General features: G+C 33.2%; 54 protein-coding genes (2 of these 54 running past the window's edge). 31 read left to right on the top strand and 23 right to left on the bottom strand.

Translation table 11 applies throughout. The annotated features are described in order from the left end of the window. Positions 1–3,818, bottom strand: the 5' portion of a protein-coding gene (locus VOI54_RS14930; protein ID WP_326283782.1) for a PKD domain-containing protein. It extends 2,899 nt beyond the left edge of the window; the window shows 3,818 of its 6,717 coding nt (coding positions 1–3,818); it begins with the start codon at positions 3,816–3,818; the stop codon falls past the left edge of the window. A 378-nt stretch (positions 3,819–4,196) separates the two neighbouring features. On the opposite strand from VOI54_RS14930, the gene VOI54_RS14925 reads away from it, so the two are divergent. Next, positions 4,197–5,843, top strand: a complete 1,647-nt coding sequence (locus tag VOI54_RS14925) for a M1 family metallopeptidase (protein WP_442809389.1) — start codon at positions 4,197–4,199, stop codon at positions 5,841–5,843. After that, entirely contained in the window at positions 5,844–6,422 is a 579-nt protein-coding gene (locus tag VOI54_RS14920) for a YdeI/OmpD-associated family protein (protein ID WP_326283780.1), read from the top strand. Here the strand turns inward: VOI54_RS14920 and VOI54_RS14915 are convergent. The 3 genes from VOI54_RS14915 to VOI54_RS14905 all read right to left on the bottom strand — a co-directional run bounded on the left by VOI54_RS14915 (position 6,419) and on the right by VOI54_RS14905 (position 9,801). After that, complete coding sequence (locus VOI54_RS14915) at positions 6,419–7,885, bottom strand: magnesium chelatase (protein ID WP_326283779.1); 1,467 nt, start codon at positions 7,883–7,885, stop codon at positions 6,419–6,421. The two genes, VOI54_RS14920 and VOI54_RS14915, sit on opposite strands and share 4 nt — an antisense overlap. Positions 7,886–7,906: 21 nt before the next feature. Further along, positions 7,907–9,034, bottom strand: a complete 1,128-nt coding sequence (locus VOI54_RS14910) for a vWA domain-containing protein (RefSeq protein ID WP_326283777.1) — start codon at positions 9,032–9,034, stop codon at positions 7,907–7,909. A gap of 89 nt (positions 9,035–9,123) precedes the next feature. After that, the gene (locus VOI54_RS14905; RefSeq protein WP_326283775.1) at positions 9,124–9,801 is read right to left on the bottom strand and encodes a Crp/Fnr family transcriptional regulator; all 678 of its coding nucleotides are present in this window, start codon (positions 9,799–9,801) and stop codon (positions 9,124–9,126) included. 107 nt (positions 9,802–9,908) lie between these two features. On the opposite strand from VOI54_RS14905, the gene VOI54_RS14900 reads away from it, so the two are divergent. From VOI54_RS14900 to VOI54_RS14845, 12 genes are all read left to right on the top strand, one after another. Then, positions 9,909–12,284, top strand: coding sequence for a heavy metal translocating P-type ATPase (locus VOI54_RS14900; protein ID WP_326284066.1), 2,376 nt, complete (start codon positions 9,909–9,911; stop codon positions 12,282–12,284). Positions 12,285–12,360: 76 nt separating this feature from the next. Further along, positions 12,361–12,546 (top strand): cbb3-type cytochrome oxidase assembly protein CcoS, encoded by a 186-nt coding sequence (gene ccoS, locus VOI54_RS14895; protein ID WP_326283773.1) that lies wholly within the window; start codon positions 12,361–12,363, stop codon positions 12,544–12,546. 10 nt (positions 12,547–12,556) lie between these two features. After that, a complete protein-coding gene (gene ccoN / locus VOI54_RS14890; protein ID WP_326283772.1) occupies positions 12,557–14,746 on the top strand; it encodes a cytochrome-c oxidase, cbb3-type subunit I in 2,190 nt (729 codons plus the stop codon). A gap of 18 nt (positions 14,747–14,764) precedes the next feature. Continuing rightward, positions 14,765–14,953 (top strand): CcoQ/FixQ family Cbb3-type cytochrome c oxidase assembly chaperone, encoded by a 189-nt coding sequence (locus VOI54_RS14885; protein ID WP_326283770.1) that lies wholly within the window; start codon positions 14,765–14,767, stop codon positions 14,951–14,953. After that, positions 14,950–15,879: a cbb3-type cytochrome c oxidase N-terminal domain-containing protein gene (locus VOI54_RS14880; RefSeq protein ID WP_326283768.1), complete on the top strand. Its 930-nt coding sequence runs from the start codon at positions 14,950–14,952 to the stop codon at positions 15,877–15,879. The genes VOI54_RS14885 and VOI54_RS14880 overlap by 4 nt, the downstream gene beginning before the upstream one ends. A 61-nt stretch (positions 15,880–15,940) precedes the next feature. Next, positions 15,941–17,365, top strand: a complete 1,425-nt coding sequence (gene ccoG, locus VOI54_RS14875; RefSeq protein ID WP_326283766.1) for a cytochrome c oxidase accessory protein CcoG — start codon at positions 15,941–15,943, stop codon at positions 17,363–17,365. Positions 17,366–17,410: 45 nt separating this feature from the next. Further along, on the top strand, positions 17,411–17,857 hold the full coding sequence (locus VOI54_RS14870; RefSeq protein WP_326283764.1) for a FixH family protein: 447 nt from the start codon (positions 17,411–17,413) through the stop codon (positions 17,855–17,857). 1 nt (position 17,858) lies between these two features. Next, complete coding sequence (locus VOI54_RS14865) at positions 17,859–18,560, top strand: sulfite exporter TauE/SafE family protein (RefSeq protein WP_326283762.1); 702 nt, start codon at positions 17,859–17,861, stop codon at positions 18,558–18,560. A gap of 122 nt (positions 18,561–18,682) precedes the next feature. Beyond that, a complete protein-coding gene (locus VOI54_RS14860) occupies positions 18,683–19,357 on the top strand; it encodes a TetR/AcrR family transcriptional regulator (protein ID WP_326283760.1) in 675 nt (224 codons plus the stop codon). A 2-nt stretch (positions 19,358–19,359) separates the two neighbouring features. Continuing rightward, a complete protein-coding gene (locus VOI54_RS14855) occupies positions 19,360–21,018 on the top strand; it encodes a peptidase domain-containing ABC transporter (protein ID WP_326283758.1) in 1,659 nt (552 codons plus the stop codon). Between the two features lie 11 nt (positions 21,019–21,029). Further along, the gene (locus VOI54_RS14850; RefSeq protein WP_326283756.1) at positions 21,030–22,391 is read left to right on the top strand and encodes an HlyD family secretion protein; all 1,362 of its coding nucleotides are present in this window, start codon (positions 21,030–21,032) and stop codon (positions 22,389–22,391) included. Then, the gene (locus VOI54_RS14845; protein ID WP_326283754.1) at positions 22,388–23,782 is read left to right on the top strand and encodes a TolC family protein; all 1,395 of its coding nucleotides are present in this window, start codon (positions 22,388–22,390) and stop codon (positions 23,780–23,782) included. The genes VOI54_RS14850 and VOI54_RS14845 overlap by 4 nt, the downstream gene beginning before the upstream one ends. Before the next feature lie 107 nt (positions 23,783–23,889). On the opposite strand, the gene VOI54_RS14840 is transcribed toward VOI54_RS14845, so the two are convergent. After that, positions 23,890–24,723, bottom strand: coding sequence for a universal stress protein (locus VOI54_RS14840; RefSeq protein ID WP_326283752.1), 834 nt, complete (start codon positions 24,721–24,723; stop codon positions 23,890–23,892). Positions 24,724–24,803: 80 nt separating this feature from the next. Then, entirely contained in the window at positions 24,804–26,168 is a 1,365-nt protein-coding gene (gene hemN / locus VOI54_RS14835) for an oxygen-independent coproporphyrinogen III oxidase (RefSeq protein ID WP_326283750.1), read from the bottom strand. A gap of 125 nt (positions 26,169–26,293) precedes the next feature. Here hemN and VOI54_RS14830 point away from each other — a divergent pair, with 125 nt between their 5' ends. From VOI54_RS14830 to VOI54_RS14820, 3 genes are all read left to right on the top strand, one after another. Continuing rightward, positions 26,294–26,917, top strand: coding sequence for a YceI family protein (locus tag VOI54_RS14830; RefSeq protein WP_326283748.1), 624 nt, complete (start codon positions 26,294–26,296; stop codon positions 26,915–26,917). A gap of 24 nt (positions 26,918–26,941) precedes the next feature. Then, on the top strand, positions 26,942–27,766 hold the full coding sequence (locus VOI54_RS14825; RefSeq protein ID WP_326283746.1) for a hypothetical protein: 825 nt from the start codon (positions 26,942–26,944) through the stop codon (positions 27,764–27,766). Between the two features lie 167 nt (positions 27,767–27,933). Continuing rightward, entirely contained in the window at positions 27,934–29,106 is a 1,173-nt protein-coding gene (locus VOI54_RS14820; RefSeq protein WP_326283744.1) for an LETM1-related biofilm-associated protein, read from the top strand. A gap of 26 nt (positions 29,107–29,132) precedes the next feature. Here VOI54_RS14820 and VOI54_RS14815 read toward each other — a convergent pair whose 3' ends face one another. From VOI54_RS14815 to VOI54_RS14790, 6 genes are all read right to left on the bottom strand, one after another. Continuing rightward, on the bottom strand, positions 29,133–29,888 hold the full coding sequence (locus tag VOI54_RS14815) for a LytR/AlgR family response regulator transcription factor (protein WP_326283742.1): 756 nt from the start codon (positions 29,886–29,888) through the stop codon (positions 29,133–29,135). A gap of 80 nt (positions 29,889–29,968) precedes the next feature. After that, complete coding sequence (locus VOI54_RS14810; RefSeq protein WP_326283740.1) at positions 29,969–30,286, bottom strand: 2TM domain-containing protein; 318 nt, start codon at positions 30,284–30,286, stop codon at positions 29,969–29,971. A 1-nt stretch (position 30,287) separates the two neighbouring features. Further along, a complete protein-coding gene (locus tag VOI54_RS14805) occupies positions 30,288–30,632 on the bottom strand; it encodes a 2TM domain-containing protein (protein ID WP_326283738.1) in 345 nt (114 codons plus the stop codon). A 12-nt stretch (positions 30,633–30,644) separates the two neighbouring features. Next, on the bottom strand, positions 30,645–31,988 hold the full coding sequence (locus VOI54_RS14800) for a histidine kinase (protein WP_326283736.1): 1,344 nt from the start codon (positions 31,986–31,988) through the stop codon (positions 30,645–30,647). A 20-nt stretch (positions 31,989–32,008) separates the two neighbouring features. Then, positions 32,009–32,635, bottom strand: coding sequence for a hypothetical protein (locus VOI54_RS14795; RefSeq protein WP_326283734.1), 627 nt, complete (start codon positions 32,633–32,635; stop codon positions 32,009–32,011). Positions 32,636–32,827: 192 nt separating this feature from the next. Beyond that, a complete protein-coding gene (locus VOI54_RS14790; protein WP_326283732.1) occupies positions 32,828–33,553 on the bottom strand; it encodes an energy transducer TonB in 726 nt (241 codons plus the stop codon). 251 nt (positions 33,554–33,804) lie between these two features. Here VOI54_RS14790 and VOI54_RS14785 point away from each other — a divergent pair, with 251 nt between their 5' ends. Continuing rightward, entirely contained in the window at positions 33,805–35,322 is a 1,518-nt protein-coding gene (locus VOI54_RS14785; RefSeq protein ID WP_326283730.1) for a TolB family protein, read from the top strand. 69 nt (positions 35,323–35,391) lie between these two features. On the opposite strand, the gene VOI54_RS14780 is transcribed toward VOI54_RS14785, so the two are convergent. Next, entirely contained in the window at positions 35,392–37,548 is a 2,157-nt protein-coding gene (locus VOI54_RS14780; protein ID WP_326283728.1) for a TonB-dependent receptor, read from the bottom strand. A gap of 354 nt (positions 37,549–37,902) precedes the next feature. Between VOI54_RS14780 and VOI54_RS14775 the strand changes: the two genes are divergently transcribed. Both VOI54_RS14775 and VOI54_RS14770 read left to right on the top strand, forming a co-directional pair. Further along, entirely contained in the window at positions 37,903–38,397 is a 495-nt protein-coding gene (locus VOI54_RS14775; RefSeq protein ID WP_326283726.1) for an RNA polymerase sigma factor, read from the top strand. 5 nt (positions 38,398–38,402) lie between these two features. Further along, on the top strand, positions 38,403–39,044 hold the full coding sequence (locus VOI54_RS14770; protein ID WP_326283724.1) for a DUF8845 family protein: 642 nt from the start codon (positions 38,403–38,405) through the stop codon (positions 39,042–39,044). On the opposite strand, the gene VOI54_RS14765 is transcribed toward VOI54_RS14770, so the two are convergent. The 4 genes from VOI54_RS14765 to VOI54_RS14750 form a co-directional block, all read right to left on the bottom strand. After that, on the bottom strand, positions 39,041–39,613 hold the full coding sequence (locus VOI54_RS14765; protein ID WP_326283722.1) for a pseudouridine synthase: 573 nt from the start codon (positions 39,611–39,613) through the stop codon (positions 39,041–39,043). The genes VOI54_RS14770 and VOI54_RS14765 overlap by 4 nt on opposite strands. Positions 39,614–39,615: 2 nt before the next feature. Then, the gene (locus tag VOI54_RS14760) at positions 39,616–41,913 is read right to left on the bottom strand and encodes a type IA DNA topoisomerase (protein WP_326283720.1); all 2,298 of its coding nucleotides are present in this window, start codon (positions 41,911–41,913) and stop codon (positions 39,616–39,618) included. An 83-nt stretch (positions 41,914–41,996) separates the two neighbouring features. Continuing rightward, positions 41,997–42,794: a lysophospholipid acyltransferase family protein gene (locus VOI54_RS14755; protein ID WP_326283718.1), complete on the bottom strand. Its 798-nt coding sequence runs from the start codon at positions 42,792–42,794 to the stop codon at positions 41,997–41,999. Positions 42,795–42,845: 51 nt separating this feature from the next. Further along, positions 42,846–43,487 carry an NUDIX hydrolase gene (locus VOI54_RS14750; protein WP_326283716.1) on the bottom strand — a complete coding sequence of 214 codons (642 nt, stop codon included), beginning with the start codon at positions 43,485–43,487 and terminating at the stop codon, positions 42,846–42,848. A gap of 37 nt (positions 43,488–43,524) precedes the next feature. Here VOI54_RS14750 and VOI54_RS14745 point away from each other — a divergent pair, with 37 nt between their 5' ends. Then, entirely contained in the window at positions 43,525–44,229 is a 705-nt protein-coding gene (locus VOI54_RS14745; RefSeq protein ID WP_326283714.1) for a peptidylprolyl isomerase, read from the top strand. A gap of 14 nt (positions 44,230–44,243) precedes the next feature. On the opposite strand, the gene VOI54_RS14740 is transcribed toward VOI54_RS14745, so the two are convergent. Then, the gene (locus VOI54_RS14740; RefSeq protein ID WP_326283712.1) at positions 44,244–44,864 is read right to left on the bottom strand and encodes a trimeric intracellular cation channel family protein; all 621 of its coding nucleotides are present in this window, start codon (positions 44,862–44,864) and stop codon (positions 44,244–44,246) included. A gap of 82 nt (positions 44,865–44,946) precedes the next feature. After that, the gene (locus VOI54_RS14735) at positions 44,947–45,666 is read right to left on the bottom strand and encodes an RDD family protein (RefSeq protein WP_326283710.1); all 720 of its coding nucleotides are present in this window, start codon (positions 45,664–45,666) and stop codon (positions 44,947–44,949) included. 24 nt (positions 45,667–45,690) lie between these two features. Between VOI54_RS14735 and VOI54_RS14730 the strand changes: the two genes are divergently transcribed. The 5 genes from VOI54_RS14730 to VOI54_RS14710 are packed head-to-tail and all read left to right on the top strand — an operon-like array spanning position 45,691 to position 51,078. Continuing rightward, entirely contained in the window at positions 45,691–46,680 is a 990-nt protein-coding gene (locus VOI54_RS14730) for a stage II sporulation protein M (protein WP_326283708.1), read from the top strand. A gap of 17 nt (positions 46,681–46,697) precedes the next feature. Beyond that, positions 46,698–47,411 carry a hypothetical protein gene (locus VOI54_RS14725; RefSeq protein ID WP_326283706.1) on the top strand — a complete coding sequence of 238 codons (714 nt, stop codon included), beginning with the start codon at positions 46,698–46,700 and terminating at the stop codon, positions 47,409–47,411. Then, on the top strand, positions 47,408–48,613 hold the full coding sequence (locus tag VOI54_RS14720) for a DUF4350 domain-containing protein (RefSeq protein WP_326283704.1): 1,206 nt from the start codon (positions 47,408–47,410) through the stop codon (positions 48,611–48,613). Before VOI54_RS14725 ends, VOI54_RS14720 begins: the two co-directional genes overlap by 4 nt. A gap of 2 nt (positions 48,614–48,615) precedes the next feature. Then, positions 48,616–49,686 (top strand): AAA family ATPase, encoded by a 1,071-nt coding sequence (locus tag VOI54_RS14715; protein WP_326283702.1) that lies wholly within the window; start codon positions 48,616–48,618, stop codon positions 49,684–49,686. Between the two features lie 60 nt (positions 49,687–49,746). Then, positions 49,747–51,078 carry a DUF58 domain-containing protein gene (locus VOI54_RS14710; RefSeq protein WP_326283700.1) on the top strand — a complete coding sequence of 444 codons (1,332 nt, stop codon included), beginning with the start codon at positions 49,747–49,749 and terminating at the stop codon, positions 51,076–51,078. Positions 51,079–51,163: 85 nt separating this feature from the next. On the opposite strand, the gene VOI54_RS14705 is transcribed toward VOI54_RS14710, so the two are convergent. Then, positions 51,164–51,643 carry a Dps family protein gene (locus VOI54_RS14705; RefSeq protein ID WP_326283698.1) on the bottom strand — a complete coding sequence of 160 codons (480 nt, stop codon included), beginning with the start codon at positions 51,641–51,643 and terminating at the stop codon, positions 51,164–51,166. Between the two features lie 102 nt (positions 51,644–51,745). Between VOI54_RS14705 and VOI54_RS14700 the strand changes: the two genes are divergently transcribed. Next, positions 51,746–52,684 carry a LysR substrate-binding domain-containing protein gene (locus tag VOI54_RS14700; protein WP_326283696.1) on the top strand — a complete coding sequence of 313 codons (939 nt, stop codon included), beginning with the start codon at positions 51,746–51,748 and terminating at the stop codon, positions 52,682–52,684. A 35-nt stretch (positions 52,685–52,719) separates the two neighbouring features. Here the strand turns inward: VOI54_RS14700 and VOI54_RS14695 are convergent, their stop codons facing one another. The 3 genes from VOI54_RS14695 to VOI54_RS14685 form a co-directional block, all read right to left on the bottom strand. Then, the gene (locus VOI54_RS14695; protein WP_326283695.1) at positions 52,720–52,917 is read right to left on the bottom strand and encodes a hypothetical protein; all 198 of its coding nucleotides are present in this window, start codon (positions 52,915–52,917) and stop codon (positions 52,720–52,722) included. A gap of 127 nt (positions 52,918–53,044) precedes the next feature. Then, the gene (locus VOI54_RS14690) at positions 53,045–53,845 is read right to left on the bottom strand and encodes a TIGR00266 family protein (protein WP_326283693.1); all 801 of its coding nucleotides are present in this window, start codon (positions 53,843–53,845) and stop codon (positions 53,045–53,047) included. 70 nt (positions 53,846–53,915) lie between these two features. Beyond that, positions 53,916–54,371 carry a DUF4442 domain-containing protein gene (locus tag VOI54_RS14685; protein WP_326283690.1) on the bottom strand — a complete coding sequence of 152 codons (456 nt, stop codon included), beginning with the start codon at positions 54,369–54,371 and terminating at the stop codon, positions 53,916–53,918. 159 nt (positions 54,372–54,530) lie between these two features. On the opposite strand from VOI54_RS14685, the gene VOI54_RS14680 reads away from it, so the two are divergent. The 4 genes from VOI54_RS14680 to VOI54_RS14665 form a co-directional block, all read left to right on the top strand. Beyond that, positions 54,531–54,977: a DUF4870 domain-containing protein gene (locus VOI54_RS14680; RefSeq protein ID WP_326283688.1), complete on the top strand. Its 447-nt coding sequence runs from the start codon at positions 54,531–54,533 to the stop codon at positions 54,975–54,977. 181 nt (positions 54,978–55,158) lie between these two features. Then, positions 55,159–55,500 (top strand): PadR family transcriptional regulator, encoded by a 342-nt coding sequence (locus VOI54_RS14675; RefSeq protein ID WP_326283686.1) that lies wholly within the window; start codon positions 55,159–55,161, stop codon positions 55,498–55,500. Continuing rightward, a complete protein-coding gene (locus tag VOI54_RS14670; RefSeq protein ID WP_326283684.1) occupies positions 55,497–57,308 on the top strand; it encodes a PspC domain-containing protein in 1,812 nt (603 codons plus the stop codon). Before VOI54_RS14675 ends, VOI54_RS14670 begins: the two co-directional genes overlap by 4 nt. Positions 57,309–57,411: 103 nt before the next feature. Then, on the top strand, positions 57,412–57,671 hold the 5' portion of the coding sequence (locus tag VOI54_RS14665; RefSeq protein ID WP_326283682.1) for a head GIN domain-containing protein. It continues 469 nt past the right edge of the window; the window shows 260 of its 729 coding nt (coding positions 1–260); its start codon is at positions 57,412–57,414; its stop codon lies off the right edge, out of view.

The raw sequence follows: 57,671 nt of genomic DNA, 5'->3' as shown, positions 1-57,671 counted from the left end.
TTGGATTGCCACCTGGTATCTGTATCGCCATCCAGTGCTTCTTTGGATGATTGTGTAGCTCTATTGTCTGAATCTGAAATAATTTTCTTTTTAAAGAAAATCCCGGGATTTGGCTGAACGGTCACATCTACAAAAGACAATGAACTTTTTCCTTCATTATCTGTACAAGTTAAGGAAGCGGTATAGGTGCCTACCGGTAAATTAAATGTAGGTGATATTGCTGATGACGACAGTCCATTAACGTCCCAATGATAGCTAGTAATTGAGCCTTCTAAATCGTAACTTAATGAACCGTCTAAAGTAACAGGTTCTGCATTGGTATCATCACGATCAATGACAACAATTGGTTCTCCAGCGTTAACCACCGGTGGGGTATTTGTTATGGTAGTTAAGTTATCTATTAAAATAGTTATTGTTCCTGTTTGCCCGTTAACATCATATGTAAATGCATCTGTTCCACTATGCCCTGTGCCGTTTTGCACATAAGTCAATACCGTGTTATTAAAACTCACTGAACCATAAGTTGCTGGCGTATTTGATGCTATTGTTCGTGCTACATCAATAGTAATAGTTTCACCTTCCAAAACAGTCACTGTATAATCCGGAGCCTCTGAAATAACATTTAAAGTTACTGTTGCCGGCGTTGACGTTTTCTCCACACTATCTGTAATGGTATAACTAAAACTATCTGGGCCACTAGCCCCTGTATTTGGCGTATAGGCAATTGTATTATCTGAATTAATGAACAAGCTTCCGTTAGAAGGTTGTGAAACTATGGTTATTTCAAATCCGTTAATTGCATTTTCTCCTGTATCATTTTTTAATACATCTAAACTTATGGCTTCGTCAAATTCTATATCAAATGCATCACCTACAGCTATCGGTAAGGGAACTGACGGAACTACAGTAACATCAAAGGTTACTTCGCCTTCGGTATCTGTCTGAAAAATTATTGTAGAGGTCCCTAATGCCAGGGGGGTAATAGTTACTTTAGATTTATCCGGTGAAGTCACGGTGCTTACAATATTTGTATCTGAGTTTTCAACTACACTGATTACCGGCGTGTTATTATCTAAAACTCGTTCAAAGATATTAGATGATAAAAACTCAATTCCACCATGATCTATTGCAACGGTAACGTCTTCGGGTCTTTTAATAATAACGTCTCTGACAGGTTCTCCTTTTGCATTGTTAACATGTTCTACCGGTCCTAAAACAATATTATTATAATTCACATTTGGCAGTGATGGTTCAAAAACAATTTCGGGATCATAAAACTCAGCAGAAAATACCGAAGACACTTTACCTTCTAAAAAACGTTGTCGGTTGGTTTTATTTGAATTGGCTACCAAATCAACAGGCGGTATGCTATCCGGGTGCTGCTCTGTCTTTAAAAACACCTTGTAGTTTTCGCCGTCATGAGAAACCACCATATCAGATGGTTTACCTTCTGTATTTGATCCGTCTCCTGCTGACTCGTCCTCTTCTGAGACTACATCTCCCCCTCTTACATCATTAAGCCCTAAATAGTCAATTTGTATACCGTCAAAACCCGGTAGTTTCCCTTTTACTTTATTTAAAGCCTCTTCTGATAAATCTCCAAAGGTATTGTTTATGTAATAATTAGATTGGTCTCTGTCATGTCTAAACCCTAGAGTTATATTAAATACATTATTAAAATATCCTCCTTTTATAATATGTGTGTATTGCCTTTTTTCTGCCTTAAAGCCTCTAATAAAACCTTCAACATGGGCGTCAATAAATTGTTGCGACCTACCATTTTCATGAGTATCATAAGCCGCATTCCCTATAGGGTCCTCCAAATCTCCTATCAATACTAATCGTCTATATTCAGTATGTTTAGTATATTTACGTCTAATCCCTGTATTTACCTGATATCCAACAAAATCTTCTATACGATGAAACCCTCTACCGCCACTTCCGGAAGCCTGTGAACCAAAATTCTGTGAAAAAGCAATATTACCGCCATAGGCTTGATTTTTCTGCATTAACAATCCTGTTCCCGACCCAAAATCTTCATTGGTTTCATTATTGCTCGCTTTGGTAGGGTCCCGGTCTACGCCATCTAAAGCTTGATTCCAAAAATTAAACCCGTTCCCTGTAAAACCTGAAGCTACATTATCCTTAAAATGAACCGTGTGAGAATGAAACCAAAATCCGTCACCTGCCGAGCCAAACTCATTAATATTATTTTCAAAGACCTGATTTCCGTTAGATAAATAGTTTTGTCCGGCTCCAAAGTTTGGTTCTGCCGTATTATTTTCTTTTCCGTCTCCTAAAGTACGAATAGATATATTATTGTAAAAAGTCCCTATTTCATTACCAACTTCTGCAATAAAAGAAGCTCCGTTTACATTATAGGCTACATTGTTATTTATATAGGCTGCACCTCTATGGTTAACAAAGCCCCATCCAGGAGAACCATCTACAGCCGATCCTTCTACAACACCAAAAGACGTTCCATCTGCTCCGGTCCTATGAAAATGACAAGGGTAGCGTGCTATAGGATTATGTGCTAATCGGGTAACAGCTCCCGTAGTAGCATCTCGCTTCATATTTACCATGCTTCCCAATTTATTGGTACGTCCTAATTCATAAAACCCGGCATAATGAATATCCACATTGTTAGTATGCATAAACATGATATGGCCTCTTGACTTTAGTTCGCTCCCGTCCATTTCATACCTAAAACTCCCTTCTTGTGTTGTTATTATAGCATTTCTAGTTAGGTTTATAACATGTAATTTAAGCTCTAATCCTACTTTTGTGTGGTTAGGTATCACATGATTTTTCTCTAAAGGTCTTTGAAAAGATACTGTATTACCTCCTATCCCTGTAATAATTCTTGCTTCATCACCTTTCCCATCTCTGGTAGTACCGGCTATAGCAATTTTGTCTCCCACTTTCCAGTCTAACGGTGTTTGGTCTAACTTAATATAATGGTTTCCTATTAATGCTTCTTTAAATGTAGCATACCCCGTTCGCTTCATTCCATGAATTTTGGTACTGCCATGTAGAATGACCCCCAAGCCTAAGTGAGACGGGTCATAATCCGGGTCGTTTTCATTACTATTAACAAAGTCCCCAATATTTTCTATTATTAATTTTGCTGTAATTCCCTCGGGTATTGGATTTGAAGTACTTCCCATTTCAAATGTACTCCCCATCATGCCCACCATTGTATCTACTTTAAGTGATGAATTTTGTGTAGTAGAGAACTTCAAACCTCCATCAATTCTAACAGTTCTTACAGCATTAGCTATTTCGCTGTCTACCGTTACAACATGGCCTTTATTAATTAGCACTCGCGCTCCGGCTTCCGGAACAGTTCCGGTATCCCAGGTGCTCCCTGAGCTCCAGTCTCCATTGGCAACAGACTTTACTATTATGTATTTATATCTCACCAAATCAAACATATCTGCCATCTCTGATACCTTAGGAGCGTACTCATCATGGTGTGACATCTCTCTGTATAAATTTGGGGCAGCTGAAGTATTTAACATATCCACTCCCATTTCCATATTCATGTATCTAAACTGTACAACAGAACTTATTGGGTAACTGTGATTGCTTTCAATTCCATCACTGGTAATAGACACATCATAATTGGATCCATTTATAGTTACTACTACAATGTCTGTTACACCGCTTTCACTTGTAAAACTCAATACACCATCAGGGCCTACTTCCGGTGGTGTAATTGCATGACTAAACAATGTAGTTGCAAAACTGAAAAAAAATATAACTCTGCATAATTGCTTTTTTGTTTTAAAACTCAATAATCCCTTTAATAGCATAATAATTGTTTCTTTTTAAAGAAGACTTTGATTGTCTTTTTTAAGCATAATTTACCAACTTTAAAACTACTTCAATTTTTACGTTTCGCATAAAAACACAGTACACTTTGACTACTTCAATAGTATCAACTAACCATTCACAAAACATCTGCCTTTTGACCTAATAAAAACTGCTTTTATCTATAAACTGAGACATTCAATAAAATGATTCTTACCAAAAGCAACCAAAAGACGTAATCATGACGTACCTGATCAATTCATAAAACAGGTATGAATATGCTAAGCAATGGATATTTCAACAGTTCAAATTCATTTTCTTTTTTAATAAAATTAACACCCTAGAAAATCTTTTTACTTAATTTTGAAAAAACTGTTATAATGATTTATCGCCTTTGTTTAGCTACTTTAATTTTAATACTTTCTATGCATTCTATTCAGGCTCAGGGCCTGTTATCAGAAAAGAATAATTTCACAAAACAGGATACTTTAAGAGGGAGCATAACCCCAGAGCGTGAGTGGTGGGATCTAACGTATTATCATCTGGATATTAAAGTCAATCCGGATGAAAAATTCATCTCCGGTAAAAATACGATTCACTATAAAGTATTGAAACAGGATTCTGTGATGCAGATAGATTTGCAACCACCATTACAAATGACCAAGGTGATTCAAAATGGTAAAGAATTAAAAATTACCCACGATGGAAATGCACATTTCATCAACCTGAAGGACAATCAAAATTTAAATGATATTCATGAGATTGAAGTATTTTATGAAGGCCATCCAAGAGAAGCTGTTAATGCACCATGGGATGGTGGTATTTCCTGGAAAAAAGATATTAACGGGAAGCATTTTGTAGCATCCTCTTGTCAAGGTTTAGGAGCCAGTGTCTGGTGGCCTTGTAAAGACCATATGTATGATGAAGTTGACAGTATGCTTATAAGTGTTAATGTTCCCAGAAAATTAATAAACGTTTCTAATGGTAGACTTAGAAGCGTAGAACAATTTGGTGATACCAAAACTTACAGTTGGTTTGTAAGCAACCCTATAAACAATTATGGAGTAAATATTAATATTGGAGATTATGTTAACTTTTCAGAGGTGTACGATGGCATGGGGGGAAATCTTGATATGGACTATTATGTTTTGAAAGATAATCTTGAAAAAGCCAAAAAACAATTTAAACAAGCTCCAAAAATGATGAAGGCTTTTGAGCATTGGTTTGGTCAATACCCGTTTTATGCAGATAGTTTTAAACTGGTTGAAGTACCTTATTTGGGCATGGAACACCAAAGCTCTGTGACTTACGGAAACAAATTTAAAAACGGGTACCTAGGCAGTGATTTATCAGGAACAGGCTGGGGCTTAAAATTTGATTTTATTATTATTCATGAGGCCGGACACGAATGGTTTGCCAATAATATTACCAATAAAGATATTGCTGATATGTGGATTCATGAGAGTTTTACAGCTTATTCTGAAAGTTTATTTTTGGATTATTATTATGGGAAAGAAGCGGCAGCGGCATATATTATAGGAACCCGGCAAGGTATTTTGAACGATAGGCCAATAATAGGCCGTTACAATGTAAACAATGAAGGGTCTTCAGATATGTATTACAAAGGAGCTAACATGCTTCATACATTAAGACAGCTTATTGAAGATGATGAAAAATGGCGTCAAATTTTACGCGGACTCAACAGAACATTTTACCATCAAACGGTTACCACACAGCAAATTGAAGATTATATCAGTACACAAACTGGTATTGACCTAACCGAGTTCTTTAACCAGTATCTAAGAGATATCCGTATTCCAACTCTGGAATATTCCATTGAGGGCAAAACACTAAAATACAGATGGGTAAATATTGTTGATAAATTTGATATGCCGATACAGGTAAAGATTAACAATAAAGAGCAATGGCTGTTCCCTAAAGCTGAGCAACATGTACTAACAACAGAATCAGCAATATTGTCATTTGAAGTTGATAATGACTTTTATATAGCTACTAAAAAACTATAAATGTTAAAGGATCTACCCGAAATACATTTTGAACGCGATACAGACTGGTATGATTGGTTACTTCACAATCATAATACAGCAAAAGGTGTTTATTTGATTTTTTATAAACTGGAAATGAATATTCCAACAATGCGTTGGGAGGAAGCCGTAAAAGTAGCACTTTGCTTTGGGTGGATTGATTCTACAGTAAAGAGTCTGGGTAATGGTAAGCGTCGACAATATTTTTGCAAAAGAAATCCTAAAAGCACCTGGAGTGCTTTAAATAAAAAATACATAAAAGAATTAACGACAAACGGATTACTGCATGAGTCGGGACTAGAAATGGTTAATATTGCCAAAAAAACTGGTACCTGGAGCGCCATGGATGATGTTGAAAATGGTGTGATACCAAAAGACCTTCAAGTAGCTTTTGATAAAAACCCACACGCCTTTGAAAACTATCAGGACTTTTCCAAAGGGTACAGAAAAGGATATTTATCATGGTTATTTAGCGCAAAGCGAGAGGACACCAGAAAAAAGCGCATCGATCAAATTATAGAACTATGTGCCAACAATATTAAAAGCAGAGACAGTTATTAAATATCACTTATAAAACTTCCATATGGATCTTTAAATTGTAGGCCCTCTACAAATCTATGTTTACTTAATTGTTTAAATTCTACCAAAGCCCAAAGCACAAACTCCTTTACAAAATAGCACTCATGTTTTGGTAAATTAGGTTGGTAGGTTTCTAATAGATCATCAAGCGGAGCAATTGAGTTTAGCAATGTTTTATATGAGTCGTCTCTTAAATCATCTAATAACTCAAAGCCTTCTTTTAAATTAAAAAACCATGAGACAATATTGTCATATGGACTTTCTTCATCATGCTTTTGTAGTTTTTCAATCTTTGGGAAAAACTCAGAAAAAAGACTTTTAACAGCTTCTCCTATTAAATTATAAGCTACCACAGCCGCCCCTTCTTGCTCTCCTTCATAAACCAACTCGACCTTACCTGTAATTGCCGGAATAACTCCAACAAAATCAGATAATCTTACTACAGTTTGTCCATCGCTAGCAATTAAAGCACGCCGTTCTGCCGTACTTAACAAGTTTTCTAAAGCTGTAATACTTAAACGGGCACTCACACCGCTTTTGGCATCTATAAATTCACTCTTACGGGCCTCAAAAACAATCTGTTCTAGTAAATCCCTGGCAAGATCAGGAACTATTACAGATGAATTTTGGTTTTCAACTATACGGGCTTCCTGCTCTGTAATCAATCTGGCCGTTTCAATGTTTTTTGGGTAGTGTGTTAAAATCTGTGAGCCTATCCTATCTTTTAAAGGGGTTACTATACTCCCTCTATTGGTGTAATCTTCTGGGTTGGCGGTAAACAAAAATTGAATATCCAAAGGTAATCTTAGCTTAAACCCCCGTATTTGAATATCTCCTTCCTGCAAAATATTAAATAGTGCCACTTGGATTCTGGCCTGCAAGTCCGGTAATTCATTAATAACAAAAATACAGCGGTTTGCTCTTGGAATCATACCGTAATGAATCACTCGGTCATCAGCATAACTTAATCTTAAATTTGCCGCTTTTATAGGGTCAACATCTCCAATAATATCTGCCACAGTTACATCGGGAGTTGCCAGCTTTTCAGCAAAACGCTCATTTCTGTGTAACCAGGATATTGGTGTATCATCACCTTTATCATGTATTAATTCTACAGCAAACCTTGAAATAGGATTAAGTGGGTCGTCATTAACTTCTGAGCCTTTAACACAAGGAATATACTTATCCAACAAATTTAGCATCAAACGTGCTAAACGTGTTTTTGCTTGTCCGCGTAACCCTAACAGGTTAATATTATGACGTGATAAAATAGCACGTTCTAACTCCGGAATAACAGTATTTTCGTAACCGTGTACTCCTTCAAAAGTAGTTTCCTTATTTTTTATTTTTTGAATTAAATTATGCCTTAATTCATCTTTTATGGATTTGGATTTGTATCCGGCTTTTTTAAGTTCACCTAAAGTTTTAATGTGTTCTATATCCATATTAATTATTTAAATTTTAAACTACCCCTTAATTCTTTTTTTTCTATTTGTTTCATAATCCTCAAAGATCATTTCTCCCAAGCCTTTAAGTCCTGTATAAAATGCCTTTCCCTGATTGGCATAGGTAAACTCCCTCACAAACTGCATTAAGTAACTATCTTGTGCAATCATAAAAGTAGTTATAGGAATATGTAATCGCCTTGCCTGCTGTGCCATAGCATAGCATTTATTTACAATATGAGCATCCAGCCCCATACTGTTTTTATAATACTGACCATCCGGTAAACGCAAACAACTGGGTTTTCCATCTGTAATCATAAAGATTTGCTTATTGGTATTCTTCTTTCGTCTTAATAAATCCATAGCCAATTGTAAACCTGCTACAGTATTTGTATGGTAAGGCCCTACTTTCAAATAGGGCAAGTCTTTAATTTCTATTTGCCAGGCATCATTGCCAAATACCAAAATATCTAAAGTATCTTTTGGGTATCTTGTAGTTATTAGTTCTGCTAAAGCCATAGCCACTTTTTTGGCCGGTGTAATTCTATCTTCTCCATATAGAATCATACTATGACTTATATCAATCATAAGCACTGTACTCATTTGTGCTTTATGTAAGGTTTCTTCAACCACCAAATTATCCTCAGATAAGGTAAAATCACTAATACCATGACTAATCTGGGCATTCTTTAAACTCTCGGTCATAGACACTTTATCTAAAGCATCTCCAAACTGATAATCTCTAAAATTGCCTGTATGTTCATCCCCAATACCGGGACTTTTACTTTTGTGATTGCCTTGCCCGCTACGTTTAATCTTACCAAAGATGTAGTTTAAGGCCTGCTGTCTTATCGCTCTTTCGGTTTTAGCGGTGATAGCTATATTGCCTTTACCATCCGGATCAATGTCTTCTTGTATATACCCTTTCTTTTTAAGGTCTTCAATAAAATCCTCAATGGTATAATCAGTAGTAGTTAAGACGTATTCTTTATCCAGTTCGCGCAACCATTCTATAGCTTCATCAAAATCACCCGAAGTATAGGTTATTAGTTCTTTAAAAACTTCAAAAATCTTATCAAAGGGAGATTGATATGGCGCTTCATACTGCGAGAATACAAAACCTTTTCTAAGTGATTTATTATGTATCATAGCTTTATAAAAATACTATATTTTTTACAGAAAAATTAAGAAGCTATAATTGGAATTATCTATAGATAAAGAAGATTTACCAATACTGACTATTCAACACGTTTCAAACTGGCTAAATCTTCAATCTTGATATACTTACCTACTGTTGATATAAAACCTTCTTTTTTAAATTGTGAAAGTACTCTAATAGCTGATTCTGTAGCCGTACCCACAATATTAGCATAATCTTCACGTGATAAAAGTACACTCAATGTCCCATCCGGGTTAGTTCCAAAATTTTTATGAATGTAAACCAGAGTTTCTGCTAAACGCTGACGCACCGATTTTTGAGCCATATTAACAATAATATCATCTGAATCTCTTAAATCATGAGCCATGTCCTGCAATACTTCAAAAGAAAATTTAGGGTTGTTATGTAAATCAGCAAATATCTCACTTTTAGGAATAAAGCAAACTTCCATATCATTTAAAGCTGTGGCTTGTAAATTTGAGCTTTCTTCACTTATTAATGAACGTTGTCCCAACAACTGCCCTTTAACTACCATCTTTACAATTTGGTCTTTACCATTTTCACTTAATTTGGACAACTTGCATATACCATCTCTAACGCAATACACTCCATTCAATACTTCACCTTCTTCAAAAATAACTTCTCCCTTTTTAATTTTTTTAGACGTTTTACATCCAGAAATTCGTACTAGCTCTTCTTTTGTGAGAGCCTTCAAAGAGTTAAATTGCTTAATTATACATTGTTCGCACTTGCCCATGGTCATATGTTTGAGTACTGTAAAAATAAATAAAACATGACATATATCATATTAAAATAATCATTAACTTTTCACTTTTGTATTAGGTATAAATGAGCAAATTTTTTATGGAACATCCGTCATGTTTCCACTGTGGACTAGATGCTTCTGAGTCTGGAATTATCTATGATGACAAATCGTTTTGTTGTAATGGTTGTAAAACCGTTTATGAGATATTTTCTATAAACGATTTAACCTGTTATTACGATTTACAAAAAGCTCCCGGAGCTACACCTAAAGAGGTTGAAGGCAAATACAATTTTTTAGATAATGAAAAAATTATTGAAAGTTTATTAGAATTCAATGACGATAAAACCCAAATTGTAACACTTTATATTCCCCACATTCATTGCAGTTCTTGTATATGGATATTGGAGAACTTAAATAAATTAAATGCCTCTGTTTCATCTTCTGTTGTAAACTTTGGTAAGAAAACCGTTAGAATCTCTTATAACAGTGAAAGTCTTTCTTTAAAAACTCTGGTTATATTATTAAGCAAAATAGGCTATGAACCTTTTATTAGTTTAGATGATTACAGCGTTGGCAAAAAAAATATAGACAGATCTCTTATCTATAAATTAGGTGTTGCCGGATTTGCCTTTGGAAACATTATGTTTTTATCTTTTCCCGAGTATTTTCAGGTCAGTGGTTTCTGGATTGAAAAATATGCTCCGGTATTTAGATGGTTAATGTTCTCCTTTTCATTACCCGTAATTTTTTATTGCGCTCAGGATTATTTTATTTCTGCATATAAAGGTTTAAAATCAGGCCTTTTAAATATAGACGTTCCCATTGCATTAGGGGCTTCGGTTTTATTTTTAAGAAGTACTGCTGAAATTGTTTTTAATATTGGAACTGGTTTTTTTGATAGCCTTTCGGGATTAATTTTCTTTTTGTTACTGGGTAAATTCTTTCAACAAAAAACATATAGCTTTCTTTCTTTTGAAAGGGATTATAAATCTTATTTCCCTATTGGAATTACAAAGATCACTCCTGAAGAAAACGAAGAATCCATTCAGGTATATGATATTAAAAAGGGAGACCGATTACTCATCAGAAATGAAGAACTTATTCCTGTAGATTGTATTCTTATTAAAGGTCACGCCAGAATAGATTACAGTTTTGTAACCGGAGAGTCTGAAGCCGTTTCTAAAAAATCAGGTGATAAATTATTTGCCGGAGGCAAACAACTTTATGGCAGCATTGAAGTTGATGTCTTAAAAACTGTGGAACAGAGTTATTTAACGCAACTATGGAGTAATGATGTTTTCAATAAAAATAAAGAAGATGGTTTCACTAATATCACCAATGCCATAAGTAAACGTTTCACTATTGCTATTTTGAGTATAGCTTTAATAGCAACTGCCTACTGGCTTGTTGTTGATAGCTCAAAAGCCCTTAATGTATTTACGGCAGTCCTTATTATTGCATGTCCTTGTGCTATTGCACTAGCAGCTCCATTTACTTTTGGTAACTTATTACGAATTTTTGGAAAGTTAAAATTCTATGCAAAAAATGCCACAGTCATTGAACAACTTGCAGCAATTAATACCATTATTTTTGACAAAACCGGAACTATTACTTCCAATAAAGAAACCAGTATAGAATATAGGGGAACTCATTTATCTCAGAAAGAGGAAAATTTATTAAAAAGCACTCTAAGAAACTCAAACCACCCTTTAAGCAGGTCATTATATGCTATATTAAACAAACATGATATTGTTACTTTAGATAATTACGAGGAGCATGTTGGTAAAGGTATTGAAGCTCAGCACAATCAGGATTCAATTAAAATTGGTTCTGCGCCCTTTGTGGGATTTTCATCTGAGACCGCTGTCTTAAATACTGCTGTTCATATAAGCACCAATAATCAATATAAAGGAAAATTCACCTTTTACAACCAATACAGGGAAGGCCTTTCGAAACTTTTCAATCAATTAAAAAAGAATTATGATTTGGCCATTTTGTCTGGTGATAATGCCGGAGAACAAGAAAACTTAACCAAATTACTTCCTGCAAAAGCTAAATTGTTTTTTAATCAAAAGCCCGAAGATAAATTAGAATACATTAAACATCATCAAAATTCAGGAGCCAAAGTTTTAATGATAGGAGACGGATTAAATGATGCCGGTGCTTTGGCACAAAGTAATGTTGGGGTTGCAATTTCAGAAAATGTAAATATATTTTCGCCTGCTTGTGATGCCATTCTTGATGCTTCAAAATTTAATCAGCTATACAGCTTTATAAGAGCATCAAAATCAGCCATCAAAATTATAAAATGGAGTTTTATATTATCATTAATATATAATTGTATTGGATTATATTTTGCAGTAACTGGTCAATTGGCCCCGGTTATTGCTGCCATATTAATGCCCTTAAGCTCTATTAGTATTGTAATATTTACTACAATAGCAACAAATATTTTGGGTAGAAAATTAAAATAAGCTTGATAAAATATGATAAATGTCATATTTTAGAAAACGGTTTGAAAGTAATTTTGATTCGTAACTTCAATTAGGTATGAGTGTTATATATATATTACTGGCTATTAGCATTATAGTTGCTATTGGCTTTTTTATAGCTTTTATAGTTGCCGTAAAAAGCGGACAATTTGATGATAGCTACACCCCTTCTGTTCGTATGCTTTTTGAAGATGAACTTGTAAAAAATAAACCAAAAAAAACAATACTAACCAAAAAAGATTAATCATTACATTATGGAAATGCAACAGTTTCATTACGATAACAAAATCGTTACTAAGTTCCTCTATGCAACAATAATTTTTGGAATAGTAGGAATGGCAGTAGGCTTATTGCTTGCTTTTATGTTTCTATTCCCAAATCTTACTGATGGTATTTCATGGCTTAGCTTTGGTAGATTAAGGCCACTACATACTAACGCAGTAATTTTTGCTTTTGTAGGGAATGCCATGTTTGCCGGTGTTTATTATTCGCTTCAGCGTTTATTAAAAACACGTATGGCAAGTGACCTTTTAAGTAACATTAACTTTTGGGGATGGCAGCTTATTATTGTAGCCGCAGCTATTACTCTGCCATTAGGAATCACCACATCAAAAGAATATGCTGAATTGGAATGGCCCATTGATATCGCCATAGCACTAATTTGGGTGGTTTTTGGTGTAAATATGATTTGGACGATTTTAAAACGTAGACAACGTCATCTGTATGTAGCCATTTGGTTTTACATTGCCACATTTATTACTGTAGCAGTACTTCACATATTTAACAGTTTAGAGTTACCTGTTAGTGCATTAAAAAGCTATTCGGTATATGCTGGAGTTCAAGATGCTTTGGTACAATGGTGGTACGGGCATAATGCAGTGGCTTTCTTTTTAACTACACCGTTCCTAGGTTTAATGTACTATTTTGTACCAAAAGCAGCTAACAGGCCTGTTTATTCTTACAGACTGTCTATAGTACACTTTTGGTCATTGATCTTTATCTATATCTGGGCAGGCCCTCACCATTTATTATATACAGCCCTACCGGAATGGGCCCAAAACTTAGGTGTTGCTTTCTCAGTAATGCTATTAATGCCGTCTTGGGGAGGTATGATAAACGGGCTTTTAACCTTGCGCGGAGCCTGGGACAAAGTACGTGTTGACCCCGTTTTAAAATTCATGGTGGTCGCTATTACCGGATATGGTATGGCTACTTTTGAAGGCCCAACACTGTCATTAAAAAATGTAAACGCCGTAGCTCATTTTACCGATTGGATTATTGCTCACGTGCATGTTGGTGCTCTGGCCTGGAATGGATTTATGGCATTTGGTATGATATACTATTTAGTACCAAGGTTATTTAAAACAAAACTTTTCTCATTAGCTTTGGCCAACTTACATTTCTGGCTAGGGACTTTAGGTATTATTATATATGCATTACCTATGTATGTTGCCGGATTTACACAATATTCCATGTGGCAGCAATTTAATCCGGATGGGACCTTAGTTTATGGTAACTTCTTAGAAACCGTTACTGAGATTATCCCAATGTACTGGATGCGTGCTATTGGAGGTACTTTATATATTGTAGGGATGTTAATTCTGGTGTACAATGTTGTTGTAACCATTAAGCAAGGTAGTAAGGTTGAAGATGAACTTGCTGAAGCACCTGCATTAGAAAAAGTAACTAACAAACGTACTGCTAATGAAGGTTGGCATACCTGGTTAGAAAGAAGACCTGTTCAGTTAACTATTTTAGCTACTATAGCCATTTTAATTGGAGGCGTTATTCAAATAGTACCGACCATTATGGTAAAATCAAATATTCCTACTATTGCCAGTGTAAAACCATATACTCCTTTAGAGTTGGAAGGTAGAGACATTTACATTCGTGAAGGTTGTGTGGGATGTCATTCTCAAATGATACGTCCATTCAGGCATGAGGTTGAACGTTATGGAGAATATTCAAAAGCAGGAGAATATGTTTATGACCACCCGTTCTTATGGGGTAGTAAACGTACCGGTCCGGACTTACATCGTTTAGGTCAAAAGTACTCAGATAATTGGCACTTTAATCATATGTATGACCCACAAAGTACATCATCCGGTTCAATCATGCCGCGTTATCCTTGGTTAATCACAGGAAAAGGAAGTGAATTGGACAAATCACAAACCGAAGCCAAAATGGAAGCCATGGTTACTTTGGGCGTACCATATTCTGATGAGGATATAACCAATGCACAACAAAGCATGGATGAGCAAGGAGCTCAAATTGAGAAGAATTTATATTCTGACCCTGATTTTGTAAGTGCCTATGAAGCCGATAAAAAATCAGCTGCCGAAAATGGCGAGGATTTTATTGAAATGAAGGATAGAGAGATTGTTGCTCTTATAGCTTATTTGCAGCGGTTAGGAACCGACATTAAAGTTAATTCAGCACAATAACCATCAAAACAAAATAGCATGTTGAAATACATAAAAAATCATATGGAGACCATTTCGGGTATAGAAATATACCCTATTATCTCCTTACTTATCTTTTTTATCTTTTTTGTAGCACTGTTTTGGTGGGTATTTACCGCTAAAAAAGACTATATAAAAACCGTTAGTAATATTCCATTAGACAACCACCAAAACGACGACATATTATGAGAAATTTAGTTCCATCCTGGATTCGAGTTCCAATCGTATTTTTTATCATTTTCGGAGCCGTAGAATTCTTTATCGATTCTGGAGAAAAACCGGCATTTGTAGAATACCCCATGGTCATGCTATTCTTGCTATTGGTGCTTCTTATCTTAATTGCGATTGAAGCTATAATTGGAGCTTTAGAAAACGTGATGCTTCACAAATTAGATGAAGCGGCCAAAGCACGCTTTTTAGCTGAAAAAGAAAGTTCGGTAAAATTTACCTGGTTAAAAGAAACTTATACCAAACTTTTAGGACAGAAACCTATTGAAGAAGAAGGTGAAATCATTTTAGATCACAATTACGATGGCATAAAGGAGTTGGATAACAACTTACCGCCTTGGTGGCTTTATGGTTTTTACATTACGATAATTTTTGGTGCTGTATACCTATTGAGGTACCATGTATTTAGCGGCCCGTCTCAAATAGACGAATTAGAAACAGAATTAGCCGAAGCAAAAATAGCTATTGAGGCCTACAAAAAAACAGCTAAAGATTTAGTAGATGTTAATACGGTAACACAATTAACCGAGGCCTCTGATTTAAGTGCAGGTAAATCTATTTTTGACACTAACTGTGTAGCCTGTCATATGGCTGATGGTGGTGGTGGAATTGGGCCAAATTTAACAGACAAACACTGGATATTAGGTGGTGATATAAAGAGTGTATTTAAAACCGTATCTGAAGGTGGCCGTTCCGGTAAGGGTATGATTGCCTGGAAAACACAATTAAAACCTTTAGAGATTGCACAAGTATCTAGTTATGTGTTAACATTTCAAGGTACTACCCCTGCAAATCCTAAAGCTCCAGAAGGCGATCTAGTGATTGATGAGAGTGTTGAGACGCCTGCTGAAACCGTAACGGATTCAATACAAACAACTACAAACTAAATTAAGGATAGACCTCAGAAAGTTATCACATGACTTTTTGAGGCCTTAAATAAAAAAAGCTTTGGAAACCCCGGAAAACGAAATATTCAGAGATTCTATTGGTACAATTACTGAAGATGGAAAACGGGCCTGGGTATTTCCTAAAAAGCCAAGTGGGAAGTTTTACAAAAATCGTAAGCTGGTAAGCTACATATTACTGGCTATTCTTATTTTGTCGCCCTTTATTAAAGTAAACGGCAATCAGTTTTTAATGTTCAATGTATTGGAACGCCGTTTCAATATTTTTGGATTTCCATTTTGGCCGCAAGACTTTCATTTATTTGTTATTTCAATGCTGATAGGTGTGATATTTATCACCCTTTTCACTGTTGCTTTTGGCAGAATATTTTGTGGATGGATTTGTCCGCAAACCATTTTTATGGAAATGGTTTTCCGTAGAATTGAATATTGGATTGAAGGAGACAGAAACAAACAACGTAAACTGGCAAGGCAAAAATGGGATGCTGAAAAAATAAGAAAAAGAGGATTAAAATTTATAATTTTTGCCATCATTTCTTTTATTATCGCCAATGTGTTTTTAGCCTATTTGATAAGCAGTGATAAACTCATTCAATATATTACTGATGGCCCTTCCAAACATCTTAGCACACTTATATCTCTAACCATCTTTACTGCTGTATTTTATTTTGTATTTGGCTGGTTTAGAGAACAAGTTTGTGTTATTGCCTGTCCTTATGGAAGGTTGCAAGGTGTTCTATTGGATACTAAATCTATAGTTGTTGCTTATGATCACAAACGTGGTGAAGGTGAAAACGGCAGAAAAAAATTCAGAAAAAATGAAGACAGAAATGCCTTGGGTCATGGAGATTGTATTGACTGCATGCAGTGTGTTCATGTCTGCCCTACAGGAATTGACATTAGAAACGGCACCCAATTAGAATGTGTAAACTGTACAGCATGCATTGATGAATGTGATCATATAATGGAAAGTATTAATTTACCAAAAGGGTTAATACGTTACGCTAGTGAAGAAAATATAGAAAAGAAAACACCCTTTAAATTAACAGCGAGAATGAAAGGCTATATAGCCGTTTTAAGCATAATGATTGGTCTGTTAACCGGAATGTTATTTTTAAGAAATGATGTGGAAGCCAATGTTTTGAGACTACCTGGGCAACTATACGAACATAAAGAGAATAATATAATAAGCAATGTATTTACCTATAAACTGGTAAATAAAACATCAAGGGATATTGAAAATGTAACGTTAAAGCTAATATCTCATAAGGGTACTTTAAAATTAGTGGCCACCAGCAATAATTTTGTGGTGCCAAGCCAGGATTTAGCAGAAGGTACTTTATTTGTGGAAATTAATAATTCGTTATTATCCGGAGATAGAAACAAAATAGAGATTGGTGTTTATGAAGGTGATAAATTAATAGAAACTACTACGGCTAATTTTTTAGGCCCTAGAAGTTTTAAATAACTTTAATAATAAAACTCTGGAATATTCAGAATAAAAAAATAAACGATGAAAATAAATTGGGGTACCGGAATTGTGTTGGCATTTATTGGATTTATTTCTTTTATCATGTACTTTGTTATTACTATGAATGTAGACAAAGACTTTGAGCACGAGTTAGTTACTGAAGACTATTATGCCGAAGAGTTAGCTTATCAAGAAGATATTGACAAACTAAACAATGCTAAAATCTTAAAAGAAAATATAAGTTATAAGAAGTCAGACCAGGGGTTAACAATTAAATTCCCTGAATCACTGGATTATAAAAATATTACCGGTAAAGTGTTCCTATATAGACCATCTAACAAACAACTGGACTTTGAAACTGCTATTTCATTGTCTAATCCTTATTTGCTCATACCTGACAAACGTTTGGTAGATGGTCGTTGGAACATTAAAATAGATTGGCAATATAAGGGAAAATCTTATTTATTTAAAGAGCCCATAACGTATTAATATGCTTGTTTCTGCATTTATATTAGGAATATTGGGTAGTTTTCACTGTGTAGGCATGTGCGGACCTATTGCTTTTATGCTTCCTGTAGATCAATCAAACAACCTTAAAAAAGTCTCACAAATTGTGACTTACCACTTTGGAAGGCTTTTATCCTATAGTATTATAGGCTTAATTTTTGGACTCATAGGAAAAAGTCTTTATCTTTTTGGGTTTCAACAACAGCTTTCTATTCTAATTGGAATCGTTTTGATTTTAATTGTTATTATTCCCCAAAAAATATTTAATAAGTATAATGCCTCAAAACCTATTTATAGGGTTATTTCAAAAGTTAAATCTGCTCTAGGTAGTGCCATGAAGAAAAAAACCTTAGACACCTTCCTTACTATTGGTTTTTTAAATGGTTTTTTACCTTGTGGCTTAGTATATATGGCGGTCTTTGCTGCTATAGCCAGAGGAAATGCAATAAGCGGTAGTTTATATATGGCTGTTTTTGGCTTGGGTACTATTCCACTTATGACCACTGCCATTTATTTTAGTCATTTTTTAAAAGGGACAATAAGACAACGTATTCAAAAAATCATACCCGCTTTTATAGTACTTATTGGTATTTTATTTATTATTCGTGGATTAGGCTTAGGAATTCCCTACCTCTCTCCTGCCCCGGTTTTTGACCCTGTTTCCAATAATATTGACTGCCTTTAGAGATCGTTAAACACTTGAATGATGTTTTACAACGTAGCAAGTGTTAAACTTTTATCAAATTAATACATTTACACCTAAAATTAATAGTATTACTATTATATTCGCAAACAAAACTTCCAGTTATGCATAATCTACTTTCAAATTTAAAGATTGCTGTGCCTGATAAAATCTATGTAAAAGACCCGGAGTCTTCTGCTTTAGGGAAACGCATAGTACAACACAGCATTTTATTAATAAATGAGATTGGGTTTGACGCTTTTACCTTTAAAAAACTAGGTATTAAAATAGGGTCTAATGAAAGTTCTGTGTACCGTTATTTTGAAAACAAGCATAAATTACTTTTGTATTTGTCTTCATGGTATTGGGCATGGATCGAGTATCAAATGGTGCTTGAAACCCACAGCATACATGATAATAAAGAAAAATTGGTAAAAGCTATTGAAATTCTTTGCAGAACTACCAAAGAAGACTCTAAATTTTCTCATATTAATGAAGTGGTTTTGAATAGCATTATTATTAATGAAAACTCAAAATCCTTTCTAACCAAAGAAGTAGATCAGGAAAACAAAGATGGTTATTTTGTAATTTACAAAAGAGTGGTTTCCAGATTACGGGACATTATTACAGAAACAACTCCAAAATATGCCTTTGCTTCATCATTAGCAAGTACAATAATTGAAGGGAGTTTACATCAGCACTTTTTAAAGGATCATTTTGCTTCAATGACAGATTGTAATACAGACGTTCAACCATCAGATTTCTTTATTAATTTAACCTTAAATACATTAAAAATTTAATTATGGTAAAATCTACAAAAACCCCATGGCAACGCTTACTAGGTTTACTACAATTAGAGAAAAAAGACATTTTACAGATTTTCTACTATGCTATTTTTTCTGGTATTATTTCATTATCTCTACCATTAGGTATTCAGGCCATTATAAACTTAATACAAGGTGCTCAGGTTTCAACTTCATGGGTAATACTGGTCATTCTTGTAACTGTTGGAGTTGCATTCTCAGGAGCGCTTCAGCTCATGCAATTGCGAATTATTGAAACAGTACAACAACGTATTTTTACCAGGGCGTCTTTTGATTTCAGTTACAGATTCCCTAAAATTAAAATGTCTGAGTTACGCAATTACTACCCACCAGAATTAGCAAACAGGTTTTTTGACACTCTAACTATTCAGAAAAGTTTAGCTAAAATACTAATTGATGTACCAACTGCAATGCTTCAAATTGTATTTGCATTAATTCTCCTTTCGTTTTATCATCCATTTTTTATAGTATTTGGTCTCCTGTTGCTATTACTTATTTCCGTGGTCTTTAAATTTACAGCACAACAAGGGCTTGAAACAAGTTTAAAAGAATCTAAAAACAAATATAAAGTTGCCCATTGGATTCAGGAAATAGCGCGTACTGTTATTAGTTTTAAACTATCCGGAAGTACAAATCTAGGTATTGATAAAAATGACGATTTGGTAAACGGCTACCTAAAAGCCAGGGAAAGTCATTTTAAAGTTTTAATACTTCAGTACTCTCAAATGATAACATTCAAGGTTATTGTGACTGCAAGTTTACTATTAATTGGTGGAGCCTTAGTATTAAATCAAGAAATGAATATTGGTCAGTTTGTTGCAGCAGAAATTATCATTCTTTTAGTCATTGCTTCAGTTGAAAAACTTATTCTAGGTTTAGAACCGTTTTATGACAGTTTAACTTCATTAGAAAAAATAGGCCAAATAATTGATAAAGACCTTGAAAGTCAAGAAGGTGAAGAACCTGTATTTAGTAAAGGTATTCATATTGAATTAAATCATGTAACCTATGAAGTATCAAACAGGGACAAACATATTTTAAAAGATATTTCATTAAATATAGATCCTAAAAGCAGAATTTTAGTAAAAGGGGAAAGTGGTTCCGGAAAATCAACTTTACTTCGCCTTATATCCGGAGTTATTCAAGCTACTTCAGGAAATTTATATGTTAATGATATGTCCATTAGCAGTTTGCATTTAAACTTCTACAGATCGCAATTGGGACTATCATTATCTGATGAAACACCTTTTGAAGGTAGCATAAAAGATAATTTGACTTTTGGAAACTCCCACGTTTCAGATGAAGACATTCATGAGGTACTTAGCCAGGTTGGACTTAAAAACTTTATAAAAGATCAACCCCATGGCTTGAACACTATACTTTATCCTGATGGCAAGCAAATGTCATATACCTTATCTAAAAAAATTGTACTGGCTCGAGCCATTTTAAAATCTCCAAAAGTACTTATTCTGGAAGATGCTCTGGACCGGTTTAATGAGAAAGAGACCAACTCTATTGTTGACTACTTAACCCATAAAGATAGACCATGGGCTCTAATTGTAGTAAGTAGTAATAATACCTGGTCAGATAAATGTAGTGAGATTATAACCCTGGAAAACGGTAGAATTAAAAATTAAAAAGAGAAGTTATGCTAAATATATCACATAACCAACTGAATAAAACCATAGACTTATCCAAATACAAGTCCGGTAAAAATATCATGGATAAAACCTATTATAAATTCTTTAACAGGTTTTTGCTTGCTTTTGCCATAGTCATGTTTATTGTATTATTCTTACCCTGGACTCAAAATATAACCGGTAAGGGTTTAGTAACTACATTAAAGCCAAATCAAAGACCACAACATATTATGTCTCAAATCCCGGGACGTATTGAAGATTGGTATGTCCAGGAAGGTGATTTTGTAAAAAAGGGAGATACTATTCTTAGGATCTCCGAAATAAAAAGTGATTACTTTGATGATAAGCTAGTTGAAAGAACCAATCAGCAGATTGAAGCCAAATCTTCTTCTGTTAATGCTTACGAAGGCAAAGTTCAAGCTTTAAACAGGCAGGTTTCTGCTTTAAAAAACGAGCAACAATTAAAATTAAAACAAACGGAAAACAAGCTGCTTCAATCACACTTGAAAGTAAAGAGCGACAGTATTGATTTAGAAGCTGCAAAAACTAACATAACTATTGCTGAGCGACAATTTAATAGAATTAAAACACTTCAGGAGGAAGGTTTAAAGGCTGTTAAAGATGTAGAAGAAAAACGGTTAAAACTTCAAGAAACTCAGGCTAAGCTAATTTCACAGGAAAATAAATATATAGCCAGTCAAAATGAGGTTTTAAATGCTCAATTGGAACTATCAAGAATAAAAGCTACTTATACTGATAAAATATCAAAAGCCCAAAGTGACATGTATACTGCACAATCAAGTGGTTATGATGCTAAAGCACAGGTTACCAAACTTGAAAATGCAGCTACCAACTATAAGATGCGTAATGATTTGCTTTACGTAACCGCTCCTCAAAGTGGGTATATTAATAAAGTACTTACCGGAGGTATTGGTGTAACGTTTAAAGAAGGCGAAGAATTGGTAGGGATAATGCCTTCACAATATGAGCTGGCTGTTGAAACCTATGTACGTCCAATTGATTTACCTTTGCTACATATAGGGGAAAAAGTACGTGTGCAATTTGATGGATGGCCGGCGATTGTTTTTAGCGGATGGCCAAATGCATCATATGGAACCTATGGTGCTAAGGTAGTTGCTATAGAAAACTTTATTAGTAATAATGGGCGCTATCGTATACTTTTAGCTCCAGATGAGACTGATCATAAATGGCCTGAAGCTATTCGTATTGGTTCAGGAGCAAAAACTATTGCTCTATTAGAAGATGTTCCTATTTGGTTTGAATTATGGCGACAAATTAATAGCTTTCCACCTAATTATTATCAGCCAGATGGCACTGACTCTAAAGTTTCAAAAAAAGATAAAAAATGAGAACTTTTCTATTAAATATCCTGTTGCTAACAAGTTCGTTCCTGTTTGCACAAGATAGTACCTTTGTAATTAGCTTATCAGAATATTTGGGCTATGTTAAATCGTTTCATCCCATAGTAAAACAAGCCAATTTGGTTATCAACGAAAGTGAAGCTAAATTAATGAAAGCCAGAGGTGCATTCGACCCAAAAATTGAGGTAGACTACGACAGAAAAAAATTCAAAAACACTGAATATTATGATAAACTCAATGCTGCTTTTAAAATACCAACATGGTATGGTATAGAGCTCAAAGGAAATTTTGAAGAAAACACCGGAGATTTCCTTAACCCCGAATCCAGTGTTCCTGAAGATGGGCTATACAGTGTTGGTGTTTCCGTATCAGTAGCCCGTGGTTTTTTAACCAATAAACGAATGGCTATGCTTAAACAAGCAAAGCTTTTTGTAAACCAGGCTAAAAATGACAGACAGTTATTAGTAAACAATATTCTTTACCAGGCCACACTTACCTATTTTAATTGGTTGAAAACTTATAATGAAAAGCGCGTTTATGAAGATTTTTTAAACAATGCCCAAGTACGTTTTGATGGTATTAAAAAAGGCTATGAAGTAGGAGATAAACCCGCCATTGATACTTTGGAAGCAAGAATTGCTCTAAACAACAGAAAGTTAAACCTGGAAAAATCACGTATAAAATTTATTAAAACCTCTTTAGAATTATCAAATTACTTATGGTTAAATGAGAATACACCAATAGAAATACAAGAAGGTATCATTCCAAACATATACACCTTTGAAACTATAGATAATACATTGAACACATCAGCATTAGATATTGAAAATTTAAATTTAGAAGAACATCCAAAATTACAATCATTAGATTATAAGTTTCAAAGTCTGAATATTGAAAAGCGCTTAAAACTAAATAACCTTTTACCCAGGGTTGATCTTCAATATAACTTTTTGTCTCAAACGCCTGAAATCTCCAGATCATTCAGTACCTCGGCTTATAAAAGCGGGGTGAATATTAGTGTCCCGCTATTTCTCAGAAAAGAACGCGCTGATTTAAAACTGGCCAAACTTAAAATTCAGGACACAGAGTTTGAAATTCAGTCAACAAGAGTAACATTGAAAAATAAAATTAATGCCATCAACCAGGAACTAGACTCTTATGTATTGCAAACCAATGTCACTAATACTATAGTTGATGATTATTCTAAAATGCTTTCTGCTGAGGAACGCAAGTTCTTTTTAGGGGAAAGTTCTTTATTCTTGGTTAACTCTCGTGAATCAAAACTTATAGATGCAAAACTTAAAGCCATTGACATTGAGAACAGCGCTTTTAAAACTAAAGCCAATCTATTTAATGTTTTGGCAGCATCTGCACTATAAATAAAAGACTGTCTGAAAAGTGGTGTTCTGTATGACTAGATCAAATCATTTTCAGACAGTCTTTTAATTTGAGTTAATCAATAACAGCTTACAACCACATAAACAAGTTATATTTTAAATGTTATTACCGGTAATGTAGAATGATTAGCTACATCCTCCCCTATACTACCTTCAAAGAAATGTGCAAGTCCTTTTTTACCATGAGTTGGTACCGCTATCAAATCTGCTCCTGTTTTATTAGAAAAATTCAAAACGCCATCTTCAACAGTATAATCAGATACATAATGAACATCGTCCATTTTATCTAAGTTTCCATCAGCTTTTGCAAAAAAATTAACCACCTTTTTTTCAATTTCTAACGAACTCTTAAATTTATCATTAGGTAAGTTCACGTAAACCATATAAACTTTAGAATCCATTTTATTAAATAAACTCATTGCATTTAAGTACGATCTAATATTCTCTTCAGAAAAATCGCAAGCTAAAGTAACAACGTCAAAATTCACATTCAATAAATCATTTTTAACTACCAAAACAGGTATTTCTGCATTACGCACTACGCGTTCTGTATTAGACCCCACAAAGAGCTCCTTTAATCCACTAGTACCATGAGACCCCATAATAATAAGGTCTGCATCATTTTTTAAGGCCACATCGTTAACCTCACTAAACACTTTAAAATGTTTAATAATTGGAGTAACATGAACACCTTCTAAATAGTCTTTCTTTAGGAAATCTTTAAATTTTTTCTCTGCAAGTTGAAGAAAATACACAGCCTTTTGATTTTGAAGTCCGTCTGAAGCAGATAACATGATATCTGACATTTCTAACATATGTAGAGCAAGTAATTCGGTATGATACTTTTTAGACAATTTAGCCGCTGTTTTAAGAGCGTATTCTGAATGTTCAGAAAAATCAATTGGTACAATTATTTTTTTCATGATTTTTTAGTTTTGGTTCTGATCTCTCAGGAATAACAACTTGAACAGTTTCATCAATACAATCAATGTTCTTATTCAATTTACACCGTCATTGAAAACAACTTGGTATCCGGTTGTTTTCTTTGCAATAAAACATCAAAAGCCATACAGATATTTCTAACAAATGGCCGTCCCTTTTCTGTAACTTCAACACTACTATCTCCTATAGAAAGTAATCCGTCATTTTCCATTTCCTGCAACTCTATCAGAGCATCCGGAAGCTCTTTAAAATAAAGATTATCAGGAGACCATGATGTTTTAAATTGACACATCAAATTCAAAATGTGTTTTCTTATAATTAAGTCTTCCTTAGACAGAATATGCCCCCTATAAACCGGAATTCTACTGGTTTCCAGCAACTCGTAATAATCTTCAATTTTCTTAACATTTTGTGCAAACCCATACCAACTATCACTAATAGAAGAAACCCCAAGGCCAATCATAGCCTGAGTCTTTGAAGCAGTATACCCCATAAAATTCCTGTGTAGCTTCCCACTGATCATAGATTCATGAAGAGAATCTGTTACTAACGCAAAATGATCCATTCCAATTTCTTCATACCCAACTTCAGCTAGCAATTGCTTTCCTAATTCATATTGTTTTCTTTTTAATGCTGCTGATGGCAAATCAGATTCTTTAAATCCACGCTGCCCATTCCCCTTTATCCATGGTACGTGTGCATAACTATAAAACGCTAGCCTATCAGGCAATAATTCTTTTGTTTTTAAAATAGTTTCTTCTACATGTTCTAAGGTTTGAAATGGCAACCCAAAAATAATGTCATGCCCTACAGAGGTATATCCTATTTCTCTGGCCAGCTCTGTTGCCCGCTTCACATTTTCAAAAGGTTGAATTCTATGAATAGCTTTTTGTACGGTTTCATTATAATCCTGAACACCATAACTTACTCTTCTAAACCCAACATTGTAAAGTGCTTGTAAATGTGCTCTTGTTGTATTATTTGGATGTCCTTCAAAACTGAATTCACAATCTTCTGCTCTCACAGCATCCCTTAATATACCATTTATCAACATTTCCAAATTCTCAGGGCTAAAAAAGGTAGGTGTTCCCCCTCCAAGATGCAACTCTTTGATAAGAGGTTTTTCTTCAAACAACTCTACATATAAGCTCCACTCCTTTAAAACAGCATTGATATATGGAGACTCCACACTATGTTGTTTGGTAATACGTTTGTTACAACCACAAAACGTGCATAAACTTTCACAAAAAGGCAAATGAATATACAGGCTTATTCCCTCTTTAGAATTGCTTTCCTTAAATGACTGTATCAGAGACCGTTTCCATTTCTCCAAAGAAAACGTAGTACTGTCCCAATACGGTACCGTTGGGTAACTGGTATACCGTGGACCAGCAATATTATACTTATTGATTAACGAATTTGACATACCTAACATTTATAGTTCAAAATTATGACTTAAAGGCATTTTAAAATATGACATATGTCATGGGAGATATTTGCAATTGATTTATTAATGCCTTAACTTCGATTAACCAAAAAAAGCAAAAAAAAATGAAAAAACTTAGCATTATATTAATTGCATTAACAATAGGTTTAACATCTTGTAAAAACGAAAAAAAAGAAACTAAAACAGAAGCACCCGCTGAAGACACTTCAATAGAAAAATTTGTTGTAAAGCCTGAAGCAACCTCAGTAAAATGGACCGCTTACAAGACCACAGAAAAATTAGCTGTTGGAGGTGAGTTTTCTGTTATAAAATTTGAGAACAAGGAAGGGGCAACTATACAAGAAGCTCTTAATAACCTAGCCTTTTCAATACCTATTAGCAATTTATTTACTAAAGATGAAGGTAGAGATGCAAAAATAAAAGCTTCTTTTTTCGGGGCTATGCTAGATACTGAGTTTATAAAAGGTACCATAAAACATAACGGTAACTCTGTAGTAGCATCTCTAACCATGAATGGTGTTACTCACGATTTGCCATTGAAAATTTTAATAACTGATGAAAGGCGAATTTCTATGACCGGTACTATGAACCTTAAGGATTGGAACGCATTAGGTGCTCTAGAATCTCTTAATAAGGCTTGTTTTGATTTACATAAAGGGCCAGATGGCGTAAGCAAAACATGGGAAGATGTTGCTATTGAAATTAACACCTACTTACGTAAAAATTAACACCTAACATACTACGCATTAAGAATGAGAGAAATAAAGCTTTCTTTTTTAATTATAAAACTCACGTTTTCTTTTATTCTAAGCGTAACATGTCTGGTTAATGCTCAAGTACCTGAACTCAAAAAGAATATTAATAAAAAAAGTGATTGGGATTTCAGTATAACCCCTTATGGGCTTTTTGCTTTTAACTCAACTGATGTTGGCGGAACGCAAATAAGACAATCTTTTAATGATTTAAATTCCATCACTAATGCCGGGTTTCAATTAGCTGCTCATACCAGGTTTAAACGTTTTCATTTGTTTTTTGACGGTACCTGGGCTAATTTGGGAGACAAAACATCCAATGCCGGATTAAAAATAGATTTAGAAATCATTCAACGTATTTTTGCCTTCAATTTAGGTTATAACGTTTATGAAAACTTCCATTTTAAAGAAAATGAAGTTTTAAAAGGGTGGCGTTTAATTATTGATTTTGGAGCTAAATATTGGAAAAATGATCTCTTTTTAAATTATTCGCTCTCTCATAATGACAATATTTTGCTTAATGGTACTTTAAATCAATTAACTGATTGGTGGGATTTAATGTTGGGAGCTAAGGCAGACCTTCATATTAGCAATAAATTCTCGTTAAATGTGTCTATGGACATCGGTGGTTTTGGTATTGGTAACTCTTCAAAATTCACTTATGATTTTCTTTACTTAAATATGTTTAAAGTTTCAAAACTAATCACTATAAATGCAGGGTTTAGAAATTTTAACTATAAAAGAAGCGACGTCTCTTCTTCTGAAAGTTTAGATACCAATGTTAATGTTTTTGGGCCATTGATTGGAGCTTCCTTTAGACCATAATTAACGTCTATTTATATTAAGAGCCTATACATTTTAATTACATGCAAACAAATAGTTACTGATTTGCCTGGCATTAAATACTATTAGAAAATGTTTAATTCATAGGAATATTTGCAAACTAATCTTATAAACTGTTACATTTACACTTCATTGATTACTTATAAATAATGAACCCATCATCAGCAGGTTGGATAAAAAAACTACTCAAGGAGCTCCCAAAAAACAACGGGTTTTTGGAATATCGTAATGAGGCGTTTTATGACACCTTAAGAGCCTGTGGATTTATTTATGGAAGTAATTTAAATATTGCTGCCCAAATATTTCCAAAAAGTGATTTTACTGAAGAAGAGCTTTGTAAAACCAATTTTATTTTATCATTATTTTACAACTACTCAAAGTCTAAAATTAAGACCTCATTTACAGAAAGTGTTATTAACTTCTACACGGATATCAATGAAATTAAAACCTCTTTTTTTCAAGAACTATTAGGGGGTACAAAATCAAACGAGCAACTTGAAAAAATAATACATAAACGCATTCAGATTGATGCCAATGTACTCACAAAAAACTTCAATTATTTTGTCATAAATGCTCTGCTATATGTAGACGTTTTAGCTTATGATGAGTACCTCAAAAACGAATCTATTAGTATAGATTACTTAAAAAACCTTGAAGCCTCAATTGTAGCCATTACACTTGATGTACTTAATTCCAAAGAAAATAAAAATCAGTATGATGATAGTTTGATAAAGTTGTTTGAGTCTTCTTTACGCTATCATAGTTCTAACAATCTGGATTATAAAAAGGCAATAAAGCTTATAAAAAACAGTCAGGAGAAATATTATATTTTGGATTTAGCATGTATGGCCACATGGAGTGATCAGATGATTGATGTAGAAGAGCAACAATTTTTAGAAAAACTGGGACACGATTTACAATTAGATATTACACGGATACATCAGTCTATTAAAACCGTCAATAAATTCTATACCGTTAACAAAGACAATATTGCACTTTTAAGCTCTAAAAATATTGTACAAAGCTTTTACAATAATTCCAGTAAAATGGTACACAAACTAATTACCAGAAATAGCAAACGTTTGTACAAAGAAATAAAAGACAGTAAGGAGCTCATGGTTCTTATAACACAATCCACCGTAAGGGACCTAACAAAAGAAGAACAAAAAAAGGTACAGGATCAATTGCTAGACATATTTAAATCTATACCTAGTCTTGCTATTTTTTTGTTACCTGGAGGTGCATTACTATTACCTTTAGTAGTTAAATTTATTCCTAAGTTATTACCATCTGCTTTTGATGAAAATAGAATTGAGGAATGAAGATAAAGAAATGATGTTCATATCTTTTATTCCAACCAAGCTTTAAAATCCTTAACCCGCTCTCTAGCCACAATAACGTCTTGCCCCCTATACGATTTTAATTTTATTTGTAAACGCGAATTGGTATAACTTACCATATCTTTGATAGCGTTGATATTCACAAAGAATTTTCGACTTATCCTAAAAAAAGTATCCGGTTCTAATTCATCTTCAAGATGCTCCAGAGTGGTGTCCAACAGGTAATTTCTTCCTTCTGTAGTGTGAATATAAGTTCCTTTATTTTCACTGTAAACACATTCTATCTCATCAATGTTTATAAGTTTTAAATGCTGCCCTACCCTTACAGAAAAGCGTTTTTTATATTCTCGGTCAATTGGATTTATAAGAAGTTTTTTAATATCATTAAAATCTAAAGTTACTGCCTGCTGTTGAGGTATAAGGTTTTGATATTTTTTTACTGCCACTGATAATTCATTATCATCTATTGGCTTTAACAAATAATCAATGCTATTTAATTTAAAGGCCTGAAGTGCGTATTCATCATAAGCTGTTGTAAAAATTATAGCTGATTTTATAGCAATAGCTTCAAAGATCTCAAAAGACAAACCATCACTGAGTTGAATATCTAAAAAAATTAAATCCGGATGCTGATTGTTTTGAAACCATTTAATGGATTCTTCAACAGAATGTAACATGGTATCAGCATTTAAGTTTAAGCTTTTAAGCATACGTTGTAAACGTCTTGCTGATGGCTTTTCATCTTCTATTATAATTACGTTCATTCTTAATGATTATTTTTTATTGATAACAGGGTATTGTTGATATTCTCTGGTCCTTTTACAAAAGAGTCAACTAAATAGTACTATTCCCATTTCTTTTCTTGTTTATCCATATATGCTTTCAATTTTCTCTCTTCCCATGTTTTCTTAAAGAACTGTTTACCTTTTAAAGCAAACCTTCCATGTAAAAAAATAAAAACGGTCCATGCTAATATTATTATTGAGTTAAACCAGGTAAAGAAATCGGCATACTCATTGTTTTCGTCAATGATATATAAATTGTATAATAGAAGCAGTACCACAATGATATATCCCACCAAGTGAACATAAAAAACTTTAATATGTCGTACTTTTTCCTTCGCTCTTATATAGCTTTTGTCTAATTCTTCTTGAGTTTTCATATTATTCAAATCTACGTTTATCGGTTTTACCTTCTTCCTTTTCCATGAATTCACGAATTTTTCTATCTTCCCATGATTTGCTAAAAAAGCGGTTTCTGCAAAACACGCTTAGAGCGTGAAAACCTAGCCCAATACCCCAGAATAATGGTGTGGAAAGTGTGCCAATATTCCAGATATTGCCACTTGTATTTGAAGCTATCATGATAAAAATAAAGATGTTAACTACGGCATACCAGAACGCATGCCAATAAAATCCTTTGAGCTCCTTAAGTCGTTTTTGAGCTCTTATATAAGCATCTTCTCTATTAAAGTTATCAGATGTATTTTTATTATCTAAACGGTTCATTTTATTCCTTTTTTAATTCCAACGATTTGCCTGTTCTTCTTCTCTCATAAATTCTTCTATCTTACGCTTTTCCCAACTACTTCCAAAAGCTTTATTACTAAAAAAGACCCTAAAAGCTTGAATAGCTAGCCCTAGTCCCCAACCAAACATGGGAAACCAAAACCATTGAAAGCTCCAATAGGTTTTATAATTTATAAAGATTAGGAATGGAATGACTAAAAAGTATGATACCAGGCTGTAATAAAAGCCTTTTAGTTCTTCTACGTGGTTACGTGCACGCAAATAATTATCGTCCATTTGATTTGATGATTGTGGCCTCATAACTGATATTTGTTTTGTAAGTATGGGTATGGCTACCAAAAACTTATTTGATTCTTTGTTTATTTTTATTTTTCTATTGGTTAATAAATTATAGCGCTGCATGATATTGTTCAAACCTACACCGCTACTCTTTTTTACAATTTGCTTAGGTTGCAAAGTATTTTCAACAATCAAGTTACCTTGGTCTTCATAAATTTTAATATGAAGAGGCTTACTTGATGTCACCATATTATGCTTTACTGCATTTTCTAAAAGCAATTGTAGTGATAAGGGTACAACTTTACTTTCCGGGTTTAGCGCGCGCTCTGGCATAGTAAATACTATACTGTCTTCAAATCTCATTTTTAACAAAGACATGTAGGTTTTAGCAAATTGCAACTCTTCATCAACAGTAACCAATTCTTTATTTTTTTGCTCTAAAACATAGCGATATACTTTAGACAAGCCGGTTGTAAATTTTTGAGCATTATCCGGATTCTCTTCTATTAAACTTGTCAATACATTTAAACTATTAAATAAAAAATGAGGGTCTAACTGGTTTTTTAAAGCATCAAACTTAGCACTTGCCGTACCGGCAATAACCTTCTGTTCTTTTATTCTGTTTTGTTGGTATCTGTTGTAAAAATATATAGCATAAAAAATGCTAACAATAACCAGAGTTACCCAAAGACCAAATTGATAACTTCCAAATTTTTCGTTCGCCAAAAAATATTCAAAAGAGTTACCATGATAGAACATTGATGTTGATGCCCTCAACACAAATAAGCCTATTAATGTTATAATTATACAGCCAAACACACCAATAATGATTCGTTTGAACGTATCATTTTTTTTCCATTGACGACATTCCAGATAATCAAAAAAATACATATTGGAATACCCCAAAACAAAGGAATACAACTGATAGAACGCCAGAGTAATCAATAAACTTTCTGTACTCTCAAATTGAAATCCGTTAGAAAGAAAGCTCCCTATTATAAAAACTATAATACCAATTATGAAGGCTATTAATATATTTCTAACAGATTTTTTCATTTCTAATTCCAGTTAATTAATTATTTCTTATTGCATGATTTTAAAATCATTTCTGCACGCTCCTTACCCCAGTTAGGATGAAAAGGCGTTTCTGGTTTAAATTTAGCAAAAAGATCCATGGCACGTTCTAAATCTTTACAAAATGGTGTGGTATCTTGGCCAAAATAAGAAGCCGATCCCATATCCCACTCTGCTTTGCAATATACTACTCGTGGATTCTCCGGTGCTATCTGTGATGCTTTAGCATATAACTGTGCTACTTTACCCGATAATGTCATACCATATGTAGCACCATCAAAAGCTACCCAAGCCGTATGCAATAGGGCTTGAAGCACCAATATTTCAGGGTTATCCTTTGAAATTGCTGTAGCATCATTGATTAAATCCTGAGCTTTATTAAGTTGTGCTGTTAGTTTTTCTTTATCTTTTTCTCCAAAACTTGAAATAATATTAATTTGAGCGGCATAATACGGTGGCAACCAATTATCTGTTTCGGCATTTGCTATACGTTCAAAAAGATTTGATGCTTCAACCTGTTCATTGGATTGCCATAGTTGAAATGCTTTTTGCATGCCTTTCTCATAGCTGGTCTGTGCATTAACAATTCCGAAGGTTAATAGTGTTGTAATGATGATTAAGTGTTTCATGGTTGTGTTTTTTAATAATTAAATACAAGGCAAATATCATCCTGAAGTCCTTTTTTTAAAAAAAGGATTTACCGAATTGTAGATTTAGCAAGATGAAACGTTTTTCTTAGGTTTATAAAACTAAAAAAACGATCTGAATTAAAATTCAGATCGTCTTTACTACATTGAAATTAACCTATTACTAACTACCGTTTACCCCTCTTGATATTTAAAGAATATAGGTATAGCATAAGCTACTTTTACCGGTTTACCTCGTTGTTTACCAGGTTTCATTTTAGGCAATTTGCCTATTATACGCTCTGCTTCTTCTTCCAGAATTTTATCCGGCCCTCTGGAACGTATACCTGTTATATTACCTTTTGAATCAATAAAAAACACTACAGATACGCGTCCTTGAATCCCCATATCCAATGCCATTTCCGGGTAAGTAAAATGCTTGATAACATGTTCCTGCATTTTTTTCTGAAAACATTCCTTGGTCTGCCTTTTAGACAAGCCTTCACATCCGGGAAAAACAGGTACATCTTCTATTACCGCAAAAGCAACTTGAACATCTTCTTCTACTTCTTCAACAATAATATCACTAACCTCAACAGGCTCTGCTATAGCAGTTTCCTGAGTAATCTCTGTACTTTCTATTACCGTTTCTTCAATCTCTTCTGTATCCTCAACTACTTGAACACTTTCACTTACAACAGCCGGCGGTGGAGGTGGTGGTGGCACATTGGCATTAATTATTGGTATTTCTTCTTCAAACTCACTTTCCATATCAACAATACCTATTTCAACTTCTTCCTGTTCATAAGATTTATATTCTAAAACCTGCCAAGAAAAGAGTAACATTAAGTTTAACCCGATAGCAAAGTAGATACTGCTATTTCTCCCCACCTCTAAATTGGGGTTCTTTTTAGTTTCCATGATAGTTAATTTTAAAAGAAAAACTTCAGTAATTTATTAGTATAAAATTATCATATTATCAACTTAATAACTATGATATTTATCATATCATAATAAAAACAGATTATTCTAATAATTCCATATTTTAACCCTAATTACAAGGCCGGTCTATTGTGTTCTTCTTTTTGTATCTTCGTTTTTGTTGCTTAATAAGTATGTAACAAGTATAGTATCCTATTGATATGTAAAGTCGTAAAAACCAAACCTGTAATATGACCAAATTTGTATTTCCTTTTCTCTTTTTTTGTTTATCATATGGAACACGCGCTCAAGAAGATTCCATTGGAATTTTTCAATATCATACAGATATAGGTCACCCTAAAAATGCGGGTTCCGGGATCTATAATAGCAATACCCAAACCTACACTATTAAAGGTTCCGGGTACAACATTTGGGGGCACCGGGATGAGTTTCACTATTTGTATAATAAATTAAAAGGAAACTTTATTGTTACAGCAAATTTTGAATTTAGTGGACTAAATGAAATACACCGTAAAATTGGATGGATGGCTCGAGCTTCTGAAGCTGACAATGCTGTTATGGTTGGTGGATTTCTTCATGGTGACGGGCTTACGGCTGGTCAGTGGCGAGAAAGAAAGGGCGCTGATATGCAAACTCCTTTTGATAATATATCGGCACCAAAACGGTTTTATCAGGTTATTCAATTAGAACGTCGGGGTAACAAATTTATAGTCCGTGCTGCTCAATCAGGAGAACCTTTTGAAGAAATAAGTTCTAAAGAATTAAAATTTATGCCAGACGAAGCTCTTGTCGGTATTGTTATTTGTTCTCATGACGAAAATACAATTGAGAGTGCTAAAGTTTGGAATGTTCGCATAGATCAACCGGTTGATGACACATACAACCCCAAAAAGCAAGGTTGGCTTGGATGCAGAATGGAAACTATGAATATATTTAATGGAAAGCGTAAAATAATTTATGAAAAAGACAGCCGTTTTGAAGCTCCAAACTGGATGCCTAATGGTAAAAATTTGCTTTTCAACATGGACGGATCACTTTATACAATTCCAAAAGAAGGCGGAGCTATTAAAAAAATAAATACCGGTTCGGCCAATAACCTTAACAATGATCATTGTATTTCATTTGATGGTAAAATGCTTGGCATAAGTCATGATGACGGTAAAGGGTCTAGAATTTTTGTTTTACCCTTAGAAGGAGGAGAACCGAACCCCATAACAGAAGCTCCTTCATATTTACATGGTTGGTCTCCAAATAATAAAGAGTTAGTCTATGTAGCTAAAAGAAAAGGGGTTGCTGGTTATAATATTTATAAAAAATCAATAAAAAAAGGTAAAGAAATAAAATTAACAAGCAGCAAAAAATATGAACATGTAGATGGTTGCGAATACGCTCCTGATGGAAAATACATTTATTATAATGGCTCAAAAAACGGAGGCACAATGCAACTTTGGAGAATGAAACCAGATGGAAGTAACAAGGAACAATTAACTTTTGATGAATACAACGACTGGTTTCCACATATATCTCCTGACGGTAAATGGATTGCATTTATCTCTTTTATGCCAGATATTAAGTTGAACTCCCATCCTTCATTTAAACAAGTTATGTTACGCTTAATGCCAGTTTCAGGAGGAGCTCCAAGAGTCCTTGCCTATTTATATGGCGGGCAAGGCACTATTAATGTTAATTCATGGGCTCCAAATAGTGAATACATCTCTTTTGTAAGCAATTCCGGGAAATCAAAATAATACAATCCATTTCTGTTTTTTTGAAAAAAAGCTGACAAAGTCCATTATAATAGTTGTTAATCAATTTTCTTATAAATTATCAAGCTGATTGCTCTTTTTATCCTCACTAATGGTCCAAAAGAATCCAACAAAAAAGAATTGGTCTACTGCAGGTTGTAAAACGCGTCTATTAAAAACTCCATTTATATCTGGTGTATCTGAATACTGATAGCCATTAACATTTCTAAACCCTAATACATTGTTCACTGAGGCATACAGTATTTTTTGCGGACTTATTAAATAAGCCCAATTTAAACTGAAACTGTTAAATGCTTTTGTTTTTTCATTTAAAAATCCTGGTTTATTAGGATTAGTATAAGTTCTTCCAGAAGCAAAACCATAACTCAACCCCATTTGACTACGCCATTTATCAATCCAGTATTTACCAACTACTGATACGTTATGTGTATTAACAAAATTAGGCTGTGCTTCCATGTCATAATTCTTGTAATCACGCTTGGTATCTAAAAACGAATAACTCAACCAATAATCAAAGTTTTTAATGCTCTTACTATCTCTCCAAAAGAAATCAATTCCTTTTGCGAATCCGTAACCATCATTACTAAAATCGCTATTGAAATCAGGAAAATCATCGCTATATTTTATTAAATCCCTGTATTTTTTATAATAGGCTTCTGCTCTAAAAATTTTCCCATCTGCATTATGCTGATAGTTGAAAATATAATGTGATGTATTTTGAGCTTTTAAGTCTTGATCGAATTTTAAAACATTACTAGGTGGGTTTTGATGAAAATTGCCATAGGCTAATGACAATTGACTTTTATCTGATATTTTATATGCAAGTGATACCCTGGGTGCTATCATAAATTCTTTAAATAACTCGCTATATTCTCCTCTTATTCCTGATTTAAATGCCAGGCTCTTAGAGATAAAAATATCAGCTTCAGCATAAGCAGCAGCTATGTTATTGTTAAAACCATATGTAGCATCAATAATAGTTTCATCATTATATTTTTCGGCAAAATCAGTTACAAAATATTCAGCACCAAAATAAAGCTTAAACCTATTACTTATTCTGTTTTTAAACTTAAGCTTAGTATGCAAAGAGTTTTCTGTACCATTAATATCACTTTCAATAACATTCAGGTTGTTTTTTGCATAAGTATAGCTAATTCCTCCAAAAAATGTCCAGGTATCATTTAAAACACCGTTATATGATCCATTCAAATAAAAATTATTATTGTTCAATTTAAAATACACCCCCTCCGGGTTATTAATATCTTCCTGTGTTAATTCAAAGTTTGTTGCATCAAATGCGCCATATAATTTAAATAAACCTGCATTGGTTCTTTTTCTAAACACCGTTTCTCCTGAAGCTGTCTCAAAAGGTTTTATCCAGTTATTCCGGTTAGGAAAAATAGCATTATAAGGCGCTAAATTTATGTATGATGCATTAACACTAATCGAGCTTTTATCCCATTTTTGGGTATTTCCCAAAGTTGCCCCCACACTCATAATGCCTATATCTGTTTTTTCCTGATCAGGTTCATCTATGGTATTTAAAAGCAAAACACTTGATAGGGCCTGGCCATATTCTGCAGAATATCCTCCTGTGGAAAAAGTAATACCGTCAAATAGAAAAGGGGAATACCTCCCCCGGGTTGGAGCATTATTGGTTGTAGGTGTATATGGAGTAAAAACCCGGATACCATCAATAAATATCTGAGTCTCTTCAGCATCTCCACCACGGACAAACAGCCTGCCATCTTCTGCTACAGTTGTGGTTCCAGGAAGCGTTTGCAATGCTCCAACAAAATCGCCCAAAGCACTGGCCGTTGTTACTACATCTAAAGGCTTTAAAGCATTCACCTTACTATTGTCTCCTGCTGAAAATGTTCCTGCAGAAAGCACAACGGCATCCAAGGTATTTACATCTTCTTTAAGTGTAACTAATAAATCCTTCATATAAGCTACATCTCCTATCATGGTAAAAGTTTCGTAAGACATATAAGAAACAACCAACGTTTGGGTTCCGGTTTCTGTGGTCTTAAATGCAAACTCTCCTTTTTCATTTGTGGTACCACCATCATAGGTCCCTTCTAAATAAATATTGGCTCCTACAATGGGTTCTTTTTTTGAATTAAATACTCTACCATTTAATGTTGACTGTGCTAAAATTTGAGAACCAATTAATGCTATAATAATAATAATGGTTAGTTTTTTCATGGTTTTTAAAATATGCTTCTTAAATGTTTGTTTGATGCAACAAACTTGCATTAGAAAATCGATGAGAAAAACTAATAATTACTGAACTGTAAATTATCTATGATGGATTGATAGTTTCATACTCTTAAACAAAGACTAAGTCATTAAAATTGTAAAATGTATCTGATTGATAGATTTAAGCCACCAGATGTAACACTATTTTTAAAATTACTTTGTTTCCCTAAGTCTATTCTCATAAAAACCAGATATATTTGATTGTTCCTGATTGCATTCTTTGAACTTGCAAATAATTATTATAAATACCTGTAACATTTTAAAAGATTAAACTACTTACACTATAACCAAACCATCACATTGAATAAAGAACTGGAACATAGTTTTGTTGAATTGCTGGAAAAGCATCAAAATATTGTACACAAAGTATGCAGGTTGTACACTAATAATTATGATGCTCATAATGATTTATTTCAAGAAATTACAATTCAACTTTGGAAAGCATACCCTAAATTTAGAGGAGATGCCAAGTTTAGTACCTGGATGTATAGAGTAGGATTAAATACTGCTATTACACTATACAGGAAATCTAAGCGAACTATTAATACACAAGATTTTAATGGTGTTGAGTTTAAAATTAAATCAGAGGATTATGATGATACTGAAGAACAACAATTAAAGGTACTATACAAAGCTGTACATCAATTAAATGATATTGAAAAGGCTCTTGTTTTTTTATATTTAGAAGACAAGGATTATAGAGAAATTAGTGAAACATTGGGAATTAGCGAAGTGAATGCCAGGGTGAAAATGAACAGGATCAAAACTAAGCTAAAAACCATACTAAATCCGTAACAGTTATGGATGAATTAGATTTATTAAAAAAAGATTGGGATAGAAACGGCGATAAATATCCAAAATTGACTTATAATGAAATTTATAAGATGATTTTAAAGAAGTCATCTTCTATAGTAAAATGGATTTTTATAATCAGTCTTTTAGAATTTGCCTTTTGGTTTGGCATTGCCTTTTTATTGAAAGGAACGTCTTATTCTAATAAAATAAAGGAACTGGATATTAATAACGTATTAATTCCCATTTCCATTATTAGTTATGCCGTTTTAATTTACTTCTTTTATTTATTTTATAGAAATTACAAAAGAATTTCAGTTACAGACAGTTCTAAACAATTAATGGAAAACATTCTAAAAACCAGAAGAACTGTAAAATACTATGTCATTTTTAACCTTGCATCTTTGATTATTGGAGCATTTATCGGTTCTTTCTATGCCCTAAATCACGATCCTGGTTTTTCAGATAAGCTACAATTAGCAACTGCAAACGGAGAAGTTTTTAAATTTTATTCAGCCATCATCATTGTTATAGTTTTAATCCTGATAGCTACAATAGGCTTTTTATTATTGTTTTACTGGTTGATTTACGGTATTCTTTTAAAACGCCTGAACCGCAATTATAATGAGCTGAAGAAACTGGAAGTCTAAGAAAAGGTATCTACTTCAATAACCTCTCCGGGTAACATATCATTTAATTGTATTTTACCTACCCTAACCCTAACTAATCTCAATGTAGGAAAACCAACTGCCGAAGTCATTTTACGCACTTGTCTAAACTTACCCTCTCTCAATATTATTGAAACCCATGATGTAGGGCCGTGCCTATCATCTCTTATTTTTTTTGACCGCTCGGGTAATTGCAGATTTTTTTCTAATTTAAATGCTTTACAAGGTTTTGTTTTATATTTCTTTCCTTCAAAACCTATTTCTATGCCTTGTTTTAGTTGTTCTATTGCTTCAACCGGAATATCTCCATCCACCTGAGCATAATATTCTTTCTCTATTTTTTGGCTATTTATGTAATCACTTGTTTTACCATCAGTAGTAAGTAATAATAGGCCTTCAGACTTTTCATCCAAGCGGCCAATTGCCATTATATTTTTCGGAAAATTATACAGTTCGCCTAAAAACTTTTTAGACTGCTGCTTTGAGTCATGACTCATAAATTGGCTTAAATAACCATACGGCTTGTAAATAACAAAATGCCTGTGTATCATTATTAGAGGTTTCCATTTAAAATATCATAAATCAACCTCCTTGTTGGTTGTTGTCCGTTTATTTTTTCACGTATAACATCAAAGGTCACTTTAAAGTTACAACCCGATTTATAAGCGCTACAGCCATAAGCTGATTGTCCTTTTATTATTGTGCCTTGTTTGCATTTTGGACAAATCAAGTCTTTTTCTTTTGGTTTCACTTCCACAGGCCTTAATTTAGGCTCCAGTTTTAACTTAAAGTTTTCATCAAAGCGAAGTAAACCTTCAATATTCCCCAAATCTGTTTTAAAGCCTTTCAAATTGACCGTACTTCCTTTTTGAAGCAATCTGATAAATTGTTTTTCAGATATTTTTTTCTTTGCAAAAGTAAAGGGCAACTTAAAATCACACCCGGATTTATAAGCACTGCATCCATAAGCTGCTTTACCTTTTAACAACTTACCGCTTTTGCATTTAGGGCAACCTTCAGCCAACAGCCCCGCTTGTTTTTTACTTGTAGCTTGAGCTTCCCTGTTTTTTACTGTAATTGCGTGAGAAATATTAGCTCGCCTTGTTTCACTTCTTACCTCATACACCAATGCATCTACCATTCGTTTCATGTTCTTTATAAAAGTACTTGCACTAAATGTTCCTTTCTCTATATCTTTCAATTGCTTTTCCCATGACCCGGTTAGTTCAGCAGACTTTAATAAATTATTCTGAATAGTCTCAATAAGTTGAACCCCCGTAATCGTTGGCAATACTTGTTTTTTATTACGCTTAATATATTTCCTTTTAAAAAGGGTTTCAATAATATTAGCCCGTGTTGATGGTCTTCCTATACCATTTTCTTTCATTAAATCTCGTAATTCATCATCATCAACCTGTTTGCCAGCCGTTTCCATAGCCCTTAACAAAGAGGCTTCTGTAAACTGTTTAGGGGGCTTGGTTTCCTTTTCTAAAAATGAGGGTTCATGTGGCCCCTTTTCTCCTTTTTCAAATGGGGGTAATACTCCAGACTCTTTTTCTTTTGCGTCCTGATTTTCAAACACAATACGCCACCCTTTCTCCAAAATTTCCTTACCTGTAGCTTTAAAGGATACTTCAGCGGCATTACCAATAACCGAAGTGTTAGAAACCAGGCAGTCATCATAAAATACAGCAATAAAGCGCCTTGTTATAATATCATAAACCTGTTGCTGATTATATGGTAAATTAATTTGAATACCTGTTGGAATAATGGCATGATGATCAGTAACTTTTTTATCATTGAAAACCTTAGCTGATTTTTTTATTTTTTTTCCTAAAAGCGACTGGGTAAATTTTGAATAACTAATCAGTTTCTCAAGAATTCCGGATACTTTAGGATAAATATCCGTTGGTAAAAATGTGGTATCCACTCTTGGGTAAGTCACCACCTTTTGTTCATATAAGGCCTGGACAATTTTTAAAGTTTCATCTGCCGAAAATCCAAATTTAGTGTTACAATATACCTGTAAGCCTGTTAAATCAAACAGTTTTGGAGCATACTCTTTCCCTTTCTTCTTTGTTATGGATTGAATTTCAAAATCACTCTCTTTTACTTTGTTGGCCAAAGCCTCCCCATCTTCCTTTTTTAAAAACCGTCCTTCTTCATAACTAAAAAGCACATCCCTGTAAAGCGTTTGAAGCTCCCAATAGGGTTGCGGTTTAAAATTTTCAATGTCTTTGAACCTATTTACTACCATAGCTAATGTGGGTGTTTGCACCCTACCTATAGATAGTACCTGTTTATATCCGCCATGCTTAAGCGTATATAGCCGAGTGGCATTCATTCCCAGTAACCAATCTCCTATAGCCCTTGAAAACCCGGCATAATATAAGTTATCGTAATCTGTTGCCGGTTTTAAATTCTCAAATCCTTCTTTTATAGCCTCAGTAGTTAATGAAGATATCCATAAGCGTTGTACTTCGCCTTTGTAATTAGCTTCATTCATTACCCATCGTTGAATAAGTTCTCCTTCTTGTCCTGCATCCCCACAATTTATAACAACTTCAGCTTTGTCAAATAAGCTTTTTACAATTTTAAATTGCTTTTGAATTCCTGAATTAGCAACAACTTTAGTTTCAAATTTTTCAGGCAGCATGGGTAGATTATTTAAATCCCAACTTTTCCAATAGGCTTTATAATCATTAGGTTCTTTTAAAGTACATAAATGTCCGAACGTATACGTAACAGCATAACCATTACCTTCGTAATATCCATCTCGTTTAGAATTGGCTCCTAAAACAGCAGCAATTTCTCGGGCAACACTTGGTTTTTCAGCTATACAGACTTTCATCACTATTCCTTATAATAAGAAATGCAAAATATAAATTTTGGTAACTATTTAAAAAGGGAGTTGTCAGGAGTTATTAACCAACATTACCATTCTCTCATTTTATTCAAAGCTTCTTGGGCTTCTAACTCCTTCTGTGAAATTACTTTTAAAAATGACGGGTGCTGTTCTATAGCATACTCAATCTTTTTAACAATATCGTCGGTAGTCTCATTATCATAATCAATCTCCAGAGGTGCTTTAATTTCCATAGATTGAAGAATATTCTTTTTCTTTATTCTAAGTCCTTTCTTATCAAATGAACGTCTAAATCCATCAATTACAATTGGGACTACAATAGGCTTATAGCGTTTAATAATATGTGCGGTTCCTTTTCTAATAGGTTTAAAAGGTGTAGTGGTTCCCTGTGGAAAAGTTATTACCCAACCGTCATCCAGTGCCTTTCCTATATTTGATATATCGCTCATTCTTACCTGTCTATTCACATTTTTTCCTTCTGATCGCCATGTCCGTTCTATGCTCACAGACCCTACATAGGCCAAAATTTTAGGTAATAAACCCGCTTTCATAGTCTCTTTAGCAGCCACATAATAAATATTAAGCTTTGGATTCCAGAGATACCCAACGTTTTTAATAGAATCTACACGCCCACTTAAACTGGCATTGAACACATGGAACATAGCCACTACATCAGCAAAATACGTTTGATGATTTGAAATGAAAAGCACATTTTTATTCGGCAGGTCTTTAATAATTTCAGAGCCTTCAATCTGTAACTCATTAAAACCTCTAAAACGCCTATGGGTCATGGCACCCAAAACTCTAATGAGCCATTTTTTTATAAAAAGATAATGTCCAAATGGATTTTGTTTAAACCATCCCATAAATCACACATCAAATTTAGTTGATTGCTGCAAATGTAATAAATCTACGGACTAAACAAGGCGTTTTAACAAGTCTTTAATCTCGCTCAGTATCATTGCCGTTGCCCCCCAAACTACATGTCCGTTTAATTTAAAAGCCGGCACTTCTACTTCAACGCTGTATGATGTTTTTACTCTTTTATTAATTAAATAGTCATCGCTTAAGAAATCATCTAAGTCTACTTCTATAATGGTTTCTACTTCATTGTCTTGCTTCACAAATTGTGGTGTATTTTCAACTACTCCCATAAAAGGTTGAACGTAAAAATTACTTGGTGGTATATATACTTGTGATAATTGACGTATTACCTGAACATCTTTTTCTAAAACCCCTACTTCTTCAAATGTTTCTCTTAAAGCTGTTGCTTCCAAAGATTTATCCTGTTCTTCCAATTTACCTCCCGGAAATGCCACTTGTGCAGAATGTACGCCTTTATACGTTTTTCTCAAAATCAGTACAAATTTTGTTTGTTGAACATCATCCGGAAAAAAAAGTGCTAAAACCCCAGCATGTTTTGCTTTTTCAATAGCCTTTTCTTGTTGTTTTAACAGCGCTTTACGAAACGGAGGTACCATTTTATAGTGTGATGTTTCAGCAGGAAGCGGTATATTTTTTATTTTTGAAAGCGATTGCGAAAATGTATCGAAATTCATTTATGAAAACCTTTGGTACTATTTAAATTATAAATTAATGAAACTTAAATATACTGTTTGTTTTTTACTTCTATTTCTAAATTGTGAAGATAAAAAAACTCAAAAGAAAGCTCAACCTGCTACTAAAGCAGAGAAACCGGTAAAAAAAGTAATTTTTAAAGATACAATAATAGAACCGGAACGTGAATTTCCTAAGTTAAATTCAAAAAACGCTATGGATTTTTTTCTGGAATATGATAAACACCACAAAGAAAATAAAGTTCGCATCACTACTGATTTTGGATCTATAGACATTTTACTGTATAATGAAACAAAATTTCATCGTTCTAATTTTATCTGGCTGACTAAGCAAAAGTACTTTAACGACACTCAATTTTACCGTGTTATTGATAATTTTATGGTTCAGGCCGGAAACAGTGATGATAAAAAAACTGCCAGAAAGCGAGCTTTTATTGGTAAATATTTACTGCCCCCAGATACTAAACGGGGATTTAAACATGACAGAGGGGTAATATCTATGCCCAGTAGTGAGATTGACAACCCACATAAACTGGCATCTCCGTTTGAATTCTTTATTGTTCAACAAAAAGGAGGTGCTCATTTTTTAGATGGCGACTATACTATTTTTGGTCGTGTTATAAGAGGCATGCATGTAATTGATAAAATTGCCGCAGTTGATACAGATAGTGCAGATTGGCCACTAAGCAATATTTACATTAGAAATGTTGAGATTATAAATTGAATCCGGGAATAACATCATATCTTTTGCTTTCCTTTATCTGTATAAATATTGGGTAATGCTATTTTAAACTTTACTGCTAATAACCTTGTTATAATAACCACGATTCCTGCAATTATAAAAACTATATTATTTTTTAAAGGAAACTCACTCAACACAAAATAGGTTATTCCCCCTAAAATACATGCCGTTGCATATATTTCCTTTCTAAAAATAACGGGGATTTCATTACATAAAATATCACGAATAACACCTCCAAAACTCGCGGTCATTGTTCCCAATGCAATACAAATTATGGGATGCAAGCCCGCATTTACACCTTTTTCAATACCAACCAAAGTATATAATCCAATACCTATAGTATCAAATAAAAATAACGATGTTCTTAAATAATTAATTTTACTTCTAAAAATAATAGCAAATACGGCTGAGATAAAAATAACATAGGTATATGTCATATCTTTCATCCAACTTACCGGTGTATCACCAATTAACAAATCGCGTAACGTCCCCCCTCCTACCGAGGTTACAAAGGCTATAATAAGAATACCAAAAAAGTCCATCCTTTTATTAATAGCCACCAAAACACCGGAAATGGCAAATGCAATGGTTCCTAAAATATCTACAATGTAAAACATAATTTATGTCTTAAAATTTAATCTAACTATCAATTAATTAGTTTATAGTATGATCTTACTAAATAAAGATTAGTATTGCAAATTACATATTCTGAGTATAAAAATTGTAGTCTTTCAATATTACATCAATAAACTCTATATCTGTACTTTGCTTCACATTTTTAATCCCCACCACTTCAATAATTTTGTCTCTTAACTTAATTAAAGTTTTATCATCTTTTGATATTCTAGCAGAGTTAAAAGTTTCTTTTATTATTCTGGCATCATTATCAGACAACTTAATAACATTAGGATAAGTTGGTTTATAGCCTTCTTTTAAATTTTCTAAAATAGTATGGTTAATATTAACAGTGTCTTTTAAACCAATTACAGCAGTTCCGGCTGCCATGTCACCGATACGCTGTGTTTTTTTATTAAAGAGCATTACAAAAAAGCCTAACCCAAAAATATAGATATCTACAACTCTAAAAAACCAACGTATTACATAATCTGAAAAGGATGCCTGATAACCATCTATTTTAACAACACGTATTTTCATAAGGCGTTTACCAATAGTTTGTCCCTGTAAAAAAGACTCTAAGGTTAATGTATAAAATATTACAGGAAAACTTAACACTGTGTTTATAGCAATTTGAGACCATTGATCCATATTATCAAAAGCTCCAAAAGTCCAATTTAAAACCAGCATATATCCAATTTTAATGCTTATATCAATAATAAATGCCAATAAACGTTCTCCCGCACCAGAGGCGTTAAACGATATTTTTACATTTTGAGTGGTGTTAATTTGTAACTCTGACATATTATATTTTAATTTATCAAATATATGAGGGAAGTTGCATTCATCAAACAAAATAAAGAAAAATGGCTAAGTTTTGAAAAAGCTGTTTTTGACAATGATTTTGAAAATCCGGATGAACTCGCATCGCAGTACATACACCTTGTTAATGATTTGGCATACGCCCAAACCTATTACCCAAAGAGCAAAATCATAGTTTACCTCAACCAATTAGCGGCTAAGGCTTTTCAGAAAATTTATAAAACTAAGCGTGAAGATACTAACAGAATTATCAGTTTCTGGAAAACAGAGGTCCCATTAATCTGTTACCAATACAAAACGTTTATATATATAGCATTTATTATCTTTTTTGCTTTTACTTTTATTGGCGCTATTTCTGCTGCCAATGATGGGGAATTTGTTCGTTCGGTCTTAGGTGATGATTATGTAAATATGTCTATTGAAAATATAGAAGCCGGCAATCCTGTTGCTGTTTACAAAAATGGGAGTAACTGGGGAAGTTTTATAGGCATTACTATCAACAATTTGAAGGTTGGTATTATTGCTTTTGTTCTTGGTGTTTTTTTAGGAATAGGCACACTTTATATTATGTTCAACAATTGCATTGTGATAGGCTCTTTTCAATATTTTTTTTACGAAAAAGGAGTTTTATGGGAAAGTGTAAGAGGCATTTGGATACACGGGGCCATGGAAATTTTTGCTATTATTATTGAAGCTGCTGCCGGTTTAATTTTAGGAGCCAGTATTTTGTTTCCGGCAACCCACTCAAGGTATACCTCTTTTAAAATAGGAGCAAAAACAGGAATTAAAATATTGATAAGCACCTTTCCCTTTACATTTGCAGCTGGTTTTTTAGAAGGTTTTATTACCCGCTATTCTAACATTATGCCACATTGGTTATCTGTAGGTATTATTTTAATAACACTAAGCTTTATAAGCTATTACTACTTAATTTACCCTTTTAGAGTTCAAAAAAAAATTACTCAAACTCCAATTTTTAACACTACAACTATTTGAGGGGTATCACATTACATATGACCTGTATACTATTTATGGTACTTTGTGTTTATCAAAGTACATATAGCATTTCCTACTCTCAAAAACCCGATAAAATAAGAGCTTTTGAGGAAGGCTTTAAATCCAGATACCGCAGCAACACATATAATTACGAAGGCATAAGTATTGTTACTGAAACTCCCTCAGGGTCTGGCAACTATGAAGATTATAAAAACGGTAAAACTAAAGTTAAAGAACAAAATAACAACCAAGATTTTTCAATAAACCTAGGGCCTTTAAGCTGGCTATTCTATTTAGCTATTATTCTAGCAGTAATTTATTTAGTTTATATATTGCTAAACGAAGGTAGCAATGGTTTGTTTGCTTCAAATAAAAACAGAAACATCAATACCTATACGGATATTACTGCTGAAAATATTGAAAATGTCGACATTCAACGTTTGATTAAAAATGCAGAAAATAATAATGATTACAGACTTGCCATTAGGTATTATTATTTGCTGGTTTTAAAAACATTAAGTTTAAATAATTATATAAAATTTGAGGACGACAAAACAAACAGCGAATATTTGAACGAAATAAATGATAATGATAAGGTCTTCAATAATGAGTTTGCATATACCTCCTACTTATACAACTATATTTGGTATGGTAAATTCCCTTTAAATAAAGATAAATACCGGATAGCTAAGCATAATTTTGTCTCACTTTTAAAACAGGTAAAACCATGAAAAAGACCATACCTGTTTTAATCATTTTAACTGGATTGATTGTTAGCGCAGCCATTGCTATTGGCATAAAAAACACAAAAACGGTAGACTGGGAGGAATCTTTTAATGAAAAAAGTAATAAACCTTATGGGGTAAGTGTGCTTTATAAAGAGCTCCCCATTCTATTTAAAGACCAAACTATAAAAACGGTCTATCACCAGCCTGCCAGTTATTTACAAGCTCATTCTACTGATAGTATAGCAGATCATATTGCGCAAGGCAGTTTTATAATTATTGGCAATTCTAACTATCTGGAAAATGACTCAATAGATGAACTTCTAAATTTTGTCAATTCCGGAAACACGCTGTTTATTTCTGATTATAACTACCCGCAAAAAATCAATGATACCCTAGATATTGACATAGGCTATATTGCAAATGAAAAAGATAGCATATCTTATCAGTCGCTCACTCACATTAATGTAAAAGATATTGTTATTGATAGAAATGTGGGAGACAATTATTTTTCCAGATTTGACTCCATAAATCATGAAGTTCTGGGGCATTCTAAAATAGACTATAAACACGTTAATTATATTAAAATACCTTGGGGAAAAGGTCGAATTCTTCTCCACTCTGAGCCCAAAGCTTTTACAAATTATAATATACTGAAAGACAACAGGTATACATATGTTGAAGGTGTATTATCATATTTGCCTGAAAACGACATCTACTTTGATTCCTATACCAAAATACAGGCAGGTTATGATGAAAGTGTTGAAAAAAATTCCAACTTAAGCTGGTTCTTAGAACAATTATCATTCAGATGGGCATGGTATACAGCCATCATTTTCGGTATTCTTTTCATGATATTTAATGCTAAACGAAGACAACGCATTATAAAGACCATTAAACCTTTGCAAAATACTACTGTTGCTTTTGTAAAAACAATATCCAATCTATATCTTGAAACTCAGGATCATAAAAATTTAATCGATAAGAAAATCACATATTTCCTGGAAAAAATAAGAACTAATTTTAATTTAGACACCACGGTTTTAAATGAAGATTTTATAAAAAAACTGTCTTCAAAAGCCGGTAAAAAACATGAAGACGTAAAAAAATTAGTTGATTATATTAATTGGCTAAAAAGCAAAAATGAGTTTTTTGAAGATAACTTAATAAAACTAAACAGACATATTGAAGCATTTTATTCAAAATAACTATGGACGAGAATAAAGAAACCCAAGATCATCAGGAATTACAGCCTAAATTAGAACACGATAATAAGTCAAGTGAAAATGGTCTTGCAGACAATAATGATGCATTACAATTTCAAAACAGACTCGATTTATCTGAATTACAACAAAGTGTTCAAAGAATCAAAACTGAAATAGGAAAAGTGATTGTTGGTCAAAAGCATATGGTAGACATGCTAATTGCTTCTCTTTTAGCTAAAGGACACGCTCTTATAGAGGGCGTTCCGGGAGTTGCAAAAACTATTACGGCTAAACTATTAGCTAAGTCATTAAATGTAGACTTTAGTAGAATTCAATTCACACCGGATTTAATGCCCAGTGATATTCTGGGAACATCTGTTTTCAATTTAAAAGATTCTGAATTTGAGTTCAAAAAAGGCCCTATTTTTTCTAATATGATTCTCATTGATGAGATTAACAGAGCTCCTGCAAAAACACAAGCAGCCTTATTTGAAGTTATGGAGGAGCAACAAATAACTATAGATGGGAATAAGTTTATTTTAGAAACGCCTTTTATGGTTTTGGCAACACAAAATCCAGTAGAGCAAGAAGGTACTTATAGATTACCGGAAGCCCAACTGGATAGATTCTTATTTAAAATTGATGTAAACTATCCGGACCTTGATGAAGAAATAGAAATCATTTCCAGAGAACATCAATTAAAGGAGAAAACAAAAACCAATGAAATAACACCTTTTTTAACAGCTTCTCAAATTTCTAAATATCAAAATTTAGTATCACAAATCATTGTTGAAGAACATTTAATTAAATATATAGCACAACTAATAGTTGCAACAAGAAATAATCAGTTTTTATATTTAGGGGCTTCACCAAGAGCTTCTATTGCCATTTTAAAAGCCAGTAAGGCATTTGCGGCTATGAATGGAAGAGATTTTGTAACGCCAGAGGATATAAAACGTGCTGCTGTTCCTGTTTTACATCATAGGGTTATCGTAACACCTGAACGTGAAATGGAAGGTGTTAGTAGTAAACAGATTATAACTCAAATCATTGAAACCGTTGAAATCCCCAGATAATTATTAATTATTGGAAGTTTTATCATTCTAAACAAAACGCTAAACACTTTTAACTATGATATGAGACTATTAAAGCCATTCTACATACAACCACGTTTTTTCTTTGCTGGAATAGGCATTGTTGTTTTGTTTGCTTTAAGTTATTTCATTCCTATATTATTTAATATTGCCCAACTTTCCCTACTGGTTCTATTATTGTTATTTGCTCTGGATTGTCTTATTGTTTTTATTGGTAAAAATAAAATAGAAGCTATCAGGATATTACCCGATAAATTTTCCAATGGTGATAAAAATAAAATTACCCTTAACATTATCAATAACTACCCTATTTCTATTCATTTGGAAATTATTGATGAGGTACCTGAACAATTTCAGATAAGGGACTTTAAAATTAAAAGTACTATTACACCTGGTCAGTCAAAGACTGTTCAATATGATCTAAAACCAACCAAACGGGGTGAGTATTACTTTGGTGGTTTAAATGTTTATGCATCATCTATTTTAAATATTGTTAGCAAGCGTTTCACCTTTAATGATGGTGTTATGGTTCCCACTTATCCAAGTTTTAAGCAATTGAAAAAATTTGAGCTTTTAAATATTAATAAAAATTCTTTTGAATACGGACTCAAAAAAGTAAGGCGACTTGGGCATTCCATGGAGTTTGAACAAATTAAAGATTATGTTTTGGGTGATGATTTAAGAACTATAAACTGGAAAGCTACTGCAAAGAAAAACCAATTGATGGTGAATCAATTTCAGGATGAAAAATCACAATCGGTCTACTCCATTATAGACAAAGGCCGTGTTATGAAAATGCCCTTTGAAGAGTTAAGTCTGTTAGATTATGCTATTAACGCTGCATTGGTTATTAGTAATATTGTTTTAAAAAAACATGATAAAGCCGGGATGCTCTCGTTTTCAAAACGGGTAGAAAACATGATTGTAGCCGAAAGAAGAAGTTCTCAAATGCAACTTATTTTAGAATCTTTATATAATATAAAGACAGATTTTTATGAAAGTGATTTTAGTAGATTATATAGCAATATAAAAACACATATTACCCAACGTAGCCTATTACTATTATATACCAATTTTGAAACGCTTGATGGATTAGAAAGGCAGCTTCCCTATTTAAAAGCTATTTCAAAAAATCATCTTTTAGTTGTTATTTTTTTTAAAAATACTGAATTAAACAGCCTTATATCCAATAGCACAAAAACCATTCAACAAGTCTATGACAAAGTAATTGCTGAAAAATTTGAGTTTGAAAAACGACTTATTGTAAATGAATTAAAAAAATATGGTATTTATTCCATCTTAACAACTCCTGAAAGCCTCACAATAGATACCATTAATAAATATTTAGAAATTAAATCCAGAGGTTTATTATAAACCTTAATAAATAAAAAAAGGAGCTTATAATTATTATAAGCTCCTTTTCTAAACTAACTAATTTCTACTAAACTAAATTTTTATATTAGACGGATTCACTTAACCAAGCTTTCATCATCCATACCGTTTTTTCTTGTTCTGTAATAAAATCACTCATCATTGAATTAGTTCCTTCATCATTAGCATCTCCAGATTTATCCAAGATTTGTCTTTCAATTTTTAATAATTCCGTCAATGAATCTACAATTAATCTAACGGCTTTATCATCCTGCGATACATCTTTACCTACTGGTACTTGCGCATTTTCAGAGTAGTCGTTAAATGTATGCAGAGGCACTTCTCCCAATGTTAAAATACGCTCAGCTATTTCATCAACTTTAACATTAGCATCTGTGTAAAGCTCTTCAAACTTTGTATGTAAATCAAAGAAAGCCTTACCTTTAATGTTCCAATGAATACCTCTCAAATTTTGATAATAAATTTGAAAATTGGCTAACAGATGATTTAAATCTTTTGCTAAATCCTTAGTTTTTACAATATCTAATCCAATACTATTTAATGTCATTCTTTTATATTTTTCTTACAACAAATTTAATTTATAATTAACTGTTAATTCTATAAATTTTATTGATTGTTTTTATATTTTTATAACCTAAATTGATAACTAATGACCATTACACAATTATATTATGTTTTAGCAGTTGCTGAGCATCAAAATTTCACTAAAGCAGCCGAAAAATGTTTTGTAACACAGCCTACTTTAAGTATGCAAATACAAAAACTTGAAGATCAGTTGGATGTTCAGATTTTTGATAGAAGTAAAAAACCTATAGAGCTTACAGATATAGGTAAAAAGATTGTAACCCAAGCTAGGAATATTGTAAATGAATCCTATAGAATCCAGGATATTGTAGACCAACAAAAAGGATTCATAGGCGGTGAGTTTAAACTAGGTATTATCCCTACAATTATGCCAACTTTACTACCTATGTTTCTAAAAAGCTTTATCAAGAAACATCCTAAGGTAAAGCTTAAAATAGAAGAATTAACCACTGAAGAAATTATTGCCAGAATTAAAGATGGGCATTTAGATGCTGCTATTGCTGCAACCCCGCTTGAAGATGAAAACATAAAAGAGCGTGTACTTTATTTTGAGCCGTTTGTAAGTTACATCCCAAAAAGCCACAGGCTGCATACCAATAAAAAAATTGAGGTTTCAGATTTGAATATAAATGATATGTTACTTCTTGAAGACGGGCATTGCTTTAGAGATGGTGTTATTAACCTGTGTAAAGCTTTAAAAGATCATTCCGATGACAAATTCCAGTTGGAAAGCGGGAGTATAGAAACGCTAATAAAACTATCCAATGAAGGATTAGGTATGACTTTGCTTCCCTATTTACACACATTAGATATTAACGATAAGGAGAAGGAAAACCTACATTACTTCAAAGAACCTTCACCTGCAAGAGAAGTAAGTCTTATTTATCATAAAAGCGAATTAAAAATGCAAATTATAGAAGCGCTTCAAGATGTGATTTCTGGTATTATAAGAGGAGCCATTGCTTTTCAAAATGTAAAAATAATTAGCCCTTTACCTAAATAATATAAACTAAAAAGCGACCTTTCTGGTCGCTTTCTTTATTGTTTTAAATAAATTAAACATTGATTTAAATCAGGGTTTTGCTGTACTAGAGAATGAATAAAAATTTTAAGCTCTTCAATCTCATAAGGCAATAAACGTTGTAAGGCCTTTTGTACTTCTTTGCAAAACAAGGTGGTATCAAAACTTACTTTATTAAGCACAGTTTTGGTATACTCTAGCATTGCTCTTGCCATAGTTTTATGTTAAGGTTTTTAGGTTAAAAATAAAAGGTAGATTTGTTTAATAGGCTCTTTTTTAAAATAACACCTAAATTTAATAAAAAATTGTATTGTTTATTAAAATTATAGCAAATTTAACATATCAAAACCTGTTATCTCCGTCCAGTAAATCTCCTAAACCGCCAAGTATACTTCCTTCTCCCTTATTTTTACCACCTCCCTGAGGTGCTGCAGCCCATACACGACCCGCTAATCTACTAAATGGCAAAGATTGTATATACACTGTTCCAGGGCCACGAAGTTTAGCAAAAAATAAACCTTCGCCTCCAAAAATGCTATTTTTAATACCCCCAACAAATTCAATATCATAATCTACGGTATGATCAAAACCAATAATACATCCTGTATCTACTCTAAGAACTTCTCCGGCCTGCAATTCTTTCATTGCCATGGTACCTCCCGCATGTACAAATGCCATACCATCTCCTTCTAACTTCTGCATAATAAAACCTTCTCCACCAAAAAATCCTCTACCCAATCTTTTAGAAAATTCAATACCTATACTAACTCCCTTTGCTGCACAAAGAAAAGCATCTTTTTGACAAATAAACTTACCTCCGTACCTAGTTAAGTCAATAGGAATGATCTTACCGGGATAAGGTGAAGCAAAAGACACACGGCGCTTACCCGACAAGGTATTATAATAAACGGTCATAAACATGCTTTCTCCAGTAAGAATACGCTTCCCGGCACCTAATATCTTTCCTAAGAACCCAGAGTCATTTTTTGAACCATCTCCAAAAATAGTTTCCATTTTTATACCTTCTTCCATCATCATAAAACTTCCTGTTTCGGCCACTACACCTTCTTGAGGGTCAAGTTCTACCTCCACATATTGCATTTCTTCTCCATAGATAGTATAGTCAATCTCGTGTGCTGTCATTTTTAATTGTTTATTTGGTTAACTATCTATTTGTTAATGCTTACAACGTTTTGTTACAAAAAAACCTGAGTTAATTTTTAACTTTAATACTCCATTCAAAACTAAAAGCAGAAACCTCAACACCTTCTTCATTTACACCTATAGATTGCATTGTAAGGGTTTGCCCTTCTCCAGTGTCAATGGCCTTTTTTAAAATAGTATCTACTTTATTTCCATCTTTACATGTAAAAGTAATTCTCCCTGTAGCTTTTTTAGTGAATCTTGCTTGGTTAGAAGTCACCAGCATAGATATACGTTTACCAGATGCTTGTACCTTAGCCATCATCAATGCACCGGTTGAAAACTCTGCTGCCATACCCTGAACTGCCCAAAACATTGACTTAAACGGATTTTGGTTTATCCATCTATGTCTTACGGTTACAATACATTGTTCTTCATCTAAAAACTTTGTTCTTACACCACATAAATAAGCAGATGGCAGTTTAAATATGATAAAACTATTTAGTTTTCCGGGAGTAAGTTTCATACGAAGATCTATTAAATTTCTACTAAGTTATAAAAATAAAAGTCATCTTAAAATGTTAAAATTTTGTTAATATTAAGTACTATGCGTAACATAATACCTGTTTTTAGACATATATTTGCATAAGAAACTATTATATGTTTTAATATCAATCAAAAAATCATGCTTGACAATCACCACAAAAACATTGCAACCTTTATTCATTTATCTACTTTTAGTAGGTTTATTATTCCATTCGGAAATTTTATCGGCCCCATTATTTTATGGGTTGCCAATAAGGAAAAATCTGAATTTATTGATGCTCATGGTAAACAAGCCATTAATTTTCAAATGAGCATTTTGCTTTATGCTATAATTTTAGGCACACTGACAATTCCGTTTTTTATTTTTAAAATATTTAGTGGCATTGATTTTATAGACTTTAATGGCTTTCATGATTTCCATATCAATATTGGCAAACCTTCTCCTCTGCTTTATATAGGTGGTGGTTTAGGTGTATTGGCTATTATAGGGTTTATTCTTGAGCTTGTTTTTATTGTAATAGCAAGTTTAAAAGCAAGAGACGGGGAATATTATCATTATCCCTTAACTATTAATTTTTTAAAATAAATGCTTCTTAAATAATTGAAAGTAGCAGCTTTAAAATATCATCAATCAAATCAATCAAAAAATGAACAGTTTCACAAAATTAAATGAATGACATTATGAAATGAGCAACTCAAAAAACCAAAGTTTAATCTAGAGTTTAATGCGAATTACATTTGACTTCTAAAAAAATTTAAAACAACAAATGAAAATAGAAAACACAAAAGCGCAAATGCGTAAGGGCGTTCTGGAGTTCTGCATATTATCAGTTCTAAAAGATAATGATGCATATGTAGCAGAAATCCTAGGCACCTTGAAAGATGCCAAGTTGCTGGTGGTAGAAGGCACCATTTACCCGCTACTCACCCGACTAAAAAATGCAGGTCTTTTAAACTACAGATGGGAAGAATCTACCTCTGGCCCTCCAAGAAAATATTACGGTTTAACCGAAACAGGTAAATTATTTCTAAAAGAATTGAATACCACTTGGGATGAATTACAAAATGCAGTTAACATAGTAACAAGCCAAAAAACAACAAAAAAATGAATAAAACAGTCAACATAAATTTAGCAGGTATATTTTTTCACATAGATGAAGATGCATATCTAAAATTACAACGCTATCTTGAGGCTATAAAACGTTCATTTACAGACTCACAGGGTCGATCTGAAATTATAGCAGATATTGAAGCACGTATAGCCGAACTTTTTAACGAACGTGTAGAAAATGACAAACAGGTTATACGAATCAAAGAAGTAGATGAGGTTATCTCTATCATGGGGCAACCAGAAGATTATTTGGTAGATGACGAAATTTTTGAAGATGAGCCACAACAATCTTATAAAAGTGGCAAATCATCAACGTCAAGAAAGTTATTTAGAGATACTGACAACTCATACATAGGAGGTGTGTCTTCCGGGTTGGCTCATTATTTTGGTATTGATGCTATTTGGGTTCGATTAGCTTGGATTCTTCTAATATTTGGTGCCGGAACTGGTATCTTATTATATATCTTACTTTGGGTTTTAGTTCCTGAGGCTAAAACTACCGCCGAAAAAATAATGATGACCGGAGAACCGGTCAACATTAGTAACATTGAAAAAAAAATAAAAGACGGTTTTGATAGCGTTTCTGATGTAGCAAAAAATGTAACAGATTCTGTTGGAAATGCCGCTAAAAATGTAACAGATTCTGTTTCTAATGCCGCAAAAAAAGTAGATGTAAAAAAACAGACCAATTCCATAAAATCATCATCCAGAACATTTTTTGATGCTATTGGAGACGTATTTATGTTTTTCTTCAAAGTATTTGCAAAGTTCATTGGGGTTCTGCTTATTATTATTGGCGCATCAACTTTAATTGGATTAATAATTGGTTTATTTTCTTTAGGAGTTGCAGATATTATTCACATCCCCGGTTTAGATATGATTGAAATTGCCAATACCGGTAATACACCGCTATGGCTGGTATCTCTTTTAGTATTTTTCGCCGTTGGGATTCCTTTCTTTTTCTTGTTCTATTTAGGATTAAAAATCTTAATAAATAATCTAAAGTCTATTGGTAATATTGCAAAATTCACATTATTGGGCCTTTGGTTAATGTCAATAATAGCACTTGTTGTTGTTGGTATAAGACAAGCTAGTGAACATGCTTTTGAAGAAAGTCATATTGAAAAAACTGAGCTACCCATCATGGCTAAGGATACCTTAACTATTAAAATGGTTAATCACGACAAGTTTAACAGAAGTTTTTATAGATATAACAACTTTAAATTAGCCAATGATGACAATGGCAATAAAATGATCTATTCTTCAAATATTGATATTATAGTTAAATCTACTACAGACTCTATTGCCACAGTATCTATTGAAAAAAGTGCCGATGGAAGAAATTATGATAAAGCTTTAGAACGTGCCAAAAACATTAATTACAATTATGAAATTAAGAACAACGTATTACAGTTAGACTCATACTTCAATACCAACCCTGAGAATAAATATAGTGATCAGGAAGTAGATATCATTCTTTATATTCCGGAAAATACAATTGTTTATTTTAACAACAGTACCAAAAACTTTTTATACTATAAAAGATACAGCGGTAATATTATTTCCAGTAAGGATACCAATCATTATTTAAAAATTTTGGATGATGATTCAGAATGTTTAGACTGCCCGGAAGACGACTTTAAAATAGAAGTTAATACGCCTAAATTAAAGGTTGATGATAACGGTCTGGAAATACAATCTGATGAAGGTCATTTAAAGATAGATGGTAAAGGCGTTAAAGCAGAATCTGAAGACGTAAAGGTTAATATCAATTCGGAGGGTATTGAAATAAAATCAGAAAACTAACAATTCATCATTAAAAAATAACAACTCAGATATTTGTATTATAAAATATTAACTATTAAGCAGATATTTGAATCACCAATAAATCATCAAAAAACAAACAATCATGACAACATTAATTAAAATCATTGTAGCATCCATATTAAGCTTAACGCTTTTTTCCTGCAATTTTGACATCAACCTAAACCCCGGAGTAAAAGGAAATGGTAAAGTGGTTATAGAAGAAAGATCTATTAATCAACCCTTTTCTACAATTAAAGCTACCGAAGGCTTAGATGTTTATTTAACTCAAAGCAATGATGAAAGCATTACAGTGGAAGCTGACGAAAACTTACATGAACTTATCCTAACTGAGGTTCAAGACGG

The organism is Alterotamlana spongicola (assembly GCF_035818475.1).
In the GTDB taxonomy this organism is placed as follows: domain Bacteria; phylum Bacteroidota; class Bacteroidia; order Flavobacteriales; family Flavobacteriaceae; genus Cognatitamlana.
This window is presented reverse-complemented; position numbering and strand designations above follow the sequence as displayed.

Coding starts and splice junctions, on each gene's coding strand:
- VOI54_RS14700 (WP_326283696.1), top strand. CDS start 51,746: ATGACCATTACACAATTATATTATGTTTTAGCAGTTGCTGAGCATCAA.
- VOI54_RS14770 (WP_326283724.1), top strand. CDS start 38,403: ATGGATGAATTAGATTTATTAAAAAAAGATTGGGATAGAAACGGCGAT.
- VOI54_RS14920 (WP_326283780.1), top strand. CDS start 5,844: ATGTTAAAGGATCTACCCGAAATACATTTTGAACGCGATACAGACTGG.
- VOI54_RS14865 (WP_326283762.1), top strand. CDS start 17,859: ATGCTTGTTTCTGCATTTATATTAGGAATATTGGGTAGTTTTCACTGT.
- VOI54_RS14760 (WP_326283720.1), bottom strand. CDS start 41,913: ATGAAAGTCTGTATAGCTGAAAAACCAAGTGTTGCCCGAGAAATTGCT.
- VOI54_RS14720 (WP_326283704.1), top strand. CDS start 47,408: ATGAAAAAGACCATACCTGTTTTAATCATTTTAACTGGATTGATTGTT.
- VOI54_RS14885 (WP_326283770.1), top strand. CDS start 14,765: ATGTTGAAATACATAAAAAATCATATGGAGACCATTTCGGGTATAGAA.
- VOI54_RS14755 (WP_326283718.1), bottom strand. CDS start 42,794: ATGGGATGGTTTAAACAAAATCCATTTGGACATTATCTTTTTATAAAA.
- ccoN (WP_326283772.1), top strand. CDS start 12,557: ATGGAAATGCAACAGTTTCATTACGATAACAAAATCGTTACTAAGTTC.
- VOI54_RS14855 (WP_326283758.1), top strand. CDS start 19,360: ATGGTAAAATCTACAAAAACCCCATGGCAACGCTTACTAGGTTTACTA.
- VOI54_RS14845 (WP_326283754.1), top strand. CDS start 22,388: ATGAGAACTTTTCTATTAAATATCCTGTTGCTAACAAGTTCGTTCCTG.
- VOI54_RS14680 (WP_326283688.1), top strand. CDS start 54,531: ATGCTTGACAATCACCACAAAAACATTGCAACCTTTATTCATTTATCT.
- VOI54_RS14670 (WP_326283684.1), top strand. CDS start 55,497: ATGAATAAAACAGTCAACATAAATTTAGCAGGTATATTTTTTCACATA.
- VOI54_RS14900 (WP_326284066.1), top strand. CDS start 9,909: ATGGAACATCCGTCATGTTTCCACTGTGGACTAGATGCTTCTGAGTCT.
- VOI54_RS14850 (WP_326283756.1), top strand. CDS start 21,030: ATGCTAAATATATCACATAACCAACTGAATAAAACCATAGACTTATCC.
- VOI54_RS14765 (WP_326283722.1), bottom strand. CDS start 39,613: ATGATACACAGGCATTTTGTTATTTACAAGCCGTATGGTTATTTAAGC.
- VOI54_RS14810 (WP_326283740.1), bottom strand. CDS start 30,286: ATGAAAACTCAAGAAGAATTAGACAAAAGCTATATAAGAGCGAAGGAA.
- VOI54_RS14925 (WP_442809389.1), top strand. CDS start 4,197: ATGATTTATCGCCTTTGTTTAGCTACTTTAATTTTAATACTTTCTATG.
- VOI54_RS14860 (WP_326283760.1), top strand. CDS start 18,683: ATGCATAATCTACTTTCAAATTTAAAGATTGCTGTGCCTGATAAAATC.
- VOI54_RS14705 (WP_326283698.1), bottom strand. CDS start 51,643: ATGACATTAAATAGTATTGGATTAGATATTGTAAAAACTAAGGATTTA.
- VOI54_RS14780 (WP_326283728.1), bottom strand. CDS start 37,548: ATGAAAAAACTAACCATTATTATTATTATAGCATTAATTGGTTCTCAA.
- VOI54_RS14830 (WP_326283748.1), top strand. CDS start 26,294: ATGAAAAAACTTAGCATTATATTAATTGCATTAACAATAGGTTTAACA.
- VOI54_RS14750 (WP_326283716.1), bottom strand. CDS start 43,487: ATGAATTTCGATACATTTTCGCAATCGCTTTCAAAAATAAAAAATATA.
- VOI54_RS14905 (WP_326283775.1), bottom strand. CDS start 9,801: ATGGGCAAGTGCGAACAATGTATAATTAAGCAATTTAACTCTTTGAAG.
- VOI54_RS14715 (WP_326283702.1), top strand. CDS start 48,616: ATGGACGAGAATAAAGAAACCCAAGATCATCAGGAATTACAGCCTAAA.
- VOI54_RS14690 (WP_326283693.1), bottom strand. CDS start 53,845: ATGACAGCACACGAGATTGACTATACTATCTATGGAGAAGAAATGCAA.
- VOI54_RS14790 (WP_326283732.1), bottom strand. CDS start 33,553: ATGGAAACTAAAAAGAACCCCAATTTAGAGGTGGGGAGAAATAGCAGT.
- VOI54_RS14800 (WP_326283736.1), bottom strand. CDS start 31,988: ATGAAAAAATCTGTTAGAAATATATTAATAGCCTTCATAATTGGTATT.
- VOI54_RS14735 (WP_326283710.1), bottom strand. CDS start 45,666: ATGTCAGAGTTACAAATTAACACCACTCAAAATGTAAAAATATCGTTT.
- VOI54_RS14825 (WP_326283746.1), top strand. CDS start 26,942: ATGAGAGAAATAAAGCTTTCTTTTTTAATTATAAAACTCACGTTTTCT.
- VOI54_RS14795 (WP_326283734.1), bottom strand. CDS start 32,635: ATGAAACACTTAATCATCATTACAACACTATTAACCTTCGGAATTGTT.
- VOI54_RS14725 (WP_326283706.1), top strand. CDS start 46,698: ATGACCTGTATACTATTTATGGTACTTTGTGTTTATCAAAGTACATAT.
- VOI54_RS14710 (WP_326283700.1), top strand. CDS start 49,747: ATGAGACTATTAAAGCCATTCTACATACAACCACGTTTTTTCTTTGCT.
- VOI54_RS14820 (WP_326283744.1), top strand. CDS start 27,934: ATGAACCCATCATCAGCAGGTTGGATAAAAAAACTACTCAAGGAGCTC.
- VOI54_RS14785 (WP_326283730.1), top strand. CDS start 33,805: ATGACCAAATTTGTATTTCCTTTTCTCTTTTTTTGTTTATCATATGGA.
- VOI54_RS14730 (WP_326283708.1), top strand. CDS start 45,691: ATGAGGGAAGTTGCATTCATCAAACAAAATAAAGAAAAATGGCTAAGT.
- VOI54_RS14910 (WP_326283777.1), bottom strand. CDS start 9,034: ATGATACATAATAAATCACTTAGAAAAGGTTTTGTATTCTCGCAGTAT.
- ccoS (WP_326283773.1), top strand. CDS start 12,361: ATGAGTGTTATATATATATTACTGGCTATTAGCATTATAGTTGCTATT.
- VOI54_RS14870 (WP_326283764.1), top strand. CDS start 17,411: ATGAAAATAAATTGGGGTACCGGAATTGTGTTGGCATTTATTGGATTT.
- VOI54_RS14880 (WP_326283768.1), top strand. CDS start 14,950: ATGAGAAATTTAGTTCCATCCTGGATTCGAGTTCCAATCGTATTTTTT.
- VOI54_RS14685 (WP_326283690.1), bottom strand. CDS start 54,371: ATGAAACTTACTCCCGGAAAACTAAATAGTTTTATCATATTTAAACTG.
- VOI54_RS14915 (WP_326283779.1), bottom strand. CDS start 7,885: ATGGATATAGAACACATTAAAACTTTAGGTGAACTTAAAAAAGCCGGA.
- VOI54_RS14805 (WP_326283738.1), bottom strand. CDS start 30,632: ATGAACCGTTTAGATAATAAAAATACATCTGATAACTTTAATAGAGAA.
- VOI54_RS14675 (WP_326283686.1), top strand. CDS start 55,159: ATGAAAATAGAAAACACAAAAGCGCAAATGCGTAAGGGCGTTCTGGAG.
- hemN (WP_326283750.1), bottom strand. CDS start 26,168: ATGTCAAATTCGTTAATCAATAAGTATAATATTGCTGGTCCACGGTAT.
- VOI54_RS14815 (WP_326283742.1), bottom strand. CDS start 29,888: ATGAACGTAATTATAATAGAAGATGAAAAGCCATCAGCAAGACGTTTA.
- VOI54_RS14740 (WP_326283712.1), bottom strand. CDS start 44,864: ATGTTTTACATTGTAGATATTTTAGGAACCATTGCATTTGCCATTTCC.
- VOI54_RS14695 (WP_326283695.1), bottom strand. CDS start 52,917: ATGGCAAGAGCAATGCTAGAGTATACCAAAACTGTGCTTAATAAAGTA.
- VOI54_RS14840 (WP_326283752.1), bottom strand. CDS start 24,723: ATGAAAAAAATAATTGTACCAATTGATTTTTCTGAACATTCAGAATAC.
- VOI54_RS14745 (WP_326283714.1), top strand. CDS start 43,525: ATGAAACTTAAATATACTGTTTGTTTTTTACTTCTATTTCTAAATTGT.